Origin of the sequence: Microbacterium sp. WCS2018Hpa-9 (assembly GCF_031843745.1) — a bacterium.
GTDB lineage: Bacteria > Actinomycetota > Actinomycetes > Actinomycetales > Microbacteriaceae > Microbacterium.
In genome coordinates, this window is the sequence record NZ_JAVTIY010000003.1 from 506,065 (window position 1) to 552,645 (window position 46,581).

Below are 46,581 nucleotides of genomic sequence, written 5' to 3' on the forward strand. Positions count from 1 at the left end.
CTCGACGCGTCGAACGGTCTCGGTGCCGCGGTCAAGCGCCGCGAGGACACGCACAAGATGGCCGAGTCGAACCGCGCGTTCGCTCACTACCGCTGGTAAACAGCTTCGCCTGCCCCCGGCCACACGCCGGGGGCAGGCACCCCCTCTTCGCAGTACGACTGCCAAAAAGATAAGGACACTCCTGTGGCACAAGACGTGCTCACCGACCTGAGCAAGGTTCGGAACATCGGCATCATGGCTCACATCGATGCCGGCAAGACCACCACCACCGAGCGCATCCTGTTCTACACGGGCGTCAACCACAAGCTCGGCGAGACCCACGACGGTGCCTCGACCACCGACTGGATGGAGCAGGAGAAGGAGCGCGGCATCACGATCACGTCTGCCGCCGTGACCTGCTACTGGAACAAGAACCAGATCAACATCATCGACACCCCCGGTCACGTGGACTTCACGGTCGAGGTGGAGCGCTCGCTCCGCGTCCTCGACGGTGCTGTCGCAGTGTTCGACGGCAAGGAGGGCGTCGAGCCCCAGTCCGAGACCGTGTGGCGTCAGGCCGACAAGTACAACGTCCCCCGCATCTGCTTCGTCAACAAGATGGACAAGCTCGGCGCGGACTTCTACTTCACCGTCGACACCATCATCAACCGCCTCGGCGCCAAGCCGCTGGTCATCCAGCTGCCCATCGGCGCAGAGAACGACTTCATCGGCGTCGTCGACCTCGTCGAGATGCGCGCACTCGTCTGGGCCGGTGACTCCAAGGGTGACGTCACCATGGGCGCCTCCTACGAGATCCAGGAGATCCCGGCCGACCTCAAGGACAAGGCAGACGAGTACCGTCAGCAGCTCCTCGAGACCGTCGCCGAGACCGACGACGCTCTGCTCGAGAAGTTCTTCGGTGGCGAAGAGCTGACCGTCGCCGAGATCAAGGGCGCGATCCGCAAGCTCACCGTGGCTTCCGAGATCTACCCGGTCCTCTGCGGTTCGGCGTTCAAGAACCGTGGCGTGCAGCCGATGCTCGATGCAGTCGTCGACTACCTCCCGAACCCGCTCGACGTGGGCTCGATCGAGGCGCACGACCCCAAGGACTACGACACGATCATCGAGCGTCACCCCGACGCGAAGGACCCGTTCGCGGCTCTCGCGTTCAAGGTCGCGGTGCACCCGTTCTTCGGTCGTCTGACCTACGTCCGCGTCTACTCGGGCCAGCTCGACTCCGGCGCAGCGGTCATCAACTCGACCAAGGGCAAGAAGGAGCGCATCGGGAAGATCTTCCAGATGCACGCCAACAAAGAGATCCCCGTCCCCTCGGTCACCGCGGGCAACATCTACGCCGTCATCGGTCTGAAGGACACCACCACCGGTGACACCCTCACCGACCCGGCAGCGCCCGTCGTGCTCGAGTCGATGACGTTCCCCGAGCCCGTCATCGAGGTCGCCATCGAGCCGAAGACCAAGGCCGACCAGGAGAAGCTGGGTGTCGCCATCCAGAAGCTCGCTGAAGAGGACCCGACCTTCCGCACGGAGCTCAACCCCGAGACCGGTCAGACGACCATCAAGGGCATGGGCGAGCTGCACCTCGACATCCTCGTCGACCGCATGAAGCGCGAGTTCAACGTCGAGGCCAACGTCGGCAAGCCGCAGGTGGCGTACCGCGAGACGATCCGCAAGGGCGTCGAGAAGTACGACTACACGCACAAGAAGCAGACCGGTGGATCGGGTCAGTTCGCGAAGATCCAGTTCAACATCGAGCCGCTCAGCCTCGATGACGAGAAGACGTACGAATTCGTCAACTCCGTCACCGGTGGTCGCATCCCGCGTGAGTACATCGGCTCGATCGATGCCGGCTTCCAGGACGCCATGAACGTCGGCGTGCTCGCCGGCTACCCGATCGTCGGCGTCAAGGCGACGATCGTCGATGGTGCGGCTCACGACGTCGACTCTTCGGAGATGGCGTTCAAGATCGCCGGTTCGATGGGTATGAAGGAAGCCCTTCGTCGGGCGAGCCCGGCGCTCCTCGAGCCGCTGATGGCTGTCGAGGTGCGTACTCCTGAGGAGTACATGGGCGACGTCATCGGTGACCTGAACTCGCGTCGCGGCCAGATCCAGTCGATGGAAGACGCCGCAGGCGTCAAGGTCGTCCGTGCACACGTCCCGCTGTCCGAGATGTTCGGCTACATCGGCGACCTGCGCTCGAAGACCTCGGGTCGCGCCGTCTACTCGATGGAGTTCAACAGCTACGCTGAGGTTCCCCGCGCTGTGGCCGACGAGATCGTCCAGAAGCACCAGGGCGGCGAGTAACACTTTCCTGGGAGCCGGGTTCCGGCTCGGCTCCCAGGTCACCTACAACTTCACATTCCCTCTCTACTAAACTGAGATTCACACCCGTAGAGAACCGGTCGCAAACCAGTGCCCGGCACCCTCTACATGACGTCCTGAGGAGGACCCAGTGGCTAAGGCCAAGTTCGAGCGGACCAAGCCGCACGTCAACATCGGAACCATCGGTCACGTTGACCACGGCAAGACCACGCTCTCCGCAGCGATCTCGAAGGTGCTTGCTGACAAGTTCCCGTCTGACACCAACGTGCAGCGCGACTTCGCTTCCATCGACTCGGCGCCGGAAGAGCGCCAGCGTGGAATCACCATCAACATCTCGCACATCGAGTACGAGACCCCGAAGCGCCACTACGCGCACGTTGACGCCCCCGGCCACGCCGACTACGTCAAGAACATGATCACCGGTGCTGCTCAGATGGACGGCGCGATCCTCGTGGTCGCCGCCACCGACGGCCCGATGGCTCAGACGCGTGAGCACGTGCTGCTCGCCAAGCAGGTCGGCGTGCCGTACCTGCTCGTCGCCCTGAACAAGGCCGACATGGTCGACGACGAGGAGATCCTGGAGCTCGTCGAGCTCGAGGTCTCCGAGCTGCTCGCTTCGCAGGGCTTCGCCGAGGACGCTCCTGTCGTTCGCGTCTCCGCTCTGAAGGCACTCGAGGGTGACGAGAAGTGGACCCAGTCCATCCTCGACCTCATGGAGGCCGTCGACGAGCACGTTCCGGACCCGGTGCGCGACAAGGACAAGCCGTTCCTGATGCCCGTCGAGGACGTCTTCACGATCACCGGTCGTGGAACCGTCGTCACCGGCCGCGCCGAGCGTGGCACGCTGGCCATCAACTCCGAGGTCGAGATCGTCGGACTCCGTCCGACCGTCAAGACCACGGTCACGGGTATCGAGATGTTCCACAAGCAGCTCGACGAGGCATGGGCCGGCGAGAACTGTGGTCTCCTGCTCCGTGGCACGAAGCGTGAGGACGTCGAGCGCGGTCAGGTCATCGTCAAGCCGGGTTCGGTCACGCCGCACACCGACTTCGCCGGTACCGCGTACATCCTTTCCAAGGATGAGGGTGGGCGTCACAACCCGTTCTACACGAACTACCGCCCGCAGTTCTACTTCCGCACCACCGACGTCACCGGCGTCATCACGCTGCCTGAGGGCACCGAGATGGTCATGCCCGGCGACACCACTGACGTGACGGTCGAGCTGATCCAGCCGATCGCCATGGAAGAGGGCCTCGGCTTCGCCATCCGTGAGGGTGGACGCACCGTCGGCGCCGGTACGGTCACGAAGATCATCAAGTAAGCATCTGCTTTCTCGCACAGGGGTCGGACCTTCGGGTCCGGCCCCTTTGTCGTACCCCCGTGCGGGCGTGCGGTTGTCAGTGACTTCGCGGCCTGACGTCACTCGCGATGGATAGCATGGCCCGAGCCTGCCCGCGGGTATCGCCGTCGCCCGACCTCGGGCATGAGAGAGGAACGCGACCATGACACAGATCCAGGTGGGACCCCCGCCGCCGCGAAGCCATGCGCGGCTGTGGATCTCGACGCTGCTGCTGATCGTGTACTCCGCGTTCGTGCTGCTGGTCACGATGTGGCCGCAGCCTGAGCAGCTCGAGTTCGACAGCATCGCAGGGCGCGTGCTCCGTGCGCTGCACAACCTCGGTGTGCCAGAGCAGTTCGACTACAACGAACTGGAGTTCGTGGCGAACATCGGCATGTTCGTGCCGCTCGGGTTCCTGCTCGGTCTCGCACTCGCCCGCAAGGCGTGGTGGGTCGCGATCTTCCTCCTGCCCGCCTTCTCCGGGGCGATCGAGTTCACGCAGGGCATCGCGCTGGACGAGCGCGTGTCGACCGTGCTCGACGTGCTCGCCAACACGATCGGCGGTTACACCGGTCTGCTGCTGGCGATGATCCTGAGGGCGATGATCCATGCCAGGGACCGCACCATGATCGAACGCGAGCTGTGGGAGCGTCGTGCTGCCGCGGCCGAACTGCAGAGGCAGAACGCGGCGCGTGCGGTCGCTCGTGCGTCGCAGCCGGTGCCGCGCGCGCAGTCGTGGGCCGAGGAGCCCGATCCGGTGACCCGCGTGCTGGACGCTGACTTCTGGGAGACCGGGGACGCGCCAACTGTGCGGCTGGACGACTCGTCTATCGGTCGGAACTGACGCTCATACTTCCGTTCGCGAAAGATAGAGGCCGATGCTCTCGTATGAAAACGTACGGAGCGCCGATCGCGATCCGAAATGGGTGTTGCTTACGCCATCAGTCGTTCCAACAGTGCGCTACTGGCGCGCACATCGACCTCGCCCTCCGAGCCCGCGAGATAGGGGATCTGGGCAGTGGGCTGCGTCTTCACTGAAGAAATTGCTTGCTGGGTAGCAACCAAGGAGGAACCTGTTCGGGCGTCTCCGACCTCAATCACGCGCGCGCCAGGCCGCGAAAAGACACTCAAATGTAGGGCCGAGCCCGACGGTCCTGCAAGAATCGAGGCGGATCTGGCCAGTCGGACCTGCTCTGTCGCCGACAGCGTCTCGGGGAAGACAACGCGAAACCCCGCCCTCTCGAACAGGGCATCGACCTCTTGGGCATTGCGGAACTCACGCCCGGTCACGACTCCGCGCGATGCTTGGTCCTGCTGAAACCGTGTGCGACTGAGGTACACGGGGTGGTCGTCTGACGGGGGAGCACCAATCGTCGCGCGTTCAGCAATGAGATCCCACACCGTCTTCGCGATCGGATCGATGGCGACCTGGTAGTGGTATGCCCGTGCCGGAACTGTCAGCTGTTCAACGGTCACCGGGCGATCATCGATCACCTCCACCCGCCCGCGCGTGCTCAACAGCCCCGCCAGCTCGAACTGCCAATCGTGGGTTCGAAGAGAGTTGAAGCGATGGGCGCAGATGCCGTCGAAGTCCGCGTCGGCACTGGCAAGGGGCCATAGTGTCGGCAAGGTTTCGACAAGAAAGTGACCAAAACCGTGCATCCAGCTCCCGCCGTAAAGCCAGTGTCCCGGGATGGCATGCGCTCGAGCTTCGTGCTTCTCTCGTGCCGAGAGTACGGGAGGGTTGACGGACAACACCATGTCGGCATTCATCCCCCCCTTGCGTTGGGACATCTGAATGAGCCGGCCGCGGTCATCGTAGACGGCGCCTCTGACGAAACTCCGTCGAGGATTCGGGGCATCCCAATACACCGAACCGCTCTCGGCCCGAGACAGAACAGCGGCCGTCACGACCTGCGACGTGACTTGATCGTCGGCCATGCGCGGGAAGGAATAGACCTTCCACATGTCGTCGATTGAGCCATCGGTGTGCATGAGATGCTCGCCTCTCGTGTTAGCCCTGGGTGCCGGTTCCCCTGTGTGAGGCCTTTGCTCGGCATGAGCTCCATGGTCTGGCGGCACTCAAAACGAGTACCCTACCAGCGTCGAAATATCCGATCTGAGCCCTCGATCAACTCGAGAACTGCCGTCCAATCATGTGCGAAGAAGAACTGGCGTCAAGTGAATTCATCCTCACCGCTCGCGACGGGATCTGATTAGACCCAATTTAGTCGTTGAAGCCCGTCTCTCGAGGTGAAAGGCCGTTTGCCCCGAGGAAATCCTGGTATACGGCCTGGTTTACGCGACGAGTGGCGTAGTAGTCGGCCGTATCAGCGTTCAGGATAGCTTCTTCGACAATTGGCAGTGTTATCTCCTGTTCCCGATCGAAGTTGAACGTAGGTATGTGAGCGTAGCGAGCGACCTCCGCGGTTCGAGAGTCGTGCGGAGCCAGCACCGCGGGGACCCCCGAGTTCAGAGCGAGGATAGCGCCGTGGAGCCGCGTTCCGAACTGTCCGGACTTGGTCGCGATCCATCGAGACCAAGAATCGAGCTCGACGAACGCCTGGCCGTGGCGCGCCACGTACGCGCGCGCGTCAGAATCGCTCTTCACTCCGTAAGTGTCAGCGAGCAGCCCGTCCGCCAACTTGTCTAGAGACGCGGCTCCTGCGGCGAGCAACAACGCCTCAAGCTCCTCCGGTTCGGACTGATACAGCATGTCGATGTCATGCTGAGCAGCGAGCCTGAACAACTGCTCGTTGAGTCCGTTGGCCGCGGCAAAGCTCCTTGTAGCCCCATATCGAGTTGATTGAAGTACCAGCCCGTCGCCGTCGCCATCTGACCACGCGACCTGTTTCATGTATGTCGATGGGCAGCCCGTCGTAACGACCTCGCGGAACCCCTGTTTACGTAGCCAATCAGACGTGAAGTCGCCGCGCGTGGAGATCGATGTCGAGCGCTCGGCGACCGCACGCACCAGCCTGAGGGCCGATTCATGGACGCGGACCTCAGCGGAGGGTTCGTTAGAAACCTGCAGCCCGACGCCGATCATGATCACGGGGACCGTGAGTCGCTCTATCCGCTCGACCAGGAACGTCCAATCGCTCGACTCGTTCAACCAGTTCGCTGCAGGGATGACCACCGCATCGAACTCGGAGTTGACGACCTCGGGGTCGAATCCGAACCCAATCGGCTCGACCTGACCTTGAAGCTGACGGAACATCGCCTCAGTGAACATGTAGTTGCCTGTGTTGCGGCCGATGGCGCCGTACAGATCCGGGAACGAGTCCCTCGCGCCAACCGGCAAGCGTCGAGGAATGCTGACCACGCCGATTCGCCGCGAAGTCATCTGGGTAGCAGCAGACTCCACGGCCTGCGTACCTACGGCCAGTGAGTCATCCACGCGAGGTGCGTCATCATGCGCGAGACCGAACTGCTGATAAAGCGTCTGTGCATATCGCGTCGCGATGCCGGTCTCAGCTTCTCCGAGCCGATGACGTCGAATGGTCGATTCCTGAACCGTGCGAATTTCAAGAAGCTGGGCTTCATCGAAGCTGGAGATGGTCACGCTGTGGGCGTGCCGGCGATGTGAGGATAGAGGCGTTGCGGTGAACGCGATGCTGCCTCGCTCAAGCACCCGAAGATACACGAGCCAGTCGCCCGCGTTTCGAAGCGAGATGATGTCTTGATGTGATTCCTGCAGCACGTCGAGGAGCGCCGCCTTGCGGAACGTCACCGCGCTCACGTTGGGAATCGTGTTCTTCACGTACATGCCGGCGCGGATTTCATCCAGTCCGTCCGCAACATACGACATCCGCCATCGCTGATCATCGAGATCCGCGACGTAGGGGAGATAGTCAGGCATGGTGACCCGTCCACGATCGTCTATGGCGCGTGACTGCGCATAGCTGATGACGACGCTTGGATCAGTGAAGGCAGGAATCGTGCTGCTGAGGAATTCGGGGTCAGCGAGATCATCAGCCTCCGCGATCCAGACGAAGTCGCCCTGCGCTGCTTCAACGCCCTTTCGCCACTGTTTGAAGACAGATCCCGAGTTTGAATCGTTCGGCAGGTAGCGGACTCGCATCGGATGCGCCTTCGCATACTGCCGGATGAGCTCATCGCTGAAGTCCGTCGACGAGTCATCCAACACGATCACCTCGAAGATGGGGTGCGTCTGGTTGTCGATCGACTTCAGGCGTTCAGGGAGAATCCGTGCGTAGTTGTAGTTGGGCACGACGACTGACACCCGCGGGTATTTCAAGCCTGCGTAATCGAGCAAGTCGAAGAGGTAGCTATTGAAGTTGAACTCGCTGTTGCGAATCTCGCGACCGAATTCTCCGATCGCGGCGGCTCGCTCTGGATCGCCGAGGATTGCCGCCACCTCGTCAGCCATGGCGGAGGTGTCGAACGCCGGGACCAAGACGCCTGCGCCCCGTCTGAGGAGCTCTTCGTTACCGCAGCTCCCCTCGAACGCAAAAATCGGAACCGCGCTGCCCATGGCCTCAATGACAGTGCTCGGGTAAGGATCCTCCCGCGAAGGCACAAGCATGACTGCCGCAGCGGCATAGTAGTCACGTATCTGGCGGGCGTCGACGAGCCCGGGGAAGTGGACCCGATCGGCGACATCTGCCTGCTCTATGGCTTGAAGAGCCTCGCCGTACGCACCGTCTTGCCCCAAATGCCCGACCCAGATCGCATGTGCTGTGGGGTCGACCGCAAGAACGTTGGCAACGACCTCACCAAAGAGATCGATGCCCTTGCGATGGTCGCCGTACCCTACTGCGAGGATCACGGGAGCGTCAGATGCGATGCCGAGCGCCTCGCGGACAGTGGCTCCATTGGCCCGATCGTCCAGGGCCAGGTACTCGCCCTGGTGTCGGATCACGGAGTTGTCAGGGTGGTCCGAACCTACAAAACCCTGGAAGCGATCTCTGACGAGTTCGGACGGGAACACCGCGACATCAGCGAGCTCTGAAACGTACTGGGCCGATCTGTGGAGCGCCATTTCCCCCAAGACGCCTGGCAGCTCGTGGACGAGTGAGACGACAGAGAAGCCTTCCGCCTTGAGCAGCGGGATGAGTGGCGCGGCGACCGTGGTGTTGACGATCGCAGCACGGGTTCCGCCGCCTGCGATGCTCCGGAGCAGCTTGCGGGTAGTGCGGATATCCCCCGGGGCGACCCCCACAATGTCGACTTGCCCGACCTGACGGAACTCGTTCTCGAGCCGGCCGCCTTCCAGAGCGATGAATCGGACATCGAAACCCGAGTCGCGGTAACCCGCACCCATCGCAAGAGCGAGCCGCTGAGCGCCATGCGGGTGCAGATCGTGCGAGACGATCAGGACGGATGGTCGCTGGGGCGCCTTCTTCACCGCCGGCGTCGCCTGGACCCGCGCGCTGCAGGCAGCGGCGCTGGCCGTGAGAGACGCATCTAGCACGCTGTCGAGGAACGGCACATAGCGCGATCCCGTCATCAGAACGTCTTCATCGTCGAATGCGAGGGCGGCGATAGGGGCCAACGCGCTGAGTCGGGCCGCGAACGCCCCTCCAGTCGCGTACGAGAGAGAGCCGATCTCACCCGGCTCGAGGCCCAGTCTGGTCGCCACCTGACTGGCGTAGGACTCGAGCGAGCCGACTATTTTCTCGCCACCCATTCGAACCAATCCGAGCCGTGAGTCGTGTGCGAAACGCGTGACCAACGGCCTCAGCTCGGTGAGGGGAGGAGCTTCATCGTCGATCCGGTAGACCAGATCGAACCCGGCCGCCGTCATCTCAGGCAGCGCCTGAAGTAGGCCGAGCATCCCGACTCCGTGTGGTGCCCTCACGAGGTGTGTGAAGCCGTCAAGCGGTGTGGGAACGACGGCGGCGTCTTCGTCTGATCCATCGATCAGGACCCAGAGCGAGCCGGACTTCTCGAGTTCCAAGATCCACGCAGGGAGGTCCGCTGGCAATGAAGTGCTCGTGAGGTCCATGACGAACGCGACTTCGGACTCGGCTGTGACAGTCGTGGCCGGAGCGGTTGAGGCAAGAGCAACGCGCACAGATTCCAGCCATGCGTAACCATATGCTTCGTCCGGTTCCAGGTGAGCGCCCTCGCCCCACTCGTTCCATGCATTGACGAAGAGCAGCCCATCGTCATCGGCTTCACGCGTCCGCAACGTCTCACGGATCGCGTTGGCGGTCCAGCGTGTGAACTGTCCAGGTGTACTCCCAGCGAGGATGCCCGCATTCGACCCGCGTCGGGGCGTGTTGTCCCACGACGGATTGACCCCACGAAACACCCGGTGCTCTGAGGGGGGATAGGCGTGGCTGCGCGAGACAAGCTGCGGCCAATCGTACATTCGCCCCGCAAAGCCGCCGTACTTGGGCCGATTCTGGGTGATGTCGGGAGTGGCCATGTTGTTCGGCGCGAACTCCACCGCGGCATCGAATCCGATCGTCTCCGGATCGAGCCGATCGAAGGAAGTCGTGTAAGCGAGATAGATTTCACCGACGCCGTTGTCGCGGCACCATGAGCGCCACCGCTTCGCAGTCGCCGCGATATCCGGCAAAAGGCTTGGCCGATAGACGACGAGAACCGGCTTCCCGTCGATACGGGTATAGCGCGGGTCCCGAAGGTACTCCGCAGCGTGTTCGATGAACGCGAGATCATCTTCCGGGGAGTGGTTCTGGGCGATCAGAACATCGTCTTCCCGCCCGTTCCATCGGCGTGACCAGTTCTCGTTGGCCCAGCACAGCATGAACGGCAAGTCGAGGGACGGGTCTTCCAGCCACTGACGGAGGGGGGTTTCAAGCAAGGTGACGCCGTCGAACCAGTAGAAGTAGAAACAGAAGGCGTCGATTCCGTATCGCTTAGCCAAATCGATCTGCTTGCGTTGCACCTCGCGATCACGTAGATCGTAATAACCAAGCTCACCAGGTACGTGCGGCTGGTAATGGCCGGGGAACTGAGGTTGCGCCGGTATCACCCCAGTCCATTCGGTGAAGCCAGTGCCCCACCAGGCGTCGTTTTCGGGGATCGGATGGAACTGAGGGAGATAAAAAGCGACTACGCGCGCATCCGGGCGCGCGTCCGGGGTAGCGTGCGGGGCCTTGGGGACATGCACGGGGCGATGCGTCGGCTGAGTGTGCTCTGGATCGAGCGTGAAGGGACGATGCTCGGCCTTCCCGGTTCCGCTGTAGTGAAGCAGTGGGTTACGTCCGGCTGCGATGACGTCCGGGTTCCGAGTCGCATACCCGGCCGTACTGAAGTGCGGGCTCGGATCGCGAAGCAAATCGGCTCCGACCTCGAGGTAATGCTCGGCGGGTGTCAATCCCGACGCTGCCACATCGTCGTAGCGCTCGGAGTACCATCCAGCGTCGAACGCATCGAGCCGTTCCAGAGCATGATGCGCCTGGGAGACCACCCGGCCGAACGCCGCTGTGCCATGGTGCGAGGCGCTGACTTTCCGCCCCTCGGCGAGCCCGAACTTCAGATAATGAACGAGCGGGTTCATGCCTCGCGCGCGCACGTCGGGTGCGGCCTCAAGGTATGCGCGGGTGCTGAACTCAGCGCACGGGTCGTTGAGAGCCCACGCCCCGATCTCGAGGAAGTGTGAAAGGGGATCGATATCGGGTGTCCGCTGATCGAGGTAATGCGCGGCATACCAACTCGAATCGAAAAGCGGTGAATTCTCAATCAGTTTGTAATCAGCGCGTTCGGTCACCGGTTGCGCGAGCGCGCTCGGATCGACAGCTCGCCCTTCCCGATGGCCGTAACGGAGATAGTGCACAAGAGGGTTCACGCCAGCTTCTCGAACCGAGCGATGACGCGAGAGGTACATCTGGGTGCTGAACTTAGGGCCTGGGTCGTAGCCGAGTTCCGACCCCACGCGCAGGTAGTGCTCGTGTGGGTCGATCGCACTGAGCTGGACAGCAGGGTAGTTGTCCAGGTACCAGGACGCATCGAACAGATCCGACGACGCGAGAATGTCCCAGCCTTCGGGCTTCCGCTCGTTCCCTACGGGCGTGGGCTGATCGTCGATCGCCGCACCGGAGCGCAGAAAGTGGAGGAGAGGGTTTATGCCGTCTTTGGCGAGTTCCGGATGCCTTTCGAGATATCCCTGCGTGCTGAATCTGGGGCCAGGATCGCGACCCTGCCTCGCGCCGAACTCGAGATAGTGTTTTGCCGGATCAAGCCCGCTCAGCCTCACGTCGGGGTATTGCTCGCGATACCACTTCGGGTCGAACAGGGAAGAGGCACGAAGGGCGGAGGCCGCGGAACGGTCAGCCACGGGCAGCGCTCTTCATCGTCATTTCGCTGAGCATGAGCGTCATCGCCGCCAGCTGCTGGGCAAGCGCCCGTTCACGATCTTCGGCCCTCTCGGCGTTGCGCTGTTCATCGACTGCGCGCGTGGTGAGCTCTGCCACCTGCTGGACGAGCGACTTGTTCTCACGTTGGAGACGGTCAACGCTGGCGAGCTCGGTGCCGAGAAAATCAACCCGATCCGCAAGTTCGCCGCGTGCGCTTTCGGAAGTCGTCAACTCTTCGCGTGTCTTCATGTACCGCCGCGTGAGTTCGGCGATCTCCGACGTGAGCCGTTCGACCTCGGAGATCAACTCGTTCTCACGTGCAGCGCTCGCCCTGACCTGAGAGATGAAAATCTCTGCCTCGAGTTCCTGGGGTGATGACGCATCGATCGATGCGGTATTCCTAGTGAGCTTGCTCATGGGGATTCTCATTCTTCGGGGGAAAAGTCATGGACCCGACCGGTGCGTTGCTGTCTCACGATCGCGTATCAGCCTATCTTGGTGACGGAATCCGCAGCCTCAACGGCTTCGGGTCGGTCGAACGGTCTCCGGCAGCGGCCTCATTGAGTTCTCGTCGACACTGCCGCTTCGAGAAGCGTGCGAGCGCGGGAGTCGAACGAGTGATCCGCGCGGATCCTCGAAGAGATCTCGGACATCTGCTCGCTTGACGGCATCCAGCTTCGATCGGTGACGAGCTCGCGCATTCGCTCCACCGAGTCAGCGATGACCACGGCACCTTCGAAGATCTCCAGACCGTCGATCGCGTCGCTGATCAGCGGTGTTCCGCAGGCCAGAGCATCGAACGTGCGGTTGTTGATGAAGCCCCACTCTGCCATGTCGGAGAAGTGATCGTTGAGAACGATGTTCGCCGACCTGTAGGCGTGCGGCAGGCGATCGGTGTCGAGATACCCGTCGCGCACATAGCGCGCGGGCGCGAACTTGTGCCAGCCGGGGCCCCAGAGGCCCACCGGGGCTTCTGCCTGTACGGCAAATCCGACGATGGCACGTCCGAATTCGTGCCCGTGACTTCCGCCGACGAAGATCAGGTCATCTGGCTCGCTCACTGGCTCGAGGTCCGGCCGGAAGCGTTCGGGCGATGTTGCCTGCAGAAGCGGCTCGATGGTTCGACCGGAGCGTGCCGACATCCAAGCGGCCCACTTCTCCGAGGCGGCGTACACCAGGTCGTATCCGCGGACCTCGTCGACAGTCACCAACTCAGGTCGGCTGATCACCCACAGGATGTTGACGGCCCCGGGCTGCGGAGGAATCGCATGGCGTCCTCGCAGTGTCAGCACGACGTCATCGAGGTAGGAGGTCGACCGCGTCCAGGCTTCATGCCGATCCGTGACCACCTGCTGCCCCTGAGACCGAAGTGCGCGTGCGAGATCGGACGCGAACGGGATGTCGCCCCAGTGATCGCCGCCCCGCGTGCATGGAACGCCGGTCTTAATTGCCCAGCGCAGTTGCACGGGCGATGTCGCGGACGCGGACTCCAGACGACGTGGCTCTCTCAGCAGCACGGGATTGGCGGACGGCTGCCCAGGGCTGAAAGTGGGCGCGAAGCGGGCGACAGTCATACCCAGAGAGCCGTAGCGGTCTCGGTCGTCGGGCGTGCTCTGTCCGCGCCACCGATCGAGATAGGTGCGGCGATTCTGCACCTGTCGGCGTTCCCGATAGGCGCTGGTCCCCGGTGCATGAATCACGATCGCCTGCGGTTCGCAATCGAACCGAGCCGTGGGCTTCTCTTGCTTCGCCCGACGGCAGAAGTCCACGTCTTCGAGCCCGTTCGCATACAGCGGGTCGAAGCCTGAGAGCTCGGCGAAGATCGCGGCGTCGAAAAGGCTGGCGCTGGCGCTGATGGCGGTCAGGTCATCGACCCGTGCGACAGCGGCGTCGTCGATGGTGAGGTTCGCCAGCAGCCCGCTCGGCAGGGGCAGCTCATCGTAGAAGGCATAGCCGGCGTGCTGCACGGTGTAGTCCCGGTTCACCAGGAGAGCTTGGACGCCGGCTGCCCCGACCTCCCTCCGCCTCTTTGACAGCGCCTCGAGCCAACCGTCTCGGGCATCCGCATCAGGGTCGAGGAACGCGACCTGGGCACCCGTGGTGAGGGAGAATCCGTAGTTGGCCGCGAGGGCGAAGTTGTTGTTCGCCGGGAGGCGAACGTATCGGACTCGCGGTTCGCTCATATAACGAAGGGTCAGATGACGACCGACCGCGGCACGTGAACCGTTGTCGATGATGACGACCTCGAGATCGTCATCGAAGGAGTGCAGGAGACGATCGATGGACCGAGCCGCGTGCCCTGCCGATCCGGCGACGACAGTCACGAGACTCGTGCGATCGACGACACGATTTTCGACGGACCGGCGCGCGGCCTCCCAGTCGATGAGGTTGCGCTCAGTGACGACCCACTGCCAATGCTGTGACTCATTCTGAGTGATACGCCCGTCGGCACTTTTGTTGTCGTACTCGCATCCGACGAACGGGAGGTATTCGAGCCGTCCGAGCTTCGCCAGCCGAAGGACGAGGTCGTAGTCCACCCAGCGGCGCAGCGTGACGTCGAAGATGCCGGTCGTCTGCAGGGCCTGTGCTCGGACGACCAGCACGTTCAGGTCGACGGAGTTTCCGAGCTGAAGGTCGGAGAGCTGCGCATCGCCGCCTCGATACGCGACCTCGTCGTCGCCGTGCAATCGCAGTCCTGCATGGGACGCGACGACGTCGGGAGCCGCGTCGAGGGCAGCCAACGACAGTTCGAGGAATCTGCGGGTCCAGCTGTTGTCACTGTCGAGGAACGCGATGAACTCGCCGCGTGCCTGCTCCAGTCCGGTGTTGCGGCTGGCCCCGACGCCCGCGTGGGGCCCTGCGAGAAGGCGCACCCGAGGATCGGTGCGCACATACTCTGCGACGACGTCACGTGTGGTGTCGGTCGACCCATCATCGACGACGATCAACTCGAACTGATCATGAGTCTGCGCGAGGACGGATTCGATCGCCACGGCAACGAGGTCGGCTCGATTCAGAACGGGCATGATCACGGAGACGAGCGCGCGCGAGGGAGCGCCCGCCGAAGTGACGCTCGTGATCCACTGCTGCGTCTCTTTGTGGTCCCATCCCTTGCGTCGAGGAGGTAGCGCGGCAGCCATCTGGTCGCGGTGGGTCTCCGCGAACGCGAGGGCCGCCTTGCGCGCCTCGCCGAAAGTCGGGACGGCGCCTGCGAAGCCCTCGGGCACCGGGAGCAGCTGGTCCGGACGGAGACGGGAGATCAGGTCGAGGGGGTCTTCGTCTGTGAGGCGCGGATCGAACAACGGCCCCCAGGCGTGTGTGCGCGCGTTGGGGCTGCGCAGATAGCTGAGCAGCGTCGCCACGCCGTCTCGAGAGCGGGTGGCATTGCGGATGGTCGAGGGAAAGAACTCGATCTCTATCAGCGGGTGTGGAGACAACCCCGATCCGATGCCGTGAGCGAGATAGTGCTGCATCGCCTGTCGGGGTGTCTGCCCCTTCAGCTGGACGAGCTCCGAGTAGTAGGAATGGTCGAATATCCCGCTCCTGAGCAACGCGCTCGTGCCGTACACGCGGCGTGCCTCGATGTATTGAGCCCGCGCCGTCTTCTTCAATCCTGCTACCGACACTCGCGATTCCCCCTGCTATGGCGTTCTATCTGATGCTATTCGATGTCGTCCGTGCTCACGTCGAGGTGATCGCACGCCGCACACGCTCGGCGGCCGGTCTCAGCCATGGCGCGCGCGCGAGCACAGCCCGCGCCGCCGGGGTCGTCTTTCGCGCTATGCGTCTGACGAGCGCGAACCGTTTGCTCGATTCGGCGCCTTCGCTCTCTCTGCGGACCTTCGCGCTCCGAGAAGGAGCGCGCGTTGCCGCATGCTGCTCGGCGAGCATGATGGACAGGTCCACGATCTGCCGGACGTCGGCGAGAGTCGGTTCGGGTGACAGGTCGGAGGGCAGCGTGCCAGAGACCAGCTCGCGGTACCACGCGCGGAAGTCGTGGGAGAGTTCACGTTCCGACGCGATCAGAGACGCAGCCGACATACGTGCGTAGGAGGATGGATCGGCCGCGATCTCGGCGATACGTCGAGCAAGTGCCCCGGCATCCCCCCAGTTCACTGTCGCGATGCCATCGTTGTCAGCTGTCAGAGCCAACCATGGCAGGTCGTACATCGCTACGGGAAGACCTCGCGACTGCGCCTCGGGGATCGTGAGCGGATAGCCCTCGATGATGCTGGTGTTGACGAAGAGGTCGGACGAGTCGATCGCTGCCGTGAGCGCGTCGCCCCGAAGCGGGCCGATCGCCTTGACGCGCTGAGCGAGTCCGCGCTCCTTTGCCATTGCGTTCAGCTGCGCAGCCGTCATGTCGCGCCAGTCGGGGCCGATGATCCGCAGGCGGAAGTCGATGCCCAGACGATCGAGGTGCTCAGCCACGTCGAGCAACTCGCTCACACGTTTGGTTCGCTCTTGCAGACGCCCCCACCAGACGAGTTCGACTCGCCGCCCCGCAGGAGATCGCCTCGGGGAGGCCACGATGCCTGCATCGAGCAGGTTCGATGACGGCGGATTGGGCAGATAGGACACCCGCGGCATCCCCCGCAACTTCCAGAATGCGACGTCGAGCGGCGAGAGAACGACGAGATGCGAGAGAAGGGAGAAGTAGCGCGGAGCGGATGCGAGACGATCGAGACCGAGCAGCAGCGACCGACCGGCGAAATTGTGCGACCAGCCGATGGTGGCCACACCTTCTGCGCGCGCTGCGAGGGCGAAGGCCTGCCATGACGTCGAGTACTGCCACTGATGATCGATGATCAGATCGACTTCGTGCTGCGCGCAGACCTCGATCCACTGCGCGAGCGCGCTGCCGAGGGTGTCTGTCGACACCTCGGCGAACTGCACGCCGGCCGGAAGGCTCCCGAGGTCGCTGCCCGGCTCGCGCGCGACGACCGTCACCTGGAACCCGGACTCCCGCAGCACACGAGCCTGAGATATCACGACGCCCGAGATACCGCCGGTGCGCAGATGGTTCGTCGCGAGCACGATGCTGTGCACCGGTCGACGTGCAAGGCCGATCGCTTGCCCGTGCGCCGCGAGCGTGTCTATCGCTTGAGGCCAGTGCAATGCAGTGGACTGCACGATGTCGGTGGCGGACGCTCGGGTATAGAGGTCGGCGAACATCGCATCCTGCAGATCGGCGCGGGTGTGCTCCGCCAGATAGTGGGTGGTGTACCCGATGATGGCGCGTCGGACGGACGCGTAGCTCGTGAGCACGAGATCGGAGTCAGCGCTCGTGCTGGCGATCTGTCGAACCGCCGGGTCGATCGAATCGATCGACCGGATGGCGCCGGCATAGAAAGAAGCGGTGCTGAGGTCGCGCACCTTCTGACCGCTTCCACCACGCCCGAAGTGATAGCGATACAGGCGGTCGGGGATCGACTCGAGGCTCGTGGCGAGCGCTCCGGCGAGAAACGAGATCGGCAGGTCGTTGACCCTCGGCAGCACCAGGTCTGCGGGCATGAGGGCATACGCGTCGGTGAGGAGCCGCGTTCGGAACAGGTACCGCCACAGCTGCCCCTGGGCGGGACGATCGATCGGGAACATCTTGCGCAGCACATCGCTCCCCGCGAGCGACGGGTGCTTCGGTTGCAGGCGCGACTCGAACCGTCCTCCCGTGCGCCCGTCGAGTTGCACGACCTCGATGCCGAATTGCACGAGATCCGCGCCGGTCGCCGTCGCTTTCTCGAGCGCCGCTTCTGCGGCCGTCTCGGTGAGCTCGTCGTCGCCGTCGAGGAACAGGAGGTGGTCTGCTCGTGCAGCGAGGATGCCGATGCGCCGAGCCTGGTAGGCCGATGCATTCTGCTCTTGTCGGATGAGTCGGACGCGCGGATCCCGCGCGCTGTAGGTCTCGACGATCGCGGCGGTGTCATCGGTCGAGGCATCGTCGACCACGATGATCTCGATCGACGCGAGGGTCTGTCGAAGGCAGCTGTCGAGCGCGCTGGCGATCACGTTCGCGTCGTTGAAGACAGGGACGACGATAGAGACGAGTGGGGTGGCGTGCATGTGATCTCTCGCTATCGGCGCAGCAGCACGCGCTTGAATCTGTTCGCCGCCGGTCGCAGCCATGGGGCTGCATCGATGACGCGACGGCCGATGGGGGCCAGCTTGCGCTCGATGCGAACGCCGAGGCCAGGCTGCCGCGATCGAGGGTCGAGAGCTGCGGGGACGGTGGTCGTCGACCCTGCGCGTGCGGGCCGCGGGGGCGGGGTGCTCCGCTCGGCGAAGAAGACGAGCAGCTCGAGCACCTTGCGTCCGTCCTCGAGCGTCGGCTCGGGGGAGTGCTCCGACGGGATATCCCCGTGCAGCAGCTCCTGGTAGAGCTGAGCGAAATCGTGCGAGGTCGCATCGGCAGCAGCTGCGATCGAGGCGCGCGACATCGTCTCGTAGCGCATCGGATCGGCGGCGAGCTCGGCGATCGCCCCGGCCAGAGTCTCAGGATCCTGCTGGGGAGTCGTGATGACCCCGTCATTGGCCTGGATGAGGGACAGCCACGGCAGGTCGTACATCACGACGGGAAGCCCGCGCGACTGCGCCTCGGGCAGGGTCAGCGGGTATCCCTCGATGATGCTCGTGTTGATGAAGACATCAGACGAGTCGATCACTTCGAGCAGATCGGAGCCGTGCCGCGGGCCCGTGGCGTCGACACGCTCGGCAACGCCCCGGGTCGCGGCGAGAGCCCGCAGGCTATCCGCACTCATGTCGGTCCAATCTGGACCGACGATCCGCAAGCGGAAGTCGACCCCGAGCCGCTGCAGTGCGGCGGCGACCTCCACGAGCTGCGAGACCTTCTTGGTGTGCTCCTCGAGCCGACCCCACCAGACTAGTTCGATGCGCCGCCCCTGCGGTGCCTGCCTCACGTCGCGCACGTCACTCGCGCCGAGGAGCAACGGCGATGGCGGATTCGGGAGGTAGCTGACATGCCGGATGCCACGCAGCTTCCAGAACGCCACGTCCAGCGGCGAGAGCACCACCAGGTGAGCGAGTGCGCCCAGGTGGGTCTGCAGCAGGGTCTGCAGGTCGTTTCCGTTGTATGTGGGTCGGCCGGCGAAGTTGTGGATCCAGCCGATGGTCGCCGCACCCGCCGTACGAGCCGCAAGCGCGAACGATGGCCAATCGCGGGAATACAGGATGCGGTGATCGATGACGACATCGACGTCATGACGGCGGCAGAGCTGTGCCCACTGCACCACGCGCTGACGACGGCTCGTGCCGGTCAGCTGCACGAGTGTCGCGCCCTCGGGCACGAGTGACTCTGCGCTCCCCGGACGATGTGTCACGATCGTCACGTGGTGACCCGCCGCGATCAAGAACCGCGCCTGCGTGAGCAGCACTCCCGAGACGCCGCCCGTGGTGAGCACATTGGTTGTGAGCAGCACGCTGCGCACCGGAGCTCCGCCGAGTTCCCGACGCTCGCCATGAGCGACGAGCGCCGCGATCGCGTCGGGAGCGAATGTCACGGCGGCCGAGATGAGGTCGAGGCCGTCTACGCGGGCCCGTAGGCCGTCGCGTCCCTGAGCACGCATCTCCGGCGGGAGAGCGGCGAAGACGTCGAGTGCCTCGCTGATCGTGGTGAGGTAGCCCGAGGTGTAGCCGTCTAGCAGCGGCTCGGGGTCGGAGCTGCGGCGCGCATGCCCGCGGACGATTCCGTCGATGGCGCGGAAGGCCGTGACACGGTCCAGCGCTCGGCAGAGACGCTCCAGGTCGGCCGGGGCGTCGCGCTGCGACGGCCGGCAGAAGTACTCCACGGTGCTGACGGCCGCGTACGAGGTGGCGGATGCGTAGGCGAGCAGCACGACCGCCCGGTCATCGATGAGGTGATCGTGGGCGACGCTCGAGTCCGCGTAGGCCTGCCGCAGCAGGTGCGTCTGAAACAGGTGGCGTGTGACGCGCAGCTCGGCCGCCGTCTCTCGCGGGGCGAGCGCGCGAACGATGTCGGCTCCGTGGAGGGGGCCGGCCTCAGGGGCGTATTTGCGGCCTTTGCGGTCAGCCGCAGTCTCCTGGACGGCGAATCCGACGAGCTGTGCCTGCGACTCCGAGGCCCGACGATGAAGTCGCGTCGCAGCGCCACGAGGCACCGTGTCTCCGGCTTCGAGCAGCAGCACGAACGGCGCGTTCGCAGCCTCGACGCCCGACCGTCGCAACTTCGCCGGAGTCACATCTGCGGGCTGAGTGACGGTGACCACGCGTGGGTCGCCCGAGAATTCGGCTGCGACAGCGTCGACCTGACCGCGAAGAACGCACACGACCTCGATCTGGGTGAGCGACTGCGCGAGGCACGACCGAAGGCTGCGATCGACCGCGTCTGCGTCGTCATCCGCAGTGATGATGAACGAGATGAGGGGAGTCGAAGGCATCGTCATATGGGTAGGTTCGTGTCAGCGTGCTGCCGCGGCGGCGCGATACACGTCGTGGTACTGCTCGCTCACCACGTTGGGTGCGCGTGAATCGAGATTCGGCCGGCCGGTCGGCGGGTCCTGTCTCAACGCGGCGAGTGCCGTCTCGAGTGCCTGGGCTGTCACAGGGCCGGTGTGGCGCCGCACCCAGGAGGAGCCGACTTCGTCGGCCAGCGACCGCGTCTGCGCCGTGTCCTCGACGAGCACGGGCCGATCCAGCGAGAGAGCGAGCATGAGGATGCTCATCGACTCGTATGTCTCGGGCGCAGTGACGAGCACGACCTCTGCCTGGCTGACCTCTGAGACGCATGCCGCGTCGGAGAGCAGCTCGTTGCGCAGCGCCATCGCGTCGGTGTGATCCGCGAGGGTTCGCGCATACGACTCCTCGAGTTCGACCGGCACCTTGCCCGCGATGCGCAGCGTCCAATCGGGCAGTTCGGCGACGCCGAACACATTCAAGACCGCTTGGTACGACGGATGCAGTGTGCTGACCGCAGTGATCAGCACGCGCCCCGCCACGGACTGCTCCTGAGGGAAGCCGAGGAACCGATCGCGAAGGTGACTGTGGCCGACCACGTGAGTCTGTCGCCCGTCTGCCGCTGCAGCGGGGTAGAGGGAGATCACCGTGGTCGCGGCCTCGTCGACGATGGCAGCAGCCCGGGAGGTGCCACGACTCGCTTCCTCGCCTTGGACGGTGCGCACGAGCGCGATTCGGCGGCGTCGGAGCAGTCTCACGAAGCGCTTCGCACGCCGTGTACGCTCACGGTCATGACCGGGATGGTCGCCGAAGACTGTTGATATGTCGGTCAGATGGATCACATCCACGCCGTGCACCCGAAACGGGTCTGTGCGGAACTCCAGTGCGACGCCTCCAGGGGCCCGGCCCTCGGAGTCGTCGCCGACGAGCTGATCGACGTAGTCGATGCGATATCGCGGGGGGCGTGAGGTGACGAGGACCGTCGGAACGGAAGCCTCGATCGCGCCCTGTTCAGCCGCTGCCCCGGTCCTGGGGAGGGGCACGGAGAACACACAGCCACCATATAGTGGGGTGCAGTGATTGTGAAACCGACTCAGCATGTCTTCGCCCATCTCAGCGGGCAGGACGACAACCTCGGCGACTCTGCTCTGCGGCTCGCATATCTCGCCTCGCTGCGCGGCCCGGGGCGGCATGTGCATCTTCACCTCGGGGAAGCGACGAGCGACTTCATGGCGGGGTTCGCACCCGCGCCCGACATGACCATCTACAGCGCTAGAACGGATTGGTCCGCCGCCGAGGCCATGACGGCTCGCCCGGTGCTTGCGTTCAACGCGGGTGAGATCAACCCGCGGACGGGCTACTTTCCTGTTCCGGCACGTGCTGCCGAGTGCGAGCGCGCGCTCGGCGCGGGAGGGACGCTGATCTTCGCGGGCATCGGCATCAAGAACGTCGACAAGCTGCAGGGTGTCGCCTTCGACCCGGTCATGCGTGAGGCCTCGGTGATGTCGTGGCGGGACCAAGGGTCTCGCGACGCTGCCGGCTTCGGCGATGTCGCGCCGGATTGGGCGTACTCAGAGGGCGCGCCTGTCGACGACTGGTCGCCGCCAGCGGAGCGGCCGCTCACCGCGGTGACGATGCGCTTCGACCGCGCCTGGCCGGGGGAGGAGTGGCTCGCGGACGTGCGTGCGTTCGCGGCTGCGACGCAGACCCGGATCGTCACCGTCGCGCAGGTGGCGCGTGACGCTCCGCGAGCGGTTCACCTCGCGCGCGCTCTCGGCGGCGAGTACGTGATGCCCTCGAGCATGCGGCACGACGTGCTCGACGACTACGTGCGCGCCGTGTACCGGCAGTCGCTCGCCGTCGTCAGCGACCGGGCACATGGCCTCATCATCGGCGCGACCGAGGGCGCGTATCCGATCGGCTCGGGAAGCGACCCGAACAAGATCTCGCGTCTGCTGGCAGCCGTCGGACTCGGCGACCTCGTCGGGCGATACGATCAGTTCGGCGACTTCGCCTCGCGGTTCGAGACGCAGTTGCCCACGCTTGCACCGGCGGTGAACGTCGCCCGCGCCGAGATCGCGGACCTCACCGCGCGAATCCACGCTGCGATGGATGCCGTGGCTTGACGCCGGACTCGAGATCTCAGCGCGCGCCGAGCCATCCCTTCGCGCGATGTGCGAGCGGCTGCAGCCCTGGGACGCGGCGCAGTGTCGCACGGCCGAGCGGCGCTGCGGACTGCCACAGGCGCGTGCCCCACGTCGCAGAGTCGGTGGATGCGACGGCGCGACCCTCTGCGCGCTGGGCGAAGAACACCAGCAGACCGAGCAGTTGCCGGGCATCGTCGAGCGTCGGGGGCGGTGAGAACCTCGGCGGCAGCGCGCCGGTGACCACGTCGCGATAGAGCTGAGCGAAGTCGTCCTCGCGGGCCCGTGACGCAGCGTCCAACGAGGCCAGCGATAGCTGCGCATAGTGCTCGGGATCCGCGAGCGTCTCGGCGAGTCGGGAGGCGAGCCCCCGCGCGTCGCCCTGCGGAACAGCGACGACTCCGTGGTTCTCCTGCACGAGCGTGAGCCAGGGCAGCTCGTACATGAAGACCGGCAGCCCCCGAGCCTGCGCCTCGGCGATCGTGAGCTGGTATCCCTCGATGATGCTCGTCGAGATGAAGGCATCCGCCGAGTCGATCGCGGCGACCAGGGCAGCCCCTCGCAGAGGCCCGACGGCGGTGACAGCGTCGCCGACGCCCCGCCGCCGTGCGAGCGCGTTGAGCTTCTTGGCGGTGACGTCATCCCAGTCGGGGCCGATGATCGTGAGGTCGAACGGCACCCCCAGAGCACGCAGCTGCACACCCACCTCGACGAGCTCACGCACCTGTTTGGTGCGCTGCTCGAGTCGACCCCACCACACCAGTTCGAGCCGCCCCGACGGCGAGGGCTTCGCACTGGGGCGAGCCGCCGACTCGAGCATCAGAGGCGAGGGGGGATTGGGCAGGTAGGCCACGTGCTCGATGCCGCGCAGCCGGAAGTAGGCGACGTCGAGCGGCGACAGCGTGACGAGCTGGGCGAGCGTCGGGCTGCACCGCTCGATGATTGTCAGACGGTCGTTGCCGTCGTAGACGGGCCGGGCGACGAAGTTGTGCAGCCAGCCGATCGTCGCCGCACCTTCGGCTCGTGCCATGAGCGCGAACTCCGGCCAGGTGTCGGTGTAGAGCACCTGATGGTCGATGACCACGTCGATCTCGTGCGCGCGGCAGATCTCGGCCCACTGCGCGAGCTGGGCCGGTAGCGCGCGTGAGGCCAGCTCGATGAACGGGATGCCGTCGGGCAGCGCGGTCGCGTCGCTCCCGCCGTTGCGCGCGACGACGGTGACACGGTAACCCGCCTCGTGCAGGTAACGCGCCTGCGAAGTGAGCACTGCGGAGACGCCCCCGGTGCGCAGCGTCGACGTGACGAGCAGGATGCTGCGCGCCGGACGCTCGGGCAGGCCCTGCCACGTCGAGCGGAACTTCAGCGCCTTGAGCGTCGCCGGGTAGAACCGCGCAGCCGCATGCACGATGTCGTGCCCGCCGGCGACGGTGTGCAGATGCGCGAGAGCGCTGTCGAGCACGGCATCATCGCTGTGCTCGACGAGCTGAAAGCACACGTACCCGATGATCGACAGGCGCACCGACGCGTAGGTGTCGCGGACCAGGCCAGGGTCGGCATGAGACGCGGCGAGTGCCTCGACGGCGGGGCCGATCGCATCGACCGAGGTGATCGCCCCTGTATAGAACTGTGCGCGTTCGACGGTGTCGACACGGTGCCCGCTGCCGCCGCGCCCGAAGTGGTAGCGGTAGAGCTTGTCGGGAACGGCGGCATAGCTCGTCGCGATCGCCGCCGCGAGGAAGAGCAGCGGAAGATCGTTGACGCGGGCCAGCGAGAGGTCGTCGGCGACCAGTGAGTAGGCCTCGCGCAGCACGCTCGTGCGGAAGAGGAATCGCCAGAGCTGGCCCTGTGCCGGCTTGCCGACGGGAAAGAGCCCGGTCAGCACCTCATGGCCGGCCAGCGGGTGCTGCGGCGGCTGCAGTCGCACCTCGTAGGGACTGCCGGTGCGACCGTCGCGCTCGACCACTGTGACGCCGAAGCCGACGATGTCGGCATTCGTCGTCTCGGCAGCAGTGATCGCGGTCGCCGCGGCATCGGGCGTCAGCTCGTCGTCGCCGTCGAGGAACATCACGCGATCGGCGCTCGCCGCGAGTACCCCGGTGCGTCGAGCCTGGAATGCAGACAGGTTGCGCTCATGGCGCACGACCCGCACGCGCGGGTCGCGCTGCCGGAATCGCTCGAGCACCGCGGCGGTACCGTCGGTCGACGCGTCGTCGACGCAGACGATCTCGATGTCGACAAGACTCTGCGCGAGGGCGCTCTCGAGAGCCGTCGCGACAGTCGCGTCGTCACCCGAGACCGGCATGACGATGGTGAGCAGAGGGCGCAGTGTCATCGCGGACGAGTCTATCCGCGGGCCGGGATAGCCTGAGGGCATGAAGATCGCCATCGCAGGGACCGGATACGTCGGCCTGTCCAACGCCGTCATCCTCGCCCAGCACCACGAGGTGTTCGCCGTCGACATCGACCCCGCGAAGGTCGAGATGCTCAGCCGCCGAGTCTCGCCCATCGCCGATGTCGAGCTCGAGGACTACCTCGCCACGCACGAGCTCGACCTCACTGCGACGGTCGACGCCGACGCGGCCTACCGTGATGCCCACTTCGTCGTCGTCGCGACGCCGACGAATTACGACGAGGTCACCAACTACTTCGATACCTCGTCGGTCGAGAACGTCATCGACACCGTGCTCGCGGTCAACCAGGACGCGGCGATCGTGATCAAGTCGACTGTGCCGGTGGGGTTCACCGCGCGGATGAAGGCAGCGCATCCGCAGGCGACGATCGTCTTCTCGCCGGAGTTCCTGCGAGAGGGGCGCGCGCTGTACGACAACCTGCATCCGTCGCGCATCGTCGTCGGTGACCAGGGACCCGTCGGAGAGCGTTTCGCCGCCCTTCTGCTCGAGGGCGCGATCGCCACCGACGTGCCGGTGCTGCTCACCGAGTCGACCGAGGCCGAGGCGATCAAGCTCTTCGCCAACACCTACCTGGCGCTGCGCGTGGCGTACTTCAACGAGCTCGACACCTACGCGGTGGTGCACGGGCTCGACACGAAGCAGATCATCGAGGGCGTGGGACTCGACCCGCGCATCGGTTCGCACTACAACAACCCCTCCTTCGGCTACGGCGGATACTGCCTGCCGAAAGACACCAAGCAGCTGCTCGCGAACTACTCCGAAGTGCCGCAGAACCTCATCGCGGCCATCGTCGACGCCAACAGCACCCGCAAGGACTTCGTCGCCACCGACATCCTCGCGCGAGAGCCCCGGACCGTCGGCGTCTACCGCCTCGTCATGAAGTCGGGGTCGGACAACTTCCGCGCGTCGTCGATCCAGGGCATCATGAAGCGCATCAAGGCGAAGGGCGTCGAGGTGGTCGTCTACGAGCCGTCGCTCGACGAAGACGAGTTCTTCCACTCGGAGGTCGTGCGCGATCTCGACGAGTTCAAAGCCCGGGCCGATGTCATCATCGCCAATCGCTCAACGGACGTGCTCGACGACGTGGCCCACAAGATCTACACGCGCGACATCTACGGCCGCGACTGAGCCGCCTCCGGGCGACGGATTCGCGGCGTGGGGTAGCATGTTCCGATATGCCGCCCGGGTGCAGACTCACCGCGCACCAGGGTAGAGAGAGGTAGAGGATTCCGAATGGGAGCGATGGCTGTGCCCGCGACCGCCGGTCTGACTGAGGTGGGCACACGCCCTCGATTGCGTGACTATCTCGCAGAGACGTGGCGACTTCGCGCCTTCGCAGTGCGACTGGCCGGCAGTCGTCTGATCTCGGGTCTGCTGCCGAATCGCCTCGGGGTGCTCTGGATCGTTCTGAAGCCGCTCTCGCTCGCGATCACGTATGGCGTGATCTTCCACTTCATCCTCTCGGGTGCTGCGCGGCCGGAGAACTTCGTGCAGTTCCTCATCGTCGGCGTCTTCGTGTTCGAGTTCTTCACCGGCTGCTTCGGCAGCGGCTCGAAGTCGATCACGAGCAACAGCAAACTCGTGCAGAGCTTCGGCTTCCCGCGCATCCTGCTCCCGATCTCTGTGATCGTTGAGCAGGCGATGCGGATGATTCCGGTCGTTCTCCTGCTCGGCATCCTCCTGCTCATTCTGGGGGAGCCGATCTCCTGGTCCTGGTTGCTCATCATCCCGATCTTCGCGGTGATGGGCGTGTTCAACCTCGGGGTGGCGCTCGTCGTCGCTCGGATCTCCGTGCGTACGAGAGATGTCCAGCAGTTGATCCCGATCGTCACTCGTGTGCTCTTCTACGCCAGCGGAATCTTCTTCGACGTCGATGGTGCGCTGGCGGGCTTCCCGGCGTTGATGACATTCGTGCACCTCATCCCCACGTACGAGTTCATTGCCATCGCCCGCGACGTAATGCTCGAGGGCTACACAGCCCCGCTGCTCGCGTGGATCGCTGCTCCGATCTGGGCTATCGTGATGATCGTCGGTGGCGTGATCTACTTCTGGCAGGCTGAACCGAAGTATGGCCTCAGTGACTGATCTTCTTCTCCCGGGCCAGCAGCCCGCCATCGCCGATCAGGCGCCCCGCGCGATGATCGTGGCCGACGATGTGCACATCAACTATCGGGTCTACGCATCGGGCAAGCGGATGACCACCCGCGAATCGCTGTTGAGTCTGCGCTCGCTCAAAGGCGGACGAGACCTTCAGACCGTCCCTGCGCTGCGAGGAGTGAGCTTCACGGCCACAGAGGGTGAGTCGATCGGCGTCGTCGGGCACAACGGTTCGGGCAAGTCGACGCTCTTCCGGGCGATGACCGGGCTCATCCCGCCCTCGGAGGGCCGCATCTTCGCCCGAGAGCGTCCCGTGCTCCTCGGCGTGAACGCCGCACTCGTGCCCGAGCTCTCGGGCGAGAACAACATCCGTCTCGGACTGCTGGCGATGGGCTTCACCCCGGAAGAAGCCGCCGAGCACGTCGACGAGATCGCTGACTTCGCGGAGCTCAACGACTTCATCTATCACCCCATGCGCACGTACTCCTCCGGCATGGCGGCGCGGTTGCGATTCGCGATCGCGTCGGCCAAGGCGCACTCGATCCTGCTCATCGATGAGGCGCTCGCCGTGGGAGACCGGCGATTCCGCACCAAGAGCGAGAAGCGCATCAACGAGCTGCGCGCCAGTGCCGGTCTCGTGATGATCGTCAGCCACTCCACCGGCTCGCTGAAGGAGACCTGCGAGCGTGTGCTGTGGGTGCACAAGGGCGAGCTCATCGCCGATGGCCCCACCGACGACGTCATCGACGAGTACATCGCCTGGACGAAGAACCCTGGTTCCAGTGCCGTCGGAGCGGCCTCTGCCCCCAAGCCCTCGACGAAGAACGCGCCCATCGCTGTCGGCTTCGACGCCAGCGGCGTCGAGCAGCAGAACGCCCGTGCGGCGGGCGGTGCATCCGTCGCTGAAGCGCTCTCCTCCGGAGCCAAGGAGCCGCGCGCGCTCGCCCGGCGCGACCGGCATCGTCGGGCCGAGAGGCGCACGAGAAAGCGCAGCGTTCTGCTGATGGTGCTCTCGGGCGTCGCCGTGCTGCTCGCAGTGGCCGCCGGGGCGATCATCGGAACGCTCAGCAGCGTCGCCGCCCCCGTCGGAGCCGAGCCCTCGGCGCGGCCGACGCCCGAGCCTTCCACCCCTGCCGCGGATCCCGTGATCAAGAGCTTCACCGCGAATACGGCGACCGTCGAATGCGCCTCGGAAGAAGCCGAAGGCCAGGTGCTGCTGAGCTGGCAGATCGACGATGCGAAGAGCGTCGCGATCGCGGCGGCAGAGACACAGGTCGATGCGCTCGAACTGCCACTCGCCGCAGCTCTGCCGGCGAATCTCACCGATCGAGCCGTCCCGTTCTCCTGCGCGACTGAGACCGTCGTCTACACGGTGACCGCCGAGAACGAGGATGGGGTGCGCGTCAGCGCTCCCGTCACGGTCACCCGCGTGCTGCCGGTCGAGATCGAAGAGCCCGACTACGAGGAGCCTCGGCCCGACCCGGAGCCGGAGCCGCAACCGTCACAGCCGGCCGAACCGGCACCTAGCGCCCCGACCCTGCCGGCGCCTGTCGAGACCGAAACGCCGGCGCCGCCCACCGACCCCGGCACCGACCCCGGCACCGACCCTGGAACGGGCACGGACCCCGGCACCGGCACCGACCCCGGAACCGGCGCAACCATCCCCTGAACCTCCGGCGCGTCGGAACTCACGCGGCATCCGAACGGCTCTCCGCGGGGAAGCGACTAGATTTACCTCATGCGCCGCCCGGATTCACGATCGTCCAGAGCGCCCCGCGCCACCCGAACCTTCGTGTCGCTGACGGGCCCCGCGGGCAACATCGGTGACGCGCTGATCCGCCGCGAGACCCTTGCGTGGGCGATGGGCACGAGCGATGACCTGGTCGCCTACACCGGAGATGCCCCCGACGTGTGGCTGAGGCAACTGGGAGTGCCTCCCGAGGCCATCGTGCTGCGCACCAAGAAGTCAGTGCCGCGTTGGCTCCGGCTTCTCGTTCTCGCTCCTCGTCGCCCTGTGCTGGTGTTCGAAGCGGGTGAGATCCCGCTCGACCGCGGCAACGGTCTCAGAGAGCTCGTCTTCCTGGTCGAGACTCTCATCGTCCGTCTCAAAGGCGGGATCGTGGTCCGGCCGCCGCGGGGGATCCGTGCGCCCTCGTGGCCGGCTCTCGCCGTCCATCGCCTCGCAGCTCGCCTGTCGCAGGTGACGCTGTGGCGTGACGAATCGACGCTGGCGACTGCGCGATGCGGCCGGCTCGCACCCGACATCGGCTTCTCGGCCGGGACCCGCGCCGGGCACGCCTGGGGTGAGCGCGGCGAGCTGCTGGTGAGCCTGCGCGGCGCGCGCCCGCTGCCGGATGCGGAGTGGCTCAGTGCGGTGCGTGAGACCGCCGAGCGCGCCGGCCTCTCGATCCGCACCGTCGTGCAGGTGCGCGAAGACGAGAGCCGAGCGCGCGAGCTCGCGCGGCTGCTCGGCGGCGAGTGCGAGCCCTGGGGCGACACCGATCCTCTCGTGCAGGAGGAGCGCCTCCGGCAACGCTACGACGCGGCGCAGGTGGTCATCAGCGACCGCATGCACGTGCTCGTGCTCGCCTCTCTGAGCGGGTCGATTCCCATCGAACTCGTTCCTCGTCCCACGATGAAGATCACGAAGGCCTTCGCGGCCATCGGACTGCACGGCGTCTCCGTCGACTCGTCGGCGAGTGATCAGACGCGCATGCGCGCGGCGCTTCTCCCGACGAGGGAACGCGCGGCGGAGGTCTCCGAACGTGTGCGCATCGCTGCCGCGACGCTCGAAGACATCGAGCACGACATCCGCGACGCAGTGCGCAGGGCTCGAGCATGACCGACGCCGCGGCGGGAGCCGGCACCCGGCCCGCGCGGATCCTGTTCCTTTCCCACAGCCATCCTTTCGGTGCCTTCCGGGTCGGCAGCCACCACTACGCCCGCGTGCTCTCCGAGCGCGGAGCGGACGTCGTGCACCTGAGCACTCCGATCTCCCTCATCCACCGGCTGACCGGACGAGTCGATCGACAGCATCTGGCGGGCGTGCCCCGCCGCGCTCGGCGAGACGACGACGGGGTGCTGCAGGTGGTCCCGCGCACGATCCTGCCCGCGCCGGTCGGAGCGCCCAGCGTGGCTCGGATGCTGCAGCGCGAAGGCATCGCCGCAGGATTCGACGCCGTGCTCATCGATCAGCCGCTGCTGTGGGACGGTTCGGTGCGATCGCTCTCGAATCGCGTCATCTACCGACCCACCGATCTGTACCCCGGCGGTCTGAAACACGCCCTGCAGCGACGCATTCTCGCCGAGGTCGACGGCGTGATCGCCACCTCCGACGAAGTCCTGCGAGGACTCGGAGCGCTGAGCGTCCCCTCGCTCGTGCTGGGCAACGGGGCCGAGGTCGCGCGCTTCGCTCCGCAGACCGCCGAGGATCGCTCCCGTATGGCGCGGTGCGTCTACGTCGGGGCGCTCGATGACCGATTCGACTGGGAGCGCGTCGAGGCCTGGGCGCGCGCTCGGCCAGACATCGGCTTCGTCATCGCCGGTCCCGACGCCCGGCCGCCGCGACCCGTGCCGGCGAACGTCGAGATCATCGGGCCCGTTCCCTACGCCGAGGTTCCGGCGTTGCTGCACACGGCGCGCGTCGGCCTTCTGCCGCTCTCCGACAGTCCGCTCAATGCCGGCCGCAGTCCGATGAAGCTCTACGAGTACCTCGCGGCCGGCCTCGCTGTCGTGGCGCGCGAGACGCCCGGCATCCGCACATCGTCCGATCTCGGCATCGAGGTGTACACCGACGGCAGCGACGCGGATGCCGCACTGGAACGTGCGCTGGGGCACCCGTCGCCGAACCATGCCGGCGTGCACGCGGCATCCTCGGCGTCGTGGGAGCGCAAGACCGATTCACTCGAGGATTTCGTCTGGTCGGTCAAAGACCGCCGAGCCTAGTCAGTCGAGCAGTCGGGTGATCGTCTCGGAGATGATCCCCGCGGTGCGATTCCAGTCGTAGCCTTCGGGCGGCGAGACCCGTCGCCGGGCGGCGACGGCCCCGGTCAGCGCGTGCGCCCACTCCTGCGCGTCGCCCGGGGAGGTCACCGCGTGACCGCGGTCTCCGACGATCTCCGCGACCGATTCGCACCCGGCCCAGTACACGACGGGAGTGCCGCAGCGGATCGACTCCAGGGCGGGAAGCCCGAACCCTTCGAGCGTCGAGGGCATCACGGTCGCGGAGGCGCCCCGGTAGAGATCCGCGAGACTCTCGTCGTCGACACCGCTCACCCAGCGCACTCTGGTGGCGACGCCCCGGTGCGTCGCCCTGGCCTCGAGATCGGTGATCTCGCGCTGGGGGACGACAGCCACCAGGCGCACATCGGGCGCCGAGGCCAGGGCGTCGAGGACGACGTCGAGATTCTTATGCGCACGGCCGTTGCCGACGAACAGCACGTAGGGATCGGACTGGTGCAGCTCGCCCGTTCGCGGGCGGAAGGAGTCCGAGCAGCCGTTGCCGGCGTTGACGATCTCGACGTCGTCGTCGTGCACCCACGAACGAAGCGCTCGAGCCGATGTCTCGGAGACCGTGAGCACGACGCCGGCTCTGCGGACGACGTCTCTGACCGGACCGGAGTAGTAGGCCGCGAACTTCCACCGGCCGAGCCCCGGACTGCTCAGCTGGATGAGATCGTGCAGCGTGAGCAGCTGCCGTCGAGCGCGCAGGAGCGCACCGTAGCCCGGCGAGTAGACGAGCGCGTCCGGCGCGGCCGCCGCCCCGACCGAACGGAACGCGTCGACTGCAGAGAACGGGGTGCCTCCGAGGTGCAGGGGCTCCCAGGGCAGGGTCAGCCGGGGGAGGACCTCTGCGGCGTAGCGCCCGATGCCGTGCGCGCCGCGATACCGGTCGTCGACGAGAACGGTCACGCGCTCCTCGCCTCCCGTGGGCGTGCGCCGTCGACCGACTCCGCCACCCACTCCCTGATGCGATCGGCGAACACCGCTTCGGAGAAGTTCTTCGCCTGCGCCCGGCACGCCTCGGGTGAGACGCCGGCTGCCACCTCGACCGCACGGCGCAGCTCATCGCGCGACCAGTGCTCGACGAACGCGCCGGTGCTGCCGTCGACGATGGTCTCGGCCGTGCCGCCCACGGGGGCGGCGATCACAGGTCGTCCTGCAGCCATGGCCTCCACCGGCACGATGCCGAAGTCCTCCACCGCAGGGAAGACGAGCGCGATGCAGCGCTGCAGCAGCGCGCGGTAGAGCTCTGCTCCCGGCGACCGCACGAAGAACACTCGGCCGGGCGCGCGCTCCTCGGCCAACGCGCGCAGACGATCCTCATCCGGCCCTGCGCCCGCGAGCACGACGGGCATGTCGGCGGCGATGCCGGCCTCGATCACGAGATCGAGCCGCTTGTAGGGGATGAACCGCGAGAAGCCGAGGAGGAAGGCCTCGGGCAAGCGTGCGAGTGCGTCCTCGTCGCGTTCGTCGGGTTCCGGTGCGCGGAGGAAGCCGGTCACATCGACGGGAGGGTGGATCACGGTGCTTTCGCGATGCCACGCCTGGGCGATGCGCTTCTGCACGAACACACTGTTCGCCGCGATCGCGACCGGCTCCTGAGCGCGCCGGCGATCGAGCCCCTTCAGCATCCCCGCCGCGGCCCGCGCGGTGAACGTGTCGCCGCGCACATCGAGCTCGGGGTTCCAGATGTAGCGCGCGGGGGTGTGGGCGTACACGAGCTTCGGGGCGCTGCGCCCCGTGCCCGCGAATCTCGCATGATGCGCGAAGAGATGCGAGCTCGTGAGGATCCAGTCCGCATCCACGCTCGGGAGAGTCCGCCAGGCGAGAGGCATCAGTCCGACTGCTGCGGCTTTGTGTCCGCGCAGGGGTGTGCGAGCCAGCCACGTCTCGCCGTCGACGACGAAGCGGCCTTCGCTGTCGTTCCACAGGCAATAGCGGGCAGCATCCGGGAACACCTCGCTCAGGGCCTCGAAGACGTTCTCGGAGCCGCCTCTGGGAGCGAGCCATTCGTGCACCAGCACACCGCTCACAGCGCCGACCTCGCACCACAGGGCACGCGGGCGCGCAGTCCGGGCGAAGCCTCTGCAAGCATGCGTCGAGTCTAGGGAAGTTATCGGCGCACGAGCCCCGGCCTGCTGTCAGCTTCGTCCCGAGTGCGACCCGATACATTGGAAGCGAACATTCGGGGGGAAAGGAAATGATGGCTCTGCGCGCGACGAAGAAGACGATCATCATCGCGAGCACGGTCACCGTGCTCCTTGTCGGCGGGGGTGCCGCGGCTGCGATGGTGATCTCGGGGCAGCAGTCGCAGCCTCGCGCGGAGGCATCGGCTGAGGCCACTCCCGAGCCGGTCGTGACCGAGCCGCCGGTCGAGCTTCCCGTCACGAACGTCGCGCGGGCATCGATCGATGGATGGACCCTCGCAGACCGGGGAGTGGTCGGCACGGTTCTTCCTGAAGTCGGTGACGCCGCGCAGGGTGCTGTGTCCCTGCGGGTCGATGCCCCGGCTGACGACGCAGACATCGTCGCTGCGACTGCTCCTGTCGCCCTGGCGCCAGACACGGACTACACGCTCAGCGTCTCCGTGCGGGTGCTCGCAGAGGAGAAGACCGAGACCGGCGTCCGCCTGACCGCGGCTGGCCAGACCTTCACGCTTCCCGAGCTGGACGCGGAATGGGAGACGATCGAGTTCCCGTTCACATCGGCGGCCGATCAGGCTGCCGCATCGACGATCGATGTCGTGCTGTCCGGTGCCGTGCGAGCATTCGGGATCGATGACGTCTCGATCACCGCGAGCGGCGGCGACAACCTCGTTCCGAACGGCTCGTTCGAAGCCGTGCAGGCGCCGGCGGGCATCGTCAACGACTCTCTGATCATGACCGATGAATCAGCTGTGCTCGCTGTCTCGCTCGCCGAGGGCGCCGTGCAGTGGAGCGCGACGTCGACCGCCGGCGGCGAGCCGATCACGGGGCAGTTCGACTCCGCGGGGCCGCTCTCGGCCCTGCCGTTGACCGGCGTATCGCAGGGGCATTACACGGTCGATGTCCGCGATTCTGCAGGCCGACAGATCCAGACGAACGTCGCGGTGATCGACGCAGACGGATTCGCGGTGACGCAGGACGGCCGCTTCGGGGTGGGTGCCCACGTGGAGAAAGAGGCCTTCATCGGCACGGGATCTCTGGCGGCTGCGATCGGCTTCGCCGAGGTGCGCAACGACATCTCGTGGGAGCGCAATGAGAAGGTCGCCGGCGAGTACGCCTGGAACGAGGATTACGTGCGCGAGTTCTCGCGCATGCATGCCAACGACGTGAAGCTGCTGGGCCTCGTCGTGTACGGCAACAGGCTCTACGGCAACAGGAAGACGCCAGACAACGAGGCGTCGATCCAGGCATACGGTGCCTATGCGAAGGCCGTCGCCGACAGGTTCGACCTCGTCGGTCTCGAGGTGCTCAACGAGTTCAATCACCGTGAGAACGACACCGCCTGCGGAGAGGAGCCGGCGTGCTACGTGCCGATCGCGCAGTCGGTGCGTGACCACGTCAGCACCGCATATCCTGACCTGCCCATCGTCACGGGGTCCACAGCTCTCTACGACCGCGATTGGTTCGTCGGATTCTGGCAGGCCGGCGGCATGGCCGTGACCGATGTGGCGAGCTATCACCCGTACGAGTCCGCGATCGAGCTCAATGCCGACCTGATCGCCGGCACTGTGCAGCAGTCCTACGCCGACATGCAGGAGTTCGCGGGGGAGAAGCGGCCGGTGTGGGTCACCGAGATGGGATTCCCCACCTACGGCGGCGGCGTCGACCTGCTCGAGCAGGGGCCGATGATGGTGCGCAACCAGACGCTGGCTTTCGCAAACGGGGTCGAGAAGTACTTCTGGTACGACCTCGTCAACGACGCGTCCGACCCCGCTGATGTCGAGGCGAACTTCGGACTCTATGAGAACGCGCCCCGAGCGGACGTCGTGGCGCTGGCCCCGAAGCCGGGAGGCTTCGCTCAGGCGCTCATGATCACTCAGCTGCGCGACAAGGCCTTCGCGTCTGACGAGTCCGATGACACGAGCACGGTCGAGGTCTTCGGATCAGGAGACGACGAGACCCGCATCGCATGGGCGAAGCAGGGCGAGGTGCAGCGCAGCTTCGCATCGGACGTCCCGCTGACGGTCACCGATATGACCGGGCGCACGCAGTCGATCGAGCCCGAAGACGGTGCGGTCACGCTGACTCTCGGCGCTTCTCCCGTCTTCATCACGGCCGAGGCGGAATGAGTCCCACCGCAGGGGGTTCAGCAGCCGCCGTTACAATTCACCAGATCATTCCCGTACGAAAGGTACGTCGTCCATGAGCGCAGGTCGTCAGGATGCCGAGAGCGTCGACGAGCAGAAGTCCGGCCGTCAAGGTCGGCGGCGCCGTGTCTGGGTGATCGTCGCTCTCGTCGTCATCGCGTTCCTCCTCGCCGTGTGCTGGGTCGGACTGCGAGCGATCACCGTGAAAGACGGGCTGATCAAGAGCCAGGAGCTCATCGCTCAGATCCAGAACGGGGGGAACGTCGACGAGGTGCTTCCCGAGCTGTCGGAGAGCGCCGCCAGCGCGGGTGCTGCGGCATCCGATCCGGTGTGGTGGGTGTTGGAGTGGACTCCCGTAGCCGGCGACAACCTCAAGGGGGTCCGCCTCGCGGCGCAGTCGCTCGATGCGCTCGTCAACGGTGTCGCTCTGCCCGTGATGGGCGACGAGGATTCCACCGGGTCGATCACCGAGCGGCTTCTCGATGCCACCGATGACCAGGCGCAGCACATCACCGAACTCGCCGACGGTCTGGAATCCGTCTCGCAGTCTCCCTTCCTCGTCTCCGTCGTGCGCGAGGGCGTCGAAGACGTCGATGAGGTGATGTCGGCGGCCGCCCCGATGATCGGCGTCCTGCCGTCGCTGCTCGGAGGCGAAGGCGAGCGCAACTATCTGCTCGTCTTCCAGAACAACGCCGAGACGCTCGCCCTCGGAGGCAGCGCTGCCGCACAGACTCTCGTGCGGGTCGATGGCGGTGCGATCTCGATCGGGGCGCAGGGCGACAGCGGCAACTACCAGAACGGCGTCGCCGTCGACGTCGACGTGCCGCCGAGCGCCATCGAGCTCTACACGAGCTACCTGGTCGACCACATCAACACGAGCATGAGCCGCCCGGACTTCCCCACTGCGGCGAAGATTATGCGCGAGTGGTGGCAGCGTGACATCGCCGACGATGAGATCGCCGGCGTGATCTCGATCGACCCGATCGCGCTGTCGCGCATTCTCGTCGCGACCGGCCCCATCGAGCTGGCCTCCGGCGAAGTCCTCTCCGAGGAGAACGCCGTCTCGCTGCTGCTCAGCGAGGTCTACGGACGCTGGGACTCCTATAAGGAGCCCGAACTCGTCGACGGATTCTTCGCCGACACGGCGGCGGCCGTATTCGACAAGATCGCCACCGGCGACTTCGATCTGAAGGACATGCTGTGGGCCATCACGGAGAGCGCATCCGAGGGAAGCGTGCTCGCGTGGAGTGATGACGAGAAGGTCACCGACGCGATCGAAGGCGCCAGGATCAGCGGCGTGCTTCCGACCGTCAACTCCGACACGACGACCGTCGGCATCTACTTCAACAACACCAACGGGTCGAAGATCGACTACTTCACGGAGACCGCGACGACGGCCACCGCAGTGTGCGAAGCAGACACCAGAACGTTCACTGCCACAGCCTCACTCACGCTGCCCCTGACACAGCGGCAGGCCGAGGCTCTGCCCCGTTACGTGCAGAGCATGGAGTACGGAACCCGCTTCCGTGACTCGATCTACATCTACGGCCCTCCCGGGACGACGCTTGCCGACGCGACCTTCAACGGCGACGAGGTGACGATCACTCACCGCGACATCGACGATCTGGGTCGGCCTGTCGTCTCGTTCGAGGCATGGTTCGATCCCGGCGATTCGGTCGACGTGACAGCGACGTTCGTCGGATCAGACGGCGACTACGGACCCCTCGCGGTGCAGACGAATCCGATGGTCCGGGGAGAGAAGCCCGTCGTCACAGACGGCTGCGCCGGTTGATCCCGATCCCCGAATTCGGAGAGACGACCAGACCGATATACTTGCTCGCGTTCTGACGTCATCGCATTCAAGGGGGGTGAGAGTCGTCGTCGTTCAGCTCGAGCACGGTAGTTCCAGCGCGTCGAGCGCGCCCAGAGACACCGCTCCGGTTCGCACGAAGAAGAAGGCGCGGCGCACAGCGTGGACTCGCCTCTACGCCAGTCGCCTCTTCTACAACGATGTCATCGTCGTCCTGGTCACACTGATCGTCTCTGCGATCATCGTTCTTCCCGGTCTGCTGACCGGAGTCTCCTGGCCCGGCGGACCCCGAGTCTCCTATCTGCTGGTGCTCACGCTGATCGGGATCCTCTGGTTGATCGCTCTCGACGTGACGGATTCTCGAGACCGCCACACCGTCGGGCACGGTGCAGACGAGTACCGCCGCATCGTCAACGCATCCGTCGCGGTGTTCGCGGTCACCGTCGCGATCGCGTTCTTCCTCGGGATGGAGTTGTCGCGTGCGCTCGTGGCGGTCGTGTTCCCGCTCGGGCTGATGCTCCTCCTGCTGTCGCGGTGGATGTGCCGGCAGTGGCTGCGAGGGCGGCAGAAGGCCGGGCGGTATCTGCACAGGGCGGTCGTGATCGGCGAGCCGTCCAAGGTCGCCCTCGTCGCGCGCGAGATCCGGCGTGCCAAGAGCAGCGGATATGAGATCGTCGGGGTGATCACCGAGAGAACCTCCGCTGAGGACATCTCCGGCTTCGAGGTGCTCGGTGACATCGCGAACGTCGAGACGGTCTTGGATGAAGTCCGCTTCGACGCGCTGATCATCGTCGGCTCCGATGACCTCGACCCGCTCACGATGCGCCGCCTGGGCTACTCGGTGTCCGATCGCGACATCCAGCTCATTATGGCTCCGGTGCTGACAGACATCGCCGGGCCGCGCATGCACGCGACGCCGGTCGCCGGTCTGCCTCTCGTGCATGTCGACTTCCCCCGCATGGAAGGCTCCAAGCGCTTCCTCAAGCGCGCACTCGACGTCGTCGGATCCTCGTTGCTGCTCGTCCTGCTCTCGCCGGTCTTCCTCGTCGCAGCCATCGCGATCCGCGTCGACGGGCCCGGGGGCGTGTTCTACCGTCAGGAGCGGATCGGCCGCGGCGGGCAGACCTTCGGCATGCTGAAGTTCCGATCGATGGCCGCCAATGCCGATGACCAGCTGGCGACTCTTCTCGATCTTCAGGGCGACGCAGGAAAGCCGTTGTTCAAGATCAACGACGATCCGCGCATCACCAGAGTCGGACGCTTCTTCCGCAGGCACTCCATCGACGAGCTGCCCCAGCTGGTCAACGTGTTCCTCGGGCACATGAGCCTCGTGGGCCCGCGACCCCAGCGTGCCTCGGAGGTCGCGCTGTATGACGACTTCGCGCATCGTCGTCTGCTCGTCAAGCCCGGCATGAGCGGGCTCTGGCAGGTGAGTGGGCGCTCGTCGCTGTCGTGGGAGGAGACCATCCGCCTCGACCTGTACTACGTCGAGAACTGGTCGCTCATGCAGGACCTCATCATCCTGTTCCGAACGATCCGCGCGGTGGTCGCCCCCGGTTCCAGCGCTCACTGATATATGAGCTGATGGATGCTGCGCTCGCCTCTTCCCTTGACCAGGCCCGCAGTGGAGAATGAACGTGCGTCGGGGATCCGCCGCGTCAGCACGCATACAAGGGGGCCCGCACATGGGTATCGATGAGACTGTCAACAAGGGCAAAGATCTGTACGAGCAGAACAAAGACAAGATCGCCGAGGCCGTGAAGAGCGAGCAGGCCGAGGACATCAGCGACAAGGTCCTCGACGGCGTCGCAGATTTCGCGAAGAAGATCGCGCCCGGGGCCGCCGACAAGATCGACGAGATCCGTGACAGCGCCGACAAGGCCGTCGGCAACGAGTAGAACTCTCGACTGACACCGAGAGCGGCGGCTCCTCCATCGGGGGAGTCGCCGCTCTTCTGCATCCGGCACCAAGTATTCCGTCCGGCGGTATCGCGTTTCGCGTCCGGATTCGCATAGAATGGTCGATGATCGCCTGGGGAACTTGCGATCAGGGATGTCGAAGGGGTTCGACATCCTGAACTCACGCGGTTAGCCGCGTCAAACTGGGGATAACGATTTTGGGGATCATCGTGCGATGCGCGCACTCTGTGCGCTCAGACGTCATCCCGCCCGCGCGGCGGTCGCTTCGCCGCGCCCTCGGTCGAGGATCCCGGCGTCCCTTCACGCCTGGCTCCTCGCGTTCGGTGTGCCCCCTCGCACTGAACGCCCTCCCCAAGCGGGGCGAGGCATGGGGATGCCTCGCCCCGCTCTCACCCTCTCGCTGACGATCGATCGGGGCATCGCCGCAGCGTCGATCCGACCGCGGACGGACGTGTTCAGGGGATGCACAGCGAATGCGACACGCCCGGGTTTGCGCAAGTGAAATCGGCCGTGGCAGAATAGACAGGTTCGACATTCCGGCGCGCTCAGCGTGGCCGGATCACCATCACGACAGTGCATAGGCGGCGCAGACGCGCAGGGACCTAGGCCGCGGGTGGCAGAACGATCCCGACATCTTCATCACGAGGGCTTCGCCGTGCGCGGCGGAGGTCGGACACCCGCTCGCTGCGAAGCATGCGGGATGACAGCAGAACAGTGGTGCAGCAGATCGACTCGCGAGAGCCGTCTGGGTGCCGAGGCGCGAACAGCGCCGACGTGCGTCCAATGCCCCTGGGTCACCCGGCCCAGGTCGGTAAGACGCTTAAAGAGAGAGAGCAGACAATGGCGGGACAGAAGATCCGCATTCGCCTGAAGTCGTATGACCATGAGGTCATCGACACGTCCGCACGCAAGATCGTCGACACGGTGACCCGCGCGGGCGCAACGGTCGTCGGCCCCGTGCCCCTGCCGACCGAGAAGAACGTCGTGTGCGTCATCCGGTCGCCCCACAAGTACAAGGACAGCCGCGAGCACTTCGAGATGCGCACCCACAAGCGTCTGATCGACATCATCGACCCGACGCCCAAGGCTGTCGACTCGCTGATGCGTCTCGACCTGCCTGCCGATGTCAACATCGAGATCAAGCTCTGAGGTCGGACATGGTTGATATCAACTCCAAGATTTCCAAGGGCATGCTGGGCACCAAGCTCGGTATGACCCAGGTCTGGAACGAGAGCGGCAAGCTCGTTCCCGTCACCGTCATCGAGCTCGCCTCGAACGTGGTCACGCAGATCCGTACCCCCGAGAAGGACGGCTACAACGCCGTTCAGATCGCCTACGGCCAGATCGACCCGCGCAAGGTGAACAAGCCGCTGACCGCTCACTTCGAGGCTGCCGGCGTCACGCCGCGTCGTCACGTCACCGAGATCCGCACCGCGGATGCCGGCGACTACACGCCTGGCCAGGAGCTCACGGTCGACGGCACCTTCGAAGCAGGCCAGCTCGTCGACGTCGTCGGCACGAGCAAGGGCAAGGGCTTCGCCGGTGTCATGAAGCGTCACAACTTCAAGGGCGTCTCGGCTTCGCACGGTTCGCACCGCAACCACCGCAAGCCCGGCTCCATCGGCGCATCGTCGACCCCGAGCCGCGTCTTCAAGGGCATGCGCATGGCCGGCCGTATGGGTGGCGAGCGCGTGACCGTCCTCAACCTCACGGTGCACGCCATCGACATCGAGAAGGGTCTGCTGCTCGTCAAGGGCGCCGTCCCCGGTGCTCGTGGCCGTATCGTCTACGTCCGCAACGCAGTGAAGGGTGCCTGATCATGGCTGACTCCACTCTCGCGCTTGACGTCCTCAACGCAGACGGCAAGAAGGCTGGCTCGATCGAGCTTCCCGCCGCGCTGTTCGACGCCAAGACGAACATTCCGCTCATCCACCAGGTCGTCGTCGCGCAGCTCGCGGCGGCTCGCCAGGGAACCCACTCGACCAAGCGTCGCGGTGAGGTCTCGGGTGCCGGCCGCAAGCCCTTCAAGCAGAAGGGCACGGGTAACGCCCGTCAGGGCTCGATCCGCGCGCCGCACATGACCGGCGGTGGAATCGTGCACGGCCCCAAGCCGCGCGACTACTCGCAGCGCACCCCCAAGAAGATGATCGCGGCCGCCCTCCTGGGCGCGCTGAGCGACCGCTTCCGCGGTGACCGCATCCACGCCATCGAGTCGTTCGGAATCAACGGCACGCCTTCGACCAAGACCGCGGTGAACTTCCTCACCAACGTCGTCTCGTCGAAGAACGTGCTCGTCGTCATCGAGCGCAACGACGACGTGACGCTGAAGAGCATCCGCAACCTGTCGAACCTGCACGTGCTGACGTTCGACCAGCTCAACGCCTACGACGTGCTCGTCTCCGACGACATCGTCTTCACCCAGGCCGCGCTCGAGGGCTTCATCGCCTCCAAGTCCGGCGCCAACCAGGAGGTCTCCGCATGAGCGAGCAGGCAGCTGTTCTCCAGACGGCCCTGAACAAGGACCCGCGCGACATCATCCTGAAGCCGGTCGTGTCCGAGAAGAGCTACAGTCTCATCGACGAAGGCAAGTACACCTTCCTCGTGGACCCGCGCGCTTCGAAGACCGAGATCAAGCTCGCCATCGAGAAGATCTTCGGCGTCAAGGTCGCTGGGGTCAACACCCTCAACCGCGTCGGCAAGGCTCGTCGCACCCGCTTCGGCGCAGGCAAGCGCAAGGACACCAAGCGTGCCATCGTGACCCTGAAGTCGGGCACCATCGACATCTTCACGGCAATCGGCTGATCCGGGGGATAAGGACAATAATGGCTATTCGCAAGTACAAGCCCACGACCCCGGGCCGTCGCGGCTCGTCGGTGGCTGACTTCGCCGAGATCACCCGATCGACGCCGGAGAAGTCGCTGCTGCGCCCGCTCTCGAAGACCGGTGGTCGCAACAACCAGGGCCGCATCACGACCCGTCACATCGGTGGTGGCCACAAGCGCCAGTACCGCGTCATCGACTTCCGTCGCAATGACAAGGACGGCGTCGACGCCCGTGTCGCTCACATCGAGTACGACCCCAACCGCACGGCTCGCATCGCGCTGTTGCACTACTTCGACGGCGAGAAGCGCTACATCCTCGCGCCGGCGAAGCTGAAGCAGGGCGACGTCATCGAGTCGGGTGCTGGTGCCGACATCAAGCCGGGTAACAACCTCCCGCTGAAGAACATCCCGACGGGTACCGTCATCCACGCAATCGAGCTCCGTCCTGGTGGCGGCGCGAAGATGGCACGTTCGGCCGGTGCATCCGTCCGTCTCGTCGCCAAGGATGGCAACTTCGCCCAGCTGCGTCTGCCCTCGGGCGAGATCCGCAACGTCGACTCGCGCTGCCGCGCGACCATCGGCGAGGTCGGCAACGCCGAGCAGTCGAACATCAACTGGGGTAAGGCTGGCCGCATGCGCTGGAAGGGCGTCCGCCCGACCGTCCGTGGTGTCGCCATGAACCCGGTCGACCACCCGCACGGTGGTGGTGAGGGCAAGACGTCCGGTGGACGTCACCCCGTCTCCCCGTGGGGCCAGGCTGAGGGTCGTACCCGTCACGCCAACAAGGAAAGCGACAAGTACATCGTGCGTCGTCGTAACGCCGGCAAGAAGCGTAAGTAGGAGTAAGAGAAGATGCCTCGCAGTCTTAAGAAGGGCCCCTTCGTCGACGATCACCTGCTTCGCAAGGTGGTCGTGCAGAACGAAGCCGGCACCAAGAACGTCATCAAGACCTGGTCTCGCCGGTCCATGATCATCCCGGCCATGCTGGGTCACACGATCGCGGTCCACGACGGTCGCAAGCACATTCCTGTGTTTGTCTCCGAGACCATGGTCGGCCACAAACTGGGCGAGTTTGCGCCCACCCGCACCTTCCGCGGCCACGAGAAGGACGACAAGAAGGGCCGCCGCCGCTGACGCGGTGGCGATAGAGGAGAGAGAAATGGTGGAGTCCATCGCACGCGTGCGACACATCCGCGTGACCCCTCAGAAGGCTCGTCGTGTCGTCGCGCTCATCAAGGGCAAGCAGGCCCAGGAGGCTCTGGCGATCCTGAAGTTCGCACAGCAGAGCGCCAGTGAGCCGATCTACAAGCTTGTCGCGTCGGCCATGGCCAACGCGCAGGTCAAGGCGGATCGTGACGGCGAGTACCTCGACGAGCAGGACCTGTACGTGGCTAACGCCTACGTAGACGAGGGCACGACGCTCAAGCGTTTCCGCCCCCGTGCACAGGGTCGCGCTTTCCAGATCAAGAAGCGCACGAGCCACATCACGGTCGTGCTCTCGACGCCTGAGGCGGCTCCGGCCGCTGCAAGCGACAGCAACAAGAAGGCGAGCAAGTAATGGGACAGAAAGTAAACCCGTACGGCTTCCGCCTCGGCATCACCACGGACCACGTGTCGCGTTGGTTCTCGGACTCGACGAAGCCCGGTCAGCGTTACGCCGACTACGTCGCCGAGGACATCAAGATCCGCAACCTGCTGAAGACGCAGCTCGACCGCGCCGGTGTCTCGAACATCGAGATCGAGCGCACCCGTGACCGCGTCCGCGTCGACATCCACACCGCCCGTCCGGGCATCGTGATCGGTCGTCGTGGCGCCGAGGCCGAGCGCATCCGCGGCGACCTCGAGAAGCTCTCGGGCAAGCAGATCCAGCTGAACATCCTCGAGGTCAAGAACCCCGAGGCTGACGCTCAGCTCGTCGCACAGGGCATCGCCGAGCAGCTCTCTGCTCGCGTGGCGTTCCGTCGTGCGATGCGCAAGGGTCTCCAGGGCGCGCAGCGCGCTGGCGCCAAGGGCATCCGCATCCAGGTCTCCGGCCGCCTCGGCGGCGCCGAGATGAGCCGCTCGGAGTTCTACCGCGAGGGTCGTGTGCCGCTGCACACGCTTCGTGCGAACATCGACTACGGCTTCTACGAGGCGAAGACCACCTTCGGCCGCATCGGCGTGAAGGTCTGGATCTACAAGGGTGACCTGACCAACAAGGAGCTTGCTCGCGAGCAGGCCAACGCACCGAAGTCCCGTCGTGACGACCGTGGTGGCGACCGCCGCCGCGCGCCGCGCAACGAGGCCCCTGTCGCAGAAGGAGCGTCTGCCTGATGCTTATTCCCCGCAAGGTCAAGTTCCGTAAGCAGCACCACCCCGGTCGCAGCGGCCAGGCGACTGGTGGCACGAAGGTCTCCTTCGGCGACTACGGGATCCAGGCGCTCACGCCTGCCTACGTGACGAACCGTCAGATCGAGTCCGCTCGTATCGCGGTCACGCGTCACATCAAGCGTGGCGGCAAGGTGTGGATCAACATCTACCCCGACCGTCCCCTCACGAAGAAGCCTGCCGAGACCCGCATGGGTTCCGGTAAGGGTTCCCCCGAGTGGTGGGTCGCCAACGTCAAGCCGGGTCGCGTCCTCTTCGAGGTCTCAGGCGTGAGCGAAGAACTCGCTCGCGAGGCACTGACCCGTGCCATTCACAAGCTGCCTCTCAAGGCACGCATCATCAAGCGCGAGGAGGGCGACGCGTAATGGCGATCGGCACCAAGGAGCTCGCTCCGGCAGAGCTCGACACGTTCGAAGACCAGCGCCTCGTTGAGGAGCTGCGTAAGGCCAAGGAGGAGCTGTTCAACCTCCGTTTCCAGTCGGCCACCGGCCAGCTGGAGAGCCACGGCCGCATCCGCGCCGTCAAGCGCGACATCGCGCGTCTCTACACCGTGATCCGCGAACGTGAGCTGGGCATCCGTGCGACGCCCGCTCCCGTCGAGGCTCCGGCCAAGAAGGCGACCAAGTCGAAGGCGAAGAAGGCGGACTCCGCCGACGACGCCGTGAAGGAAGAGGCTGAGTGATGGCCACCAAGAAGGAAGCTGCCGTCGAGGCTGAGCACGCAGCACACGATGTTCGCGATGCGGATGCCCGGGGGTACCGCAAGTCGCGTCGTGGCTACGTCATCAGCGACAAGATGGACAAGACCATCGTGGTCGAGGTCGAGGACCGCGTGAAGCACCCGCTTTACGGCAAGGTCATCCGCCGCACCTCGAAGGTCAAGGCGCACGATGAGGCGAACTCCGCCGGCATCGGCGACCTCGTCCTGATCAACGAGACCCGCCCGCTCAGCGCCACCAAGCGCTGGCGTCTGGTTGAGATTCTGGAGAAGGCCAAGTGATCCAGCAGGAATCCCGCCTCAAGGTCGCCGACAACACCGGCGCGAAGGAACTGCTCACCATCCGTGTGCTCGGCGGCTCGCGCCGTCGTTACGCCGGTCTCGGTGACACGATCATCGCGACCGTCAAGGACGCGATCCCGGGCGGAAACGTCAAGAAGGGCGATGTGGTCAAGGCCGTCATCGTCCGTACGGTCAAGTCCACGCGTCGTCCCGACGGCTCGTACATCAAGTTCGACGAGAACGCCGCCGTGATCCTGAAGAACGACGGGGAGCCCCGCGGCACCCGTATCTTCGGACCGGTCGGTCGCGAGCTTCGTGACAAGAAGTTCATGAAGATCGTCTCGCTGGCGCCGGAGGTTATTTAAGTCATGGCGAAGATCAAGAAGGGTGACCTGGTTCAGGTCATCACCGGAGCGACGCAGGAGCGTGGCGGAGATCGCGGCAAGCAGGGCAAGGTCCTCGAGATCCTGGCCGAGAAGAACCGCATCATCGTCGAAGGCGTGAACTACGTCACCAAGCACACGCGCGTCGGTCAGACGCAGCGTGGCACCAAGACGGGTGGCCTCGAGACTGTCGAGGCTCCCATCCACATCTCGAACGTCGCACTCGTCGACCCCTCGACCAAGAAGCCGACCAAGGTCGGCCACCGGGTCGAGGAGCAGACCAAGGACGGCGTCAAGCGCACCGTCCGTGTGCGGTACGCGAAGAAGTCAGGTAAGGACCTCTGATGGCAACCACCGACGCTGCGGTGGCTGGCAAGATCCAGCCCCGCCTGAAGGCGAAGTACAAGGCCGAGATCCAGCAGAAGCTGCAGGATGAGTTCGGCTACACCAACGTGATGCAGATCCCCGGTCTGGTCAAGGTCGTCGTGAACACCGGTGTCGGTGAAGCGGCCCGCGACAGCAAGGTGATCGACGGCGCGATCGACGATCTCACCAAGATCACCGGTCAGAAGCCGCTCGTCACGAAGGCTCGCAAGTCGATCGCGCAGTTCAAGCTGCGCGAGGGCCAGGCCATCGGCGCACACGTCACCCTCCGTGGTGACCGTGCGTGGGAGTTCCTGGACCGTCTCGTCTCGCTCGCTCTGCCCCGCATCCGCGACTTCCGCGGTCTGTCGGGCAAGCAGTTCGACGGGAACGGCAACTACACCTTCGGTCTCCAGGAGCAGAGCGTGTTCCACGAGATCGATCAGGACAAGATCGACCGCGTTCGCGGTTTCGACATCACTGTCGTCACCACCGCGAAGACGGACGATGAAGGTCGCGCGCTTCTGCGTCACCTCGGCTTCCCCTTCCGTACGGAAGACGCCAAGGCGTAAGCGGTTTCGGGGGGGGGGGGGGGGG

Annotated in this window: 38 protein-coding genes (1 of these 38 only partly in view); 28 read left to right on the top strand and 10 right to left on the bottom strand. The window is 65.3% G+C overall.

Going from position 1 to position 46,581, the window contains the following annotated elements; genetic code table 11:
* From rpsG to RQG82_RS09150, 4 genes are all read left to right on the top strand, one after another.
* Nucleotides 1-99, top strand: partial view of a 30S ribosomal protein S7 gene (rpsG, locus tag RQG82_RS09135; RefSeq protein WP_215169391.1) — the final stretch only. Its footprint begins 372 nt before the window's first position; 99 of the gene's 471 nt are visible here — the last part of the coding sequence; its start codon lies beyond the left edge, outside the window; the stop codon is at nt 97-99.
* Between the two features lie 84 nt (nt 100-183).
* Nucleotides 184-2,301, top strand: a complete 2,118-nt coding sequence (fusA, locus tag RQG82_RS09140) for an elongation factor G (RefSeq protein WP_311258776.1) — start codon at nt 184-186, stop codon at nt 2,299-2,301.
* Nucleotides 2,302-2,449: 148 nt separating this feature from the next.
* Nucleotides 2,450-3,640 carry an elongation factor Tu gene (gene tuf, locus RQG82_RS09145; RefSeq protein WP_046013402.1) on the top strand — a complete coding sequence of 397 codons (1,191 nt, stop codon included), beginning with the start codon at nt 2,450-2,452 and terminating at the stop codon, nt 3,638-3,640.
* Between the two features lie 181 nt (nt 3,641-3,821).
* Nucleotides 3,822-4,502 carry a VanZ family protein gene (locus RQG82_RS09150; protein WP_311258777.1) on the top strand — a complete coding sequence of 227 codons (681 nt, stop codon included), beginning with the start codon at nt 3,822-3,824 and terminating at the stop codon, nt 4,500-4,502.
* 89 nt (nt 4,503-4,591) lie between these two features.
* On the opposite strand, the gene RQG82_RS09155 is transcribed toward RQG82_RS09150, so the two are convergent.
* From RQG82_RS09155 to RQG82_RS09185, 7 genes are all read right to left on the bottom strand, one after another.
* Nucleotides 4,592-5,653 carry a glycosyltransferase 61 family protein gene (locus tag RQG82_RS09155; protein ID WP_311258778.1) on the bottom strand — a complete coding sequence of 354 codons (1,062 nt, stop codon included), beginning with the start codon at nt 5,651-5,653 and terminating at the stop codon, nt 4,592-4,594.
* A gap of 232 nt (nt 5,654-5,885) precedes the next feature.
* Entirely contained in the window at nt 5,886-11,930 is a 6,045-nt protein-coding gene (locus RQG82_RS09160) for a glycoside hydrolase family 99-like domain-containing protein (protein ID WP_311258779.1), read from the bottom strand.
* Complete coding sequence (locus RQG82_RS09165; protein ID WP_311258780.1) at nt 11,923-12,366, bottom strand: hypothetical protein; 444 nt, start codon at nt 12,364-12,366, stop codon at nt 11,923-11,925. Before RQG82_RS09165 ends, RQG82_RS09160 begins: the two co-directional genes overlap by 8 nt.
* A 140-nt stretch (nt 12,367-12,506) precedes the next feature.
* A complete protein-coding gene (locus RQG82_RS09170; protein ID WP_311258781.1) occupies nt 12,507-15,575 on the bottom strand; it encodes a glycosyltransferase in 3,069 nt (1,022 codons plus the stop codon).
* 55 nt (nt 15,576-15,630) lie between these two features.
* Nucleotides 15,631-18,009: a glycosyltransferase gene (locus tag RQG82_RS09175; RefSeq protein ID WP_311258782.1), complete on the bottom strand. Its 2,379-nt coding sequence runs from the start codon at nt 18,007-18,009 to the stop codon at nt 15,631-15,633.
* Nucleotides 18,010-18,020: 11 nt separating this feature from the next.
* Nucleotides 18,021-20,360 (bottom strand): glycosyltransferase, encoded by a 2,340-nt coding sequence (locus RQG82_RS09180; protein WP_311258783.1) that lies wholly within the window; start codon nt 20,358-20,360, stop codon nt 18,021-18,023.
* A 21-nt stretch (nt 20,361-20,381) separates the two neighbouring features.
* Nucleotides 20,382-21,419 carry a hypothetical protein gene (locus tag RQG82_RS09185; RefSeq protein WP_311258784.1) on the bottom strand — a complete coding sequence of 346 codons (1,038 nt, stop codon included), beginning with the start codon at nt 21,417-21,419 and terminating at the stop codon, nt 20,382-20,384.
* 33 nt (nt 21,420-21,452) lie between these two features.
* Here RQG82_RS09185 and RQG82_RS09190 point away from each other — a divergent pair, with 33 nt between their 5' ends.
* Complete coding sequence (locus tag RQG82_RS09190; RefSeq protein ID WP_311258785.1) at nt 21,453-22,502, top strand: hypothetical protein; 1,050 nt, start codon at nt 21,453-21,455, stop codon at nt 22,500-22,502.
* Nucleotides 22,503-22,518: 16 nt separating this feature from the next.
* Here the strand turns inward: RQG82_RS09190 and RQG82_RS09195 are convergent, their stop codons facing one another.
* Nucleotides 22,519-24,852 (bottom strand): glycosyltransferase, encoded by a 2,334-nt coding sequence (locus tag RQG82_RS09195; RefSeq protein WP_311258786.1) that lies wholly within the window; start codon nt 24,850-24,852, stop codon nt 22,519-22,521.
* Between the two features lie 40 nt (nt 24,853-24,892).
* Here RQG82_RS09195 and RQG82_RS09200 point away from each other — a divergent pair, with 40 nt between their 5' ends.
* From RQG82_RS09200 to RQG82_RS09220, 5 genes are all read left to right on the top strand, one after another.
* Nucleotides 24,893-26,059: a nucleotide sugar dehydrogenase gene (locus RQG82_RS09200; protein WP_311258787.1), complete on the top strand. Its 1,167-nt coding sequence runs from the start codon at nt 24,893-24,895 to the stop codon at nt 26,057-26,059.
* Between the two features lie 105 nt (nt 26,060-26,164).
* Entirely contained in the window at nt 26,165-27,016 is an 852-nt protein-coding gene (locus tag RQG82_RS09205; RefSeq protein WP_311258788.1) for an ABC transporter permease, read from the top strand.
* Nucleotides 27,009-28,697 (top strand): ABC transporter ATP-binding protein, encoded by a 1,689-nt coding sequence (locus tag RQG82_RS09210; protein ID WP_311258789.1) that lies wholly within the window; start codon nt 27,009-27,011, stop codon nt 28,695-28,697. The genes RQG82_RS09205 and RQG82_RS09210 overlap by 8 nt, the downstream gene beginning before the upstream one ends.
* 69 nt (nt 28,698-28,766) lie before the next feature.
* Complete coding sequence (locus RQG82_RS09215) at nt 28,767-29,870, top strand: hypothetical protein (protein WP_311258790.1); 1,104 nt, start codon at nt 28,767-28,769, stop codon at nt 29,868-29,870.
* Nucleotides 29,867-30,973 carry a glycosyltransferase gene (locus tag RQG82_RS09220; protein ID WP_311258791.1) on the top strand — a complete coding sequence of 369 codons (1,107 nt, stop codon included), beginning with the start codon at nt 29,867-29,869 and terminating at the stop codon, nt 30,971-30,973. Before RQG82_RS09215 ends, RQG82_RS09220 begins: the two co-directional genes overlap by 4 nt.
* Here RQG82_RS09220 and RQG82_RS09225 read toward each other — a convergent pair whose 3' ends face one another.
* Together RQG82_RS09225 and RQG82_RS09230 are read right to left on the bottom strand one after the other, a co-directional pair.
* A complete protein-coding gene (locus tag RQG82_RS09225) occupies nt 30,974-31,939 on the bottom strand; it encodes a glycosyltransferase family 1 protein (RefSeq protein WP_311258792.1) in 966 nt (321 codons plus the stop codon).
* Complete coding sequence (locus RQG82_RS09230; protein ID WP_311258793.1) at nt 31,936-33,063, bottom strand: glycosyltransferase; 1,128 nt, start codon at nt 33,061-33,063, stop codon at nt 31,936-31,938. The genes RQG82_RS09225 and RQG82_RS09230 overlap by 4 nt, the downstream gene beginning before the upstream one ends.
* A gap of 167 nt (nt 33,064-33,230) precedes the next feature.
* Here RQG82_RS09230 and RQG82_RS09235 point away from each other — a divergent pair, with 167 nt between their 5' ends.
* The 18 genes from RQG82_RS09235 (at nt 33,231) to rplE (ending at nt 46,556) form a co-directional block, all read left to right on the top strand.
* Nucleotides 33,231-35,303 (top strand): hypothetical protein, encoded by a 2,073-nt coding sequence (locus RQG82_RS09235; protein WP_311258794.1) that lies wholly within the window; start codon nt 33,231-33,233, stop codon nt 35,301-35,303.
* Nucleotides 35,304-35,376: 73 nt separating this feature from the next.
* Nucleotides 35,377-37,113, top strand: a complete 1,737-nt coding sequence (locus tag RQG82_RS09240) for a DUF4012 domain-containing protein (protein WP_311258795.1) — start codon at nt 35,377-35,379, stop codon at nt 37,111-37,113.
* Nucleotides 37,114-37,189: 76 nt separating this feature from the next.
* Complete coding sequence (locus tag RQG82_RS09245) at nt 37,190-38,704, top strand: sugar transferase (RefSeq protein WP_311258796.1); 1,515 nt, start codon at nt 37,190-37,192, stop codon at nt 38,702-38,704.
* A gap of 112 nt (nt 38,705-38,816) precedes the next feature.
* On the top strand, nt 38,817-39,029 hold the full coding sequence (locus RQG82_RS09250) for a hypothetical protein (protein WP_053099214.1): 213 nt from the start codon (nt 38,817-38,819) through the stop codon (nt 39,027-39,029).
* 861 nt (nt 39,030-39,890) lie between these two features.
* Complete coding sequence (gene rpsJ, locus RQG82_RS09255) at nt 39,891-40,199, top strand: 30S ribosomal protein S10 (RefSeq protein WP_005050520.1); 309 nt, start codon at nt 39,891-39,893, stop codon at nt 40,197-40,199.
* Nucleotides 40,200-40,207: 8 nt separating this feature from the next.
* The gene (gene rplC / locus RQG82_RS09260; RefSeq protein WP_042538750.1) at nt 40,208-40,867 is read left to right on the top strand and encodes a 50S ribosomal protein L3; all 660 of its coding nucleotides are present in this window, start codon (nt 40,208-40,210) and stop codon (nt 40,865-40,867) included.
* Nucleotides 40,868-40,869: 2 nt separating this feature from the next.
* Nucleotides 40,870-41,532 carry a 50S ribosomal protein L4 gene (rplD, locus tag RQG82_RS09265; protein WP_140037894.1) on the top strand — a complete coding sequence of 221 codons (663 nt, stop codon included), beginning with the start codon at nt 40,870-40,872 and terminating at the stop codon, nt 41,530-41,532.
* The gene (gene rplW / locus RQG82_RS09270) at nt 41,529-41,852 is read left to right on the top strand and encodes a 50S ribosomal protein L23 (protein WP_311258798.1); all 324 of its coding nucleotides are present in this window, start codon (nt 41,529-41,531) and stop codon (nt 41,850-41,852) included. The genes rplD and rplW overlap by 4 nt, the downstream gene beginning before the upstream one ends.
* Before the next feature lie 20 nt (nt 41,853-41,872).
* Nucleotides 41,873-42,712: a 50S ribosomal protein L2 gene (gene rplB / locus RQG82_RS09275; protein ID WP_042538755.1), complete on the top strand. Its 840-nt coding sequence runs from the start codon at nt 41,873-41,875 to the stop codon at nt 42,710-42,712.
* Nucleotides 42,713-42,724: 12 nt separating this feature from the next.
* Nucleotides 42,725-43,006, top strand: coding sequence for a 30S ribosomal protein S19 (rpsS, locus tag RQG82_RS09280; protein ID WP_017829205.1), 282 nt, complete (start codon nt 42,725-42,727; stop codon nt 43,004-43,006).
* Between the two features lie 25 nt (nt 43,007-43,031).
* Entirely contained in the window at nt 43,032-43,430 is a 399-nt protein-coding gene (gene rplV, locus RQG82_RS09285; protein ID WP_042538756.1) for a 50S ribosomal protein L22, read from the top strand.
* Entirely contained in the window at nt 43,430-44,185 is a 756-nt protein-coding gene (gene rpsC, locus RQG82_RS09290) for a 30S ribosomal protein S3 (protein WP_042538759.1), read from the top strand. The genes rplV and rpsC overlap by 1 nt, the downstream gene beginning before the upstream one ends.
* Nucleotides 44,185-44,604, top strand: a complete 420-nt coding sequence (rplP, locus tag RQG82_RS09295) for a 50S ribosomal protein L16 (RefSeq protein WP_042538761.1) — start codon at nt 44,185-44,187, stop codon at nt 44,602-44,604. Before rpsC ends, rplP begins: the two co-directional genes overlap by 1 nt.
* Nucleotides 44,604-44,921, top strand: a complete 318-nt coding sequence (rpmC, locus tag RQG82_RS09300; RefSeq protein WP_017829202.1) for a 50S ribosomal protein L29 — start codon at nt 44,604-44,606, stop codon at nt 44,919-44,921. The genes rplP and rpmC overlap by 1 nt, the downstream gene beginning before the upstream one ends.
* The gene (rpsQ, locus tag RQG82_RS09305; protein ID WP_042538763.1) at nt 44,921-45,238 is read left to right on the top strand and encodes a 30S ribosomal protein S17; all 318 of its coding nucleotides are present in this window, start codon (nt 44,921-44,923) and stop codon (nt 45,236-45,238) included. Before rpmC ends, rpsQ begins: the two co-directional genes overlap by 1 nt.
* Nucleotides 45,235-45,603, top strand: a complete 369-nt coding sequence (gene rplN, locus RQG82_RS09310; protein ID WP_042538766.1) for a 50S ribosomal protein L14 — start codon at nt 45,235-45,237, stop codon at nt 45,601-45,603. The genes rpsQ and rplN overlap by 4 nt, the downstream gene beginning before the upstream one ends.
* Nucleotides 45,604-45,606: 3 nt before the next feature.
* Nucleotides 45,607-45,966, top strand: a complete 360-nt coding sequence (rplX, locus tag RQG82_RS09315) for a 50S ribosomal protein L24 (protein WP_311258799.1) — start codon at nt 45,607-45,609, stop codon at nt 45,964-45,966.
* Nucleotides 45,966-46,556, top strand: a complete 591-nt coding sequence (rplE, locus tag RQG82_RS09320; RefSeq protein ID WP_042538772.1) for a 50S ribosomal protein L5 — start codon at nt 45,966-45,968, stop codon at nt 46,554-46,556. The genes rplX and rplE overlap by 1 nt, the downstream gene beginning before the upstream one ends.
* The last annotated feature ends 25 nt before the right edge of the window (nt 46,557-46,581 follow it).

What these genes read in the sequence shown, in the direction of transcription:
- rplC (WP_042538750.1), top strand. Translation starts at nt 40,208, where the DNA reads ATGGTTGATATCAACTCCAAGATTTCCAAGGGCATGCTGGGCACCAAG.
- RQG82_RS09220 (WP_311258791.1), top strand. Translation starts at nt 29,867, where the DNA reads ATGACCGACGCCGCGGCGGGAGCCGGCACCCGGCCCGCGCGGATCCTG.
- rpsS (WP_017829205.1), top strand. Translation starts at nt 42,725, where the DNA reads ATGCCTCGCAGTCTTAAGAAGGGCCCCTTCGTCGACGATCACCTGCTT.
- RQG82_RS09165 (WP_311258780.1), bottom strand. Translation starts at nt 12,366, where the DNA reads ATGAGCAAGCTCACTAGGAATACCGCATCGATCGATGCGTCATCACCC.
- rplW (WP_311258798.1), top strand. Translation starts at nt 41,529, where the DNA reads ATGAGCGAGCAGGCAGCTGTTCTCCAGACGGCCCTGAACAAGGACCCG.
- RQG82_RS09250 (WP_053099214.1), top strand. Translation starts at nt 38,817, where the DNA reads ATGGGTATCGATGAGACTGTCAACAAGGGCAAAGATCTGTACGAGCAG.
- rplP (WP_042538761.1), top strand. Translation starts at nt 44,185, where the DNA reads ATGCTTATTCCCCGCAAGGTCAAGTTCCGTAAGCAGCACCACCCCGGT.
- RQG82_RS09215 (WP_311258790.1), top strand. Translation starts at nt 28,767, where the DNA reads ATGCGCCGCCCGGATTCACGATCGTCCAGAGCGCCCCGCGCCACCCGA.
- RQG82_RS09200 (WP_311258787.1), top strand. Translation starts at nt 24,893, where the DNA reads ATGAAGATCGCCATCGCAGGGACCGGATACGTCGGCCTGTCCAACGCC.
- rplX (WP_311258799.1), top strand. Translation starts at nt 45,607, where the DNA reads ATGGCGAAGATCAAGAAGGGTGACCTGGTTCAGGTCATCACCGGAGCG.
- rpsC (WP_042538759.1), top strand. Translation starts at nt 43,430, where the DNA reads ATGGGACAGAAAGTAAACCCGTACGGCTTCCGCCTCGGCATCACCACG.
- rplV (WP_042538756.1), top strand. Translation starts at nt 43,032, where the DNA reads ATGGTGGAGTCCATCGCACGCGTGCGACACATCCGCGTGACCCCTCAG.
- RQG82_RS09205 (WP_311258788.1), top strand. Translation starts at nt 26,165, where the DNA reads ATGGGAGCGATGGCTGTGCCCGCGACCGCCGGTCTGACTGAGGTGGGC.
- rpmC (WP_017829202.1), top strand. Translation starts at nt 44,604, where the DNA reads ATGGCGATCGGCACCAAGGAGCTCGCTCCGGCAGAGCTCGACACGTTC.
- RQG82_RS09155 (WP_311258778.1), bottom strand. Translation starts at nt 5,653, where the DNA reads ATGCACACCGATGGCTCAATCGACGACATGTGGAAGGTCTATTCCTTC.
- RQG82_RS09150 (WP_311258777.1), top strand. Translation starts at nt 3,822, where the DNA reads ATGACACAGATCCAGGTGGGACCCCCGCCGCCGCGAAGCCATGCGCGG.
- RQG82_RS09235 (WP_311258794.1), top strand. Translation starts at nt 33,231, where the DNA reads ATGATGGCTCTGCGCGCGACGAAGAAGACGATCATCATCGCGAGCACG.
- RQG82_RS09240 (WP_311258795.1), top strand. Translation starts at nt 35,377, where the DNA reads ATGAGCGCAGGTCGTCAGGATGCCGAGAGCGTCGACGAGCAGAAGTCC.
- RQG82_RS09195 (WP_311258786.1), bottom strand. Translation starts at nt 24,852, where the DNA reads ATGACACTGCGCCCTCTGCTCACCATCGTCATGCCGGTCTCGGGTGAC.
- rpsJ (WP_005050520.1), top strand. Translation starts at nt 39,891, where the DNA reads ATGGCGGGACAGAAGATCCGCATTCGCCTGAAGTCGTATGACCATGAG.
- rpsQ (WP_042538763.1), top strand. Translation starts at nt 44,921, where the DNA reads ATGGCCACCAAGAAGGAAGCTGCCGTCGAGGCTGAGCACGCAGCACAC.
- RQG82_RS09175 (WP_311258782.1), bottom strand. Translation starts at nt 18,009, where the DNA reads ATGCACGCCACCCCACTCGTCTCTATCGTCGTCCCTGTCTTCAACGAC.
- rplB (WP_042538755.1), top strand. Translation starts at nt 41,873, where the DNA reads ATGGCTATTCGCAAGTACAAGCCCACGACCCCGGGCCGTCGCGGCTCG.
- RQG82_RS09180 (WP_311258783.1), bottom strand. Translation starts at nt 20,360, where the DNA reads ATGCCTTCGACTCCCCTCATCTCGTTCATCATCACTGCGGATGACGAC.
- rplD (WP_140037894.1), top strand. Translation starts at nt 40,870, where the DNA reads ATGGCTGACTCCACTCTCGCGCTTGACGTCCTCAACGCAGACGGCAAG.
- rplE (WP_042538772.1), top strand. Translation starts at nt 45,966, where the DNA reads ATGGCAACCACCGACGCTGCGGTGGCTGGCAAGATCCAGCCCCGCCTG.